The sequence below is a fragment of the Pseudomonas sp. NFACC39-1 genome (assembly GCF_900110355.1).
GTDB lineage: Bacteria > Pseudomonadota > Gammaproteobacteria > Pseudomonadales > Pseudomonadaceae > Aquipseudomonas > Aquipseudomonas tehranensis.
The window spans coordinates 396,868-453,086 of sequence record NZ_FODL01000004.1; the positions used below are offsets into that span (position 1 = coordinate 396,868).

At 60.4% G+C, this 56,219-nt stretch carries 59 protein-coding genes (2 of these 59 only partly in view); 57 read left to right on the plus strand and 2 right to left on the minus strand.

Annotated features, from left to right (window positions below; translation table 11 throughout):
- From pseG to BMY45_RS11430, 45 genes are all read left to right on the plus strand, one after another.
- Window positions 1-624, plus strand: the 3' portion of a protein-coding gene (gene pseG, locus BMY45_RS11210) for a UDP-2,4-diacetamido-2,4,6-trideoxy-beta-L-altropyranose hydrolase (protein WP_092397524.1). It extends 882 nt beyond the left edge of the window; the window shows 624 of its 1,506 coding nt (coding positions 883-1,506); its start codon lies beyond the left edge, outside the window; the stop codon is at window positions 622-624.
- Window positions 617-1,669, plus strand: coding sequence for a pseudaminic acid synthase (gene pseI, locus BMY45_RS11215; RefSeq protein ID WP_092397526.1), 1,053 nt, complete (start codon window positions 617-619; stop codon window positions 1,667-1,669). Before pseG ends, pseI begins: the two co-directional genes overlap by 8 nt.
- Window positions 1,670-1,866: 197 nt before the next feature.
- Window positions 1,867-2,793, plus strand: coding sequence for a ketoacyl-ACP synthase III (locus BMY45_RS11220; protein ID WP_047226235.1), 927 nt, complete (start codon window positions 1,867-1,869; stop codon window positions 2,791-2,793).
- Between the two features lie 85 nt (window positions 2,794-2,878).
- Entirely contained in the window at window positions 2,879-4,171 is a 1,293-nt protein-coding gene (locus BMY45_RS11225) for a motility associated factor glycosyltransferase family protein (protein ID WP_092397528.1), read from the plus strand.
- Entirely contained in the window at window positions 4,168-4,437 is a 270-nt protein-coding gene (locus BMY45_RS11230; protein ID WP_092397530.1) for a hypothetical protein, read from the plus strand. The genes BMY45_RS11225 and BMY45_RS11230 overlap by 4 nt, the downstream gene beginning before the upstream one ends.
- A gap of 253 nt (window positions 4,438-4,690) precedes the next feature.
- Entirely contained in the window at window positions 4,691-5,542 is an 852-nt protein-coding gene (locus tag BMY45_RS11235; protein WP_092397532.1) for a flagellin domain-containing protein, read from the plus strand.
- Window positions 5,543-5,615: 73 nt separating this feature from the next.
- Complete coding sequence (locus BMY45_RS11240) at window positions 5,616-5,981, plus strand: flagellar protein FlaG (protein WP_092397534.1); 366 nt, start codon at window positions 5,616-5,618, stop codon at window positions 5,979-5,981.
- Window positions 5,982-6,063: 82 nt separating this feature from the next.
- Complete coding sequence (fliD, locus tag BMY45_RS11245; RefSeq protein WP_092397536.1) at window positions 6,064-7,500, plus strand: flagellar filament capping protein FliD; 1,437 nt, start codon at window positions 6,064-6,066, stop codon at window positions 7,498-7,500.
- A gap of 133 nt (window positions 7,501-7,633) precedes the next feature.
- On the plus strand, window positions 7,634-8,029 hold the full coding sequence (gene fliS, locus BMY45_RS11250) for a flagellar export chaperone FliS (RefSeq protein WP_092397538.1): 396 nt from the start codon (window positions 7,634-7,636) through the stop codon (window positions 8,027-8,029).
- A gap of 11 nt (window positions 8,030-8,040) precedes the next feature.
- A complete protein-coding gene (locus BMY45_RS11255; protein ID WP_047226242.1) occupies window positions 8,041-8,337 on the plus strand; it encodes a flagellar protein FliT in 297 nt (98 codons plus the stop codon).
- Between the two features lie 169 nt (window positions 8,338-8,506).
- Window positions 8,507-9,982 (plus strand): sigma-54 dependent transcriptional regulator, encoded by a 1,476-nt coding sequence (locus BMY45_RS11260; RefSeq protein WP_092397540.1) that lies wholly within the window; start codon window positions 8,507-8,509, stop codon window positions 9,980-9,982.
- 111 nt (window positions 9,983-10,093) lie between these two features.
- The gene (locus BMY45_RS11265) at window positions 10,094-11,302 is read left to right on the plus strand and encodes a sensor histidine kinase (protein ID WP_092397542.1); all 1,209 of its coding nucleotides are present in this window, start codon (window positions 10,094-10,096) and stop codon (window positions 11,300-11,302) included.
- A gap of 5 nt (window positions 11,303-11,307) precedes the next feature.
- Window positions 11,308-12,696 carry a sigma-54-dependent transcriptional regulator gene (locus tag BMY45_RS11270; RefSeq protein WP_092397544.1) on the plus strand — a complete coding sequence of 463 codons (1,389 nt, stop codon included), beginning with the start codon at window positions 11,308-11,310 and terminating at the stop codon, window positions 12,694-12,696.
- A gap of 226 nt (window positions 12,697-12,922) precedes the next feature.
- Window positions 12,923-13,249, plus strand: coding sequence for a flagellar hook-basal body complex protein FliE (fliE, locus tag BMY45_RS11275; RefSeq protein ID WP_047226246.1), 327 nt, complete (start codon window positions 12,923-12,925; stop codon window positions 13,247-13,249).
- A gap of 15 nt (window positions 13,250-13,264) precedes the next feature.
- On the plus strand, window positions 13,265-15,049 hold the full coding sequence (gene fliF, locus BMY45_RS11280) for a flagellar basal-body MS-ring/collar protein FliF (protein WP_047226247.1): 1,785 nt from the start codon (window positions 13,265-13,267) through the stop codon (window positions 15,047-15,049).
- Window positions 15,042-16,061, plus strand: a complete 1,020-nt coding sequence (gene fliG / locus BMY45_RS11285; RefSeq protein WP_003199086.1) for a flagellar motor switch protein FliG — start codon at window positions 15,042-15,044, stop codon at window positions 16,059-16,061. Before fliF ends, fliG begins: the two co-directional genes overlap by 8 nt.
- A 7-nt stretch (window positions 16,062-16,068) precedes the next feature.
- A complete protein-coding gene (gene fliH / locus BMY45_RS11290; RefSeq protein ID WP_092397546.1) occupies window positions 16,069-16,914 on the plus strand; it encodes a flagellar assembly protein FliH in 846 nt (281 codons plus the stop codon).
- On the plus strand, window positions 16,904-18,262 hold the full coding sequence (gene fliI / locus BMY45_RS11295) for a flagellar protein export ATPase FliI (RefSeq protein WP_047226249.1): 1,359 nt from the start codon (window positions 16,904-16,906) through the stop codon (window positions 18,260-18,262). Before fliH ends, fliI begins: the two co-directional genes overlap by 11 nt.
- Window positions 18,263-18,268: 6 nt before the next feature.
- Window positions 18,269-18,718 (plus strand): flagellar export protein FliJ, encoded by a 450-nt coding sequence (gene fliJ, locus BMY45_RS11300; RefSeq protein WP_047226250.1) that lies wholly within the window; start codon window positions 18,269-18,271, stop codon window positions 18,716-18,718.
- A gap of 102 nt (window positions 18,719-18,820) precedes the next feature.
- On the plus strand, window positions 18,821-19,216 hold the full coding sequence (locus BMY45_RS11305; protein ID WP_256244292.1) for an STAS domain-containing protein: 396 nt from the start codon (window positions 18,821-18,823) through the stop codon (window positions 19,214-19,216).
- A 9-nt stretch (window positions 19,217-19,225) separates the two neighbouring features.
- Window positions 19,226-20,932 (plus strand): ATP-binding SpoIIE family protein phosphatase, encoded by a 1,707-nt coding sequence (locus BMY45_RS11310; RefSeq protein WP_177193339.1) that lies wholly within the window; start codon window positions 19,226-19,228, stop codon window positions 20,930-20,932.
- A gap of 31 nt (window positions 20,933-20,963) precedes the next feature.
- Window positions 20,964-21,308 (plus strand): Hpt domain-containing protein, encoded by a 345-nt coding sequence (locus BMY45_RS11315; protein WP_092397548.1) that lies wholly within the window; start codon window positions 20,964-20,966, stop codon window positions 21,306-21,308.
- An 88-nt stretch (window positions 21,309-21,396) separates the two neighbouring features.
- Window positions 21,397-22,791, plus strand: a complete 1,395-nt coding sequence (locus tag BMY45_RS11320) for a flagellar hook-length control protein FliK (RefSeq protein ID WP_092397551.1) — start codon at window positions 21,397-21,399, stop codon at window positions 22,789-22,791.
- Between the two features lie 232 nt (window positions 22,792-23,023).
- Window positions 23,024-23,527: a flagellar basal body-associated protein FliL gene (fliL, locus tag BMY45_RS11325; protein WP_092397553.1), complete on the plus strand. Its 504-nt coding sequence runs from the start codon at window positions 23,024-23,026 to the stop codon at window positions 23,525-23,527.
- Window positions 23,528-23,536: 9 nt separating this feature from the next.
- A complete protein-coding gene (gene fliM / locus BMY45_RS11330) occupies window positions 23,537-24,505 on the plus strand; it encodes a flagellar motor switch protein FliM (protein ID WP_003184019.1) in 969 nt (322 codons plus the stop codon).
- Between the two features lie 54 nt (window positions 24,506-24,559).
- Entirely contained in the window at window positions 24,560-25,018 is a 459-nt protein-coding gene (fliN, locus tag BMY45_RS11335) for a flagellar motor switch protein FliN (protein ID WP_047226255.1), read from the plus strand.
- Window positions 25,019-25,456, plus strand: coding sequence for a flagellar biosynthetic protein FliO (gene fliO, locus BMY45_RS11340; RefSeq protein ID WP_092397555.1), 438 nt, complete (start codon window positions 25,019-25,021; stop codon window positions 25,454-25,456).
- Window positions 25,456-26,205: a flagellar type III secretion system pore protein FliP gene (gene fliP, locus BMY45_RS11345; RefSeq protein ID WP_047226257.1), complete on the plus strand. Its 750-nt coding sequence runs from the start codon at window positions 25,456-25,458 to the stop codon at window positions 26,203-26,205. The genes fliO and fliP overlap by 1 nt, the downstream gene beginning before the upstream one ends.
- Window positions 26,206-26,229: 24 nt before the next feature.
- Window positions 26,230-26,499, plus strand: a complete 270-nt coding sequence (fliQ, locus tag BMY45_RS11350; RefSeq protein WP_047226258.1) for a flagellar biosynthesis protein FliQ — start codon at window positions 26,230-26,232, stop codon at window positions 26,497-26,499.
- A gap of 4 nt (window positions 26,500-26,503) precedes the next feature.
- The gene (gene fliR / locus BMY45_RS11355; RefSeq protein ID WP_092397557.1) at window positions 26,504-27,286 is read left to right on the plus strand and encodes a flagellar biosynthetic protein FliR; all 783 of its coding nucleotides are present in this window, start codon (window positions 26,504-26,506) and stop codon (window positions 27,284-27,286) included.
- A 3-nt stretch (window positions 27,287-27,289) separates the two neighbouring features.
- Complete coding sequence (gene flhB / locus BMY45_RS11360; RefSeq protein ID WP_092397559.1) at window positions 27,290-28,426, plus strand: flagellar biosynthesis protein FlhB; 1,137 nt, start codon at window positions 27,290-27,292, stop codon at window positions 28,424-28,426.
- Window positions 28,427-28,570: 144 nt separating this feature from the next.
- On the plus strand, window positions 28,571-30,700 hold the full coding sequence (gene flhA / locus BMY45_RS11365) for a flagellar biosynthesis protein FlhA (protein ID WP_092397765.1): 2,130 nt from the start codon (window positions 28,571-28,573) through the stop codon (window positions 30,698-30,700).
- A gap of 11 nt (window positions 30,701-30,711) precedes the next feature.
- On the plus strand, window positions 30,712-32,061 hold the full coding sequence (gene flhF / locus BMY45_RS11370) for a flagellar biosynthesis GTPase FlhF (protein WP_092397561.1): 1,350 nt from the start codon (window positions 30,712-30,714) through the stop codon (window positions 32,059-32,061).
- A gap of 116 nt (window positions 32,062-32,177) precedes the next feature.
- The gene (gene fleN, locus BMY45_RS11375; RefSeq protein ID WP_003184001.1) at window positions 32,178-33,008 is read left to right on the plus strand and encodes a flagellar synthesis regulator FleN; all 831 of its coding nucleotides are present in this window, start codon (window positions 32,178-32,180) and stop codon (window positions 33,006-33,008) included.
- Complete coding sequence (fliA, locus tag BMY45_RS11380; protein ID WP_003184000.1) at window positions 33,005-33,748, plus strand: RNA polymerase sigma factor FliA; 744 nt, start codon at window positions 33,005-33,007, stop codon at window positions 33,746-33,748. Before fleN ends, fliA begins: the two co-directional genes overlap by 4 nt.
- 166 nt (window positions 33,749-33,914) lie before the next feature.
- Window positions 33,915-34,286 (plus strand): chemotaxis response regulator CheY, encoded by a 372-nt coding sequence (locus tag BMY45_RS11385; RefSeq protein WP_003183998.1) that lies wholly within the window; start codon window positions 33,915-33,917, stop codon window positions 34,284-34,286.
- An 18-nt stretch (window positions 34,287-34,304) separates the two neighbouring features.
- Window positions 34,305-35,090, plus strand: coding sequence for a protein phosphatase CheZ (locus BMY45_RS11390; protein WP_092397563.1), 786 nt, complete (start codon window positions 34,305-34,307; stop codon window positions 35,088-35,090).
- A 293-nt stretch (window positions 35,091-35,383) separates the two neighbouring features.
- Window positions 35,384-37,651 carry a chemotaxis protein CheA gene (locus BMY45_RS11395; RefSeq protein WP_092397565.1) on the plus strand — a complete coding sequence of 756 codons (2,268 nt, stop codon included), beginning with the start codon at window positions 35,384-35,386 and terminating at the stop codon, window positions 37,649-37,651.
- Window positions 37,652-37,699: 48 nt separating this feature from the next.
- A complete protein-coding gene (locus BMY45_RS11400) occupies window positions 37,700-38,824 on the plus strand; it encodes a protein-glutamate methylesterase/protein-glutamine glutaminase (protein ID WP_092397567.1) in 1,125 nt (374 codons plus the stop codon).
- Window positions 38,824-39,564, plus strand: a complete 741-nt coding sequence (locus BMY45_RS11405; RefSeq protein WP_018606553.1) for a flagellar motor protein — start codon at window positions 38,824-38,826, stop codon at window positions 39,562-39,564. The genes BMY45_RS11400 and BMY45_RS11405 overlap by 1 nt, the downstream gene beginning before the upstream one ends.
- A gap of 15 nt (window positions 39,565-39,579) precedes the next feature.
- A complete protein-coding gene (gene motD / locus BMY45_RS11410) occupies window positions 39,580-40,464 on the plus strand; it encodes a flagellar motor protein MotD (RefSeq protein WP_047226265.1) in 885 nt (294 codons plus the stop codon).
- A 49-nt stretch (window positions 40,465-40,513) separates the two neighbouring features.
- Window positions 40,514-41,305: a ParA family protein gene (locus BMY45_RS11415; protein ID WP_047226266.1), complete on the plus strand. Its 792-nt coding sequence runs from the start codon at window positions 40,514-40,516 to the stop codon at window positions 41,303-41,305.
- Window positions 41,306-41,401: 96 nt separating this feature from the next.
- On the plus strand, window positions 41,402-42,274 hold the full coding sequence (locus tag BMY45_RS11420; RefSeq protein WP_092397569.1) for a CheW domain-containing protein: 873 nt from the start codon (window positions 41,402-41,404) through the stop codon (window positions 42,272-42,274).
- Window positions 42,275-42,346: 72 nt separating this feature from the next.
- Window positions 42,347-42,832 carry a chemotaxis protein CheW gene (locus BMY45_RS11425; protein WP_024778681.1) on the plus strand — a complete coding sequence of 162 codons (486 nt, stop codon included), beginning with the start codon at window positions 42,347-42,349 and terminating at the stop codon, window positions 42,830-42,832.
- A gap of 1 nt (window position 42,833) precedes the next feature.
- The gene (locus tag BMY45_RS11430; protein WP_047226268.1) at window positions 42,834-43,229 is read left to right on the plus strand and encodes a DUF2802 domain-containing protein; all 396 of its coding nucleotides are present in this window, start codon (window positions 42,834-42,836) and stop codon (window positions 43,227-43,229) included.
- Window positions 43,230-43,397: 168 nt separating this feature from the next.
- On the opposite strand, the gene BMY45_RS11435 is transcribed toward BMY45_RS11430, so the two are convergent.
- Together BMY45_RS11435 and BMY45_RS11440 are read right to left on the minus strand one after the other, a co-directional pair.
- The gene (locus BMY45_RS11435; protein WP_047226269.1) at window positions 43,398-43,727 is read right to left on the minus strand and encodes an EscU/YscU/HrcU family type III secretion system export apparatus switch protein; all 330 of its coding nucleotides are present in this window, start codon (window positions 43,725-43,727) and stop codon (window positions 43,398-43,400) included.
- On the minus strand, window positions 43,724-45,310 hold the full coding sequence (locus BMY45_RS11440) for a flagellar hook-length control protein FliK (protein WP_092397571.1): 1,587 nt from the start codon (window positions 45,308-45,310) through the stop codon (window positions 43,724-43,726). Before BMY45_RS11440 ends, BMY45_RS11435 begins: the two co-directional genes overlap by 4 nt.
- Before the next feature lie 199 nt (window positions 45,311-45,509).
- Here BMY45_RS11440 and ccmA point away from each other — a divergent pair, with 199 nt between their 5' ends.
- From ccmA to BMY45_RS11500, 12 genes are all read left to right on the plus strand, one after another.
- On the plus strand, window positions 45,510-46,145 hold the full coding sequence (gene ccmA / locus BMY45_RS11445) for a cytochrome c biogenesis heme-transporting ATPase CcmA (RefSeq protein ID WP_092397573.1): 636 nt from the start codon (window positions 45,510-45,512) through the stop codon (window positions 46,143-46,145).
- The gene (gene ccmB, locus BMY45_RS11450; protein ID WP_047226272.1) at window positions 46,142-46,810 is read left to right on the plus strand and encodes a heme exporter protein CcmB; all 669 of its coding nucleotides are present in this window, start codon (window positions 46,142-46,144) and stop codon (window positions 46,808-46,810) included. The genes ccmA and ccmB overlap by 4 nt, the downstream gene beginning before the upstream one ends.
- Window positions 46,811-46,904: 94 nt before the next feature.
- A complete protein-coding gene (locus BMY45_RS11455; protein WP_092397575.1) occupies window positions 46,905-47,660 on the plus strand; it encodes a heme ABC transporter permease in 756 nt (251 codons plus the stop codon).
- On the plus strand, window positions 47,657-47,833 hold the full coding sequence (gene ccmD, locus BMY45_RS11460; RefSeq protein ID WP_007939192.1) for a heme exporter protein CcmD: 177 nt from the start codon (window positions 47,657-47,659) through the stop codon (window positions 47,831-47,833). Before BMY45_RS11455 ends, ccmD begins: the two co-directional genes overlap by 4 nt.
- Entirely contained in the window at window positions 47,830-48,285 is a 456-nt protein-coding gene (gene ccmE / locus BMY45_RS11465; protein ID WP_092397577.1) for a cytochrome c maturation protein CcmE, read from the plus strand. The genes ccmD and ccmE overlap by 4 nt, the downstream gene beginning before the upstream one ends.
- A gap of 3 nt (window positions 48,286-48,288) precedes the next feature.
- Window positions 48,289-50,274 carry a heme lyase CcmF/NrfE family subunit gene (locus BMY45_RS11470; RefSeq protein ID WP_092397579.1) on the plus strand — a complete coding sequence of 662 codons (1,986 nt, stop codon included), beginning with the start codon at window positions 48,289-48,291 and terminating at the stop codon, window positions 50,272-50,274.
- Window positions 50,271-50,807: a DsbE family thiol:disulfide interchange protein gene (locus tag BMY45_RS11475; protein ID WP_092397581.1), complete on the plus strand. Its 537-nt coding sequence runs from the start codon at window positions 50,271-50,273 to the stop codon at window positions 50,805-50,807. The genes BMY45_RS11470 and BMY45_RS11475 overlap by 4 nt, the downstream gene beginning before the upstream one ends.
- Window positions 50,804-51,277 (plus strand): cytochrome c-type biogenesis protein, encoded by a 474-nt coding sequence (locus BMY45_RS11480; RefSeq protein ID WP_092397583.1) that lies wholly within the window; start codon window positions 50,804-50,806, stop codon window positions 51,275-51,277. The genes BMY45_RS11475 and BMY45_RS11480 overlap by 4 nt, the downstream gene beginning before the upstream one ends.
- Window positions 51,270-52,472: a c-type cytochrome biogenesis protein CcmI gene (gene ccmI / locus BMY45_RS11485; RefSeq protein WP_092397585.1), complete on the plus strand. Its 1,203-nt coding sequence runs from the start codon at window positions 51,270-51,272 to the stop codon at window positions 52,470-52,472. The genes BMY45_RS11480 and ccmI overlap by 8 nt, the downstream gene beginning before the upstream one ends.
- Window positions 52,473-52,486: 14 nt before the next feature.
- Window positions 52,487-52,894: a hypothetical protein gene (locus BMY45_RS11490; protein ID WP_092397587.1), complete on the plus strand. Its 408-nt coding sequence runs from the start codon at window positions 52,487-52,489 to the stop codon at window positions 52,892-52,894.
- A gap of 245 nt (window positions 52,895-53,139) precedes the next feature.
- Complete coding sequence (speE, locus tag BMY45_RS11495) at window positions 53,140-54,015, plus strand: polyamine aminopropyltransferase (protein WP_092397589.1); 876 nt, start codon at window positions 53,140-53,142, stop codon at window positions 54,013-54,015.
- A 293-nt stretch (window positions 54,016-54,308) separates the two neighbouring features.
- Window positions 54,309-56,219: the 5' portion of an LTA synthase family protein gene (locus tag BMY45_RS11500; RefSeq protein WP_092397591.1), read on the plus strand. The gene runs 183 nt beyond the window's last position; the window shows 1,911 of its 2,094 coding nt (coding positions 1-1,911); it begins with the start codon at window positions 54,309-54,311; its stop codon lies beyond the right edge, outside the window.

Here is a 56,219-nt window from a genome sequence, read left to right on the forward strand (position 1 = left end):
GGCGCACACGTGTATCTCGGCCCTCGGGAAGTGGTCAGCGTCGAGCAGTTGCGCCAGGCCATCGGGTTCGTTGCGGACAATCACGGCATGCGCTGTAGTTTGGCCCAGCGCTCACGGCAATTGGTCGATGGCTTGGGTGCAAAAAGGGTCGCAGCGACGCTGGCCGGTGCCTTGCTCCAGATTCGCCCGGCCACGCAAGCCGACGCCCAGCTGCTTTTTGACGGTCGTAACGCCGAGGCCGTGCGCCGCGTATCGCTGGATACGTCGATCATTGACTGGGACCGCCATTGTCAATGGCTACAAGCAAGCCTGGTCAACGCGCAGCGTCTGTTACTGATCGGTGAAACCACGGACGGGCCCGTGGGCGCCTTACGTTATGACTTGCAAGGCACCGAGGCGCTGGTGTCGATTTATCTGTTCGAAAGTCGCCTGGGGCTTGGTTGGGGCAGGGCGCTGCTGGCCCATGGCGAAGCCTTTGTTACCACCCATTGGCCTCAACTACGAACTCTCACTGCGCAAATATTGCCCGGCAACCCAGCATCCCTGAACCTGTTTCGGCAGGCCGGTTTTATTCAAAGTACCTGCGTGTTCACGCGTGTATTGAAGGATCACCCCCATGAGTAGTTTCAAAATCGGCCACCGCAGCATCGGGGCGCAGGTGCCACCGTTCATCATTGCCGAGATGAGCGGCAACCATAACCAGTCCCTGGAGGTGGCGTTGCAGATCGTCGAGGCCGCCGCCCGAGCCGGTGCCCACGCCTTGAAGCTGCAAACCTACACCGCCGATACCATGACGCTGGATTTGAGCGAAGGTGAGTTCTTCATCAAGGACCCCAACAGCCTGTGGGCCGGGACCTCGCTGTATGACCTGTACAAAAAGGCCCATACACCGTGGGAATGGCATGCGCCGATTTTCGCCCGGGCAAAGGCGCTGGGGATGCTGGCGTTCTCGACGCCGTTTGACGAGACAGCCGTGGATTTCCTCGAGAGTCTGGACGTGCCGGCCTACAAGATCGCCAGTTTCGAAAACACGGATCTGCCGCTGATCCGTCGGGTCGCTGCCACCGGCAAGCCATTGATTATTTCTACCGGTATGGCAAGCATCGCCGAACTCGACGAAACCGTGCGTGCCGCCCGCCAAGCCGGCTGCAAGGATCTAGTGCTGCTTAAATGCACCAGCACCTATCCGGCCACGCCAGCCAACAGCAATGTGCGCACCATCGCTCATTTACGAGAACTGTTCGGCTGTGAGGTGGGCTTATCGGACCATTCCATGGGCGTCGGGGTGTCTGTCGCCGCCGTGGCGTTGGGCGCTACCGTGGTGGAAAAACATTTCACTCTTGACCGCGCCGCCGGCGGAGTGGACGCCAGTTTCTCGCTGGAACCGGCGGAACTCGCGGCGTTGGTGATCGAAACCGAGCGCGCCTGGCAGGCGCTTGGGCAGGTGCACTATGGCGTGACGGAGGCTGAGCGCAAGTCGCTGGTCTATCGCCGGTCGCTGTACGTGACACAAGACATGAACCCTGGTGATGCGTTTACACCGCAGAACCTGCGGGCCATCCGCCCGGGCCTGGGACTGGCTCCCAAGCATGCGGACGCCGTGATGGGCCGGTGCGCTCGCCAGGCGATCGCGCGGGGTACTCCCCTGGCCTGGACACTGGTTGAATAGCTTTATGATCGAGCTTAATCAGTAAAATCGCGTGACCTGTGAGTCATAACGCGCATCTTCACTGTATTGTATTGACCGGGAAGATGGCGCCTGGCCCTTATCAGGCCCAGTGATAGCCCTTTACACTTCCCGTTTGTCGGCGCCCCTCGAATCCTTACGAGCGGTGGTATTGGGCTGTTTTTAATTGGGAAGCCGTAATGATTGGCATAAAAGGCATTGCGAGCTACGTTCCTGTAGCCGGCGTGGACAATTACGCACAAGGTGCGAAGTTCGACAAGGATGAAGAGTTCATCCTGGGTAAGATCGGTTCCGCCTTCTTGCCGCGCAAGGATGACGGGCAGGAAACCTCGGACCTGTGTGTAGAAGCGGCCAATGCGCTGTTTGCCAACAATCCCGGCCTCAAGCGTGAGTCTGTCGATGTACTGATCGTCGTTACCCAGAACGGTGACGAAGAAGGCTTGCCTCACACCGCGGCCATTGTTCAGGACAAGCTCGGTTTGCCGACCACGGTGGCGGCGTTTGATATTTCCCTGGGCTGCTCGGGTTATGTCTATGGCATCTACGCCATAAAGGGGTTCATGGAGGCCGCCGGCCTGAAGAATGGCCTGCTGATAACGGCGGACCCGTATTCGAAGATCGTCGACCCGGAAGATCGCAACACCACGATGTTGTTTGGCGACGCCGCCACCGCTACCTGGATGGGCGAGGATGCACCCTGGCATTTGGGCAAGGCCAAGTTCGGCACCGACGGTTCCGGTGCACCGCACCTGAAGGTCAGCGACGGCGTGTTCTTCATGAACGGTCGCCAAGTGTTCAATTTCGCCTTGATCAAGGTGCCGGCCCATTTGCATGAATTGCTCGCCGATTCCGATCTGCAAGCCAGCGACATTGATGCCTTTTGCATTCACCAGGGCAGCGCAGCGATTGTCGATGCGGTGGCCCGGCGTTTCGAAGGTGAGCCGGAGAAGTTCATCAAGGACATGGTCGAGACCGGGAACACCGTGTCATCGAGCATTCCATTGCTGCTGGAAAAGCACGTGCTCGATTCCGACTGGAAACGCGTGGCGTTAAGTGGTTTTGGCGTGGGCCTGTCCTGGGGCTCGGCGATCATTTATCGTCCTTGAGCCGTTAAAGCCTGAGCACAAAAAATAGCGTCCAAGGTGTAACCTTGAACGCTATTTTTTTTGCCCGATGGAAAAGCGAGACGCCATGAGCGAGTTCTTTGAGCGCAACTTCCAGGTCATCGAGCAGCGCTGGCCGGCTCTGGCTCAGCGGTTGCTGCTGGAGAATACCGATGAGTTGCAGGCCGATCTGGTGGAGGGCCTGGGTTCGACCCTGAGCATCAACGGCATCCAGCTGACCAGCCGGCATGACCGTCTCGCCGAAGCCGAACTGCAAGCCGCCAGTCTGCCGCAGGACGCCAACTCGGTGCATGTCTATGGCACCGGGCTGGGGGATCTGCAAAGCCGGCTGCTGCAGCGGGTAGAGGTCGAGCGCCTGCACGTGCATATCCTCAATGGCTCAGTGTTCGCCCTTGTGTTGCAGTTGCTGGATCAGTCGTCATGGCTTGCTGACACACGGGTCGAAGTGCTTTATGCCGGCGATCTGGCAGAAATCCAGCTACCGTTTTTCGCCCTGCCCGCCGAACTGGTGCTGGCCGATGATTTCAACGCGAAGATTCGCGATCGATTGATCAGCGAAATCCATCTGGCCTTTAATAACCGCGAATTTGACCCCCGGAGCCCGGAGATCATCGAGCGTTTGCAAGCCACCTTCGGTCTCGTACAAAGGGATCATGATGTCGCCGAGCTGTTTGGCACCCTCAATGGACGCGAAGTTTTTGTCATCGCCACCGGGCCGAGTCTCGAGCAACATTTCGAGCGGCTGCGCGTGCTGAATGAGCAAGCCGAGCGGCCGCTATTGATCTGTGTCGATACGGCCTATCGGCCCCTGATCACCCAGGGCATCCGGCCGGATATCGTGGTTAGCATTGATCAACGCATTTCGGCACGCCACCTTCCGCCCGAAGACACAGGCGACATTGCCCTGGTTTACCTGCCCATGGCGGATCCATCGGTGATTGAAGCCTGGCAGGGGCGCCGTTATGCCGGTTATTCCGCCAGCCCTGTCTATCATCAAATGCGCCAACAACTGCCTCGGGGCAAGCTGTACGTAGGTGGCAGCGTGATTCATCCGGCCGTGGACCTGGCCGTCAGGATGGGCGCGGCGCAAGTCACCTTGTTCGGAGCTGACTTCGCTTTTCCCCATGACAAGACCCATGCGGGTTGGGGCGACGGCGACCTGGGGCCACAGTTGGGCGTGGCAAAACACTGGGTTTTGGACGGCCATGGTCAGCGCGTCAAGACTCAGCTCAACTTTCGCAGTTATTTGTGTGAGCTGGAGCGTTTTATCGCTGGGCACCCGCAGGTGCGTTTCTATAACAGCAGCCGGGATGGGGCGATGATCGTGGGGACTGCTTTTCATCCGGAGTTTGTGCGATGAGCGGCCTTGAGGGTGTGATCGAAGACGCGCGCCGGTGTGCCCGGCTGTTTCGTCTTGGCTGCGATGTCGAGGCGGGGCTGGCGATGGTTGCAGTGATCGAGGCCGCGCAGCCTTTTGTCGAGCTTATGCCAGGCGATGTCCAGTCATCCTGGAGCGGCTTGCTCGGCTTGATGTTCCACGATCAGCAGGCTCAGAACTGGCTCTCGCTGGCGGATTATCTTGAGTATGAGCTGGTTGACTTGTTGACCGCTGGTCCGGCGGTTTAAGTCCATTTCTCTCTCAATTGAGGCCGTTGCTTGATGGAAGGACGGCCCTGGCATTTCCCTGACGTCATTTTTTTACCTCCAGGCCCTGCCAAGTCCTTGATTTACGAGGGGTGGCACCCTGATGGCAAATTATTTGAAAAAACCGCTAAAGCAAGTTCCGATTACGACGATAACTATTACGAAGGTTCTCTAGGCCACACCCGGCGGTTGCCAGGGCCGGAAGCCGCAGTACCCAACCAACGAGGAATTCGTCATGGCTTTAACAGTAAACACCAACGTCACATCGTTGAACGTTCAGAAGAACCTGAACCGGGCTTCCGATGCTCTCTCCACTTCGATGACCCGTCTGTCTTCCGGCCTGAAAATCAACAGCGCCAAAGACGACGCCGCCGGCCTGCAGATCTCCACCCGTATGACCTCGCAAATCCGCGGTCAGACTATTGCGATCAAGAACGCCAACGACGGTATCTCCATCGCTCAGACCGCTGAAGGCGCTCTGCAGGAATCCACCAACATTCTGCAGCGTATGCGTGAACTGGCAGTACAGGCACGAAACGACAACAACGGCACTGCTGACCGTGATGCTCTGAACAAAGAATTTGCTCAGATGTCGGACGAACTGACCCGTATCGCCAACTCCACCAACCTCAACGGTAAGAACCTGATCGACGGTTCCGCTGGCACCATGACCTTCCAGGTCGGCTCCAACACCGGTGCTACCAACCAGATCACTCTGACCCTGAGCGACAGCTTCGACGCTGCGACCCTGAGCGTTGACTCTGCTGCCATCGCGATCAGTGCTGCAGATAGTGCTGAGGCTGAAACCAACACTTCCGCTGCAATCGACGCGATCGACGCTGCTCTGGCGACCATCAACGCCAGCCGTGCGGACCTCGGTGCTGCCCAGAACCGTCTGACCAGCACCATCTCCAACCTGCAGAACATCAACGAAAACGCCGCCGCTGCACTGGGTCGCGTACAAGATACCGACTTCGCTGCTGAAACTGCACAGTTGACCAAGCAACAGACTCTGCAACAAGCCTCTACCGCAGTACTGGCTCAGGCCAACCAACTGCCATCCGCTGTACTGAAGCTGCTTCAGTAATAGTCGGATGAGTTTTTAGCGGGGGAGTGCGCTTGCGTGCTCTTCCGCTTTTTCAGTTCATGAGGTGATGGACATGGATATGAGCGTGAAGCTGAACTTGTCTTATCCAGCTGCGAAGCCGGCGACGACAATTGCCGACAAGCCAGTGGAGAAGCCTCGAGCCGATGCTGCCACCGTGGTACCGGTCAAGGATGAACCGAAAGACGCTGTGGCCGAGCAGGAAAAACTGAAGAGGGCGGTTCAGGAAATCGAAACCTTCGTTCAGTCGGTCAAGCGTAACCTGGAGTTCTCAATCGATGAGCCTTCAGGCAAAGTGGTTGTCAAAGTGATTGCCAGTGGCTCCGGTGAAGTGATTCGCCAGATCCCAAATGAAGAAGTGCTTAAACTGGCGAACAGTTTGAATGATGCAAGCAGCCTGTTGTTCAGCGCGCAAGCCTGATAGCTGGCACGAATTTTGTTCTTTTAGTCTTTTGAGCGTTGTAAAGGTCAAAAGGCCGGCGGCACACTGAAGGGAGTCCCACATGGCAAGTCCAATTCTACCTGGCTTGGGTTTAGGCTCTGGCCTTGATACCGGTGCTATCGTCAAGGCATTGGTGGATTCTGACAAAGCAGCCAAGCAAGGTCAGATTGACCGTGCCACCAAGACCAATACGGCCAATATTTCAGGTATCGGCACTCTGAAATCGCTGTTGGCTACCTTCCAGTCCACGCTGAAAAGCCTGGGTAGCACGACCACGCCTCAATTCACAGGGGTTGCCGCTACTTCGGCCAATACAAGTGCCTTGACGGTGACTGCCGGCAACTCGGCGGTGAGCGGCACTTACACGGTAAACGTCACTCAGTTGGCTACCTCGTCGAAAGTTGCGACGGCTGCTTTCGCAGGTGGTGCTTCCAGTGCTGTGGAAACCGGTACGCTGACCATCAGTCAGGGGGGCACGGATTACACCCTTGATATCCCTGCTGATTCGACGCTGCAGTCGGTTCGGGACGCAATCAACAGCAAGTACTCCTCCAGCGGTCTGACCGCCAACATCGTGACCGACAGTTTCGGTTCACGTCTGGTAGTGGGGTCGACGAAGACTGGTGCAGGCAGCGATATCTCTCTTAGCGGTGTTGCCAGCCTTGCGGCTGACGGCTCCGTAGCGATGGCCACCCCCCCAACCGCAACTTCTTCAGGTTCCCTGGGGTTTGCCAAGGACGCCATTTTCAGTGTTGATGGCCTGGCAATGACCAGCCCGACCAACAAGTTGGATAATGTGGTCTCGGGCTTGAGTATGACGTTGCTCGTTGCCAATACCGGTCCAACGACGGTCACTGTCGCCACCAACGCTGATGGCTTGAAAGCTTCAATTCAGAAATTCGTCGATGCTTATAACGCCGTTGCCAGGGCTGTGACATCCCTGACCAAGCCGTCGACGGATGCGGAAGGTAATTCGGTCCCCGCGGCATTGACCGGTGACTCGTTACCACGCTCGCTTTTGGCAGCTATTCGAGCGCCTTTGTCCGAGACTGGTGCTGGTGACAAGCTGACCGTTCTTTCTCAGTTGGGTATCACGACCAACCAAGCGACCGGTGCTCTGGATTTTGACAGCGGGAAATTTACCGCTGCGTTGAATGACAAGCAGTTGGGTGGGGAGGTCCAGACGCTGTTCGCGGGAGAAAATGGTCTGCTTGCACGCATGGATAATGCAATCAAGCCCTATACGGAAGGCAAGACCGGTTCGGGTGGAGCGTCGAATGTCGAAGCTATCCTGACCACTCGCTCAAAGAACCTCGATATCATCAAGACGAAGCTCTTCGAAGACCAGCAAGCCCTTGATCGCCGAATTGAAACCCTCACCGCGGTACTGACCAAAAAGTACAACGACATGGATACCCTGGTCGGCAAGCTGAAAGCCACCGCCAGTAACATCACCTCCATGTTCGAAGCGATGACAGCGCAGCAGAAAAACAGCTGATTTCGCCTGATACAAAAAAGCCCGGCAGCGTTTTGACAGCGCTCCGGGCTTTCGGCTTTTTCGATCTAAAGTTTTTTGACGCGGCGTCGATACGCTGTTTATACGAACCGAAGTTTTTTTGATGAGGTAGAACATGAATCCGATGTTAGCCCTTCGCCAATACCAGAAGATTGGCGCCCAGGCGCAAACCTCCGAAGCAAGTCCCCATCGTCTGGTGCAGATGCTGATGGAGGGCGGGCTGGATCGCATTGCCCAGGCCAAGGGCGCGATGGAGCGCAAGGATATTGCCAACAAAGGCGTACTGATCAGCAAGGCCATCGGCATCATTGGCGGCTTGCGTGAAGGCCTGGACCTGGAAAACCAGGCTGAGTCGGTCGCCGAGCTGGATAGTCTCTATACCTACATGATGAATCGCCTGGCCGAAGCCAATGCCAAGACCGAACCGAAGATCCTTGACGAAGTCGCCGATCTGCTGAGCACGGTCAAGGAAGGTTGGGATGCCATCGCCGCACCGGGTCCGCAATTCTAAGGAGCACGCTCATGAGTCTTGTCCTGCAGCGAATCGAACAAACCCGTGATGCCCTGGTCGGTGCCCTGGCCGAGCGCAACTGGGAGGCAATCGGTCAATTGGACCTGGCTTGCCGTTCCTGCATGGAAGACGTTCTGAGCGAGCCTGAGGTAGACGAGGCGGCGTTGCGGAGCAATCTTGAGGAGTTGCTGGGGGTCTATCGGCAACTGCTGGAGGCGGCCACTGGCGAGCGTCAGGCGATCGTCGACGAGATGTCGCAGATCCATCAAGCGCAGAACGCGGCAAAGGTTTACCATCTGTTCGGTTAACGCTCAGTTAATCTGAACAAAGTGCGCCATAAATTTGACTGTGCACGGATTTTTGACTTAACTAGTGGCTGTTTACAGATTTCAGGCGTCTACAGGCATGACAAGTCTGCAAGCGTCTAGCTTGCCCCCTAATTCCGGGCATTGAGTTGACTAGGGAAGTTGCTATTGCATGTGGCGTGAAACCAAAATTCTCCTGATCGATGACGATAGCGTCCGCCGCCGCGATTTGGCGGTGATCCTAAATTTTCTTGGTGAAGAAAATTTACCCTGCGGAAGCCATGACTGGCAGCAGGCCGTCGGCTCTTTGTCATCCAGTCGTGAAGTCATTTGCGTTCTGATTGGGACCGTAAATGCGCCCGCAACACTTTTGGGCTTGCTAAAGACACTCTCAACCTGGGATGAGTTCCTTCCGGTTTTGTTAATGGGCGAAAATTCTTCCATTGACTTGCCTGAAGACCAGCGTCGTCGGGTACTTTCCACCTTGGAAATGCCACCCAGCTACAGCAAGTTGCTCGATTCGTTGCACCGCGCCCAGGTTTATCGCGAGATGTACGACCAGGCGCGTGAGCGCGGTCGGCATCGCGAACCCAACCTTTTCCGTAGCCTCGTTGGCACCAGTCGGGCGATCCAGCATGTGCGCCAGATGATGCAGCAGGTCGCCGATACCGACGCCAGCGTGTTGATCCTGGGTGAGTCGGGCACCGGCAAGGAAGTGGTTGCGCGTAACCTGCACTACCATTCCAAGCGTCGCGAAGCGCCGTTCGTGCCGGTCAACTGTGGTGCGATCCCGGCCGAGTTGCTCGAGAGCGAACTGTTCGGGCACGAGAAGGGGGCCTTCACTGGCGCCATCACCAGCCGGGCTGGTCGGTTCGAGCTGGCCAACGGCGGCACGCTGTTTCTCGATGAAATCGGTGATATGCCGTTGCCGATGCAGGTCAAGTTGCTGCGAGTCTTGCAGGAGCGCACCTTCGAGCGCGTGGGTAGCAACAAGACCCAGAGCGTCGATGTAAGAATCATCGCCGCGACCCACAAGAATCTCGAGAGCATGATCGAGGTGGGCAGTTTCCGCGAAGACCTCTATTACCGCCTCAATGTTTTCCCGATTGAAATGGCACCGCTGCGTGAGCGGGTCGAAGACATTCCGCTGCTGATGAACGAGCTGATTTCGCGCATGGAGCACGAGAAGCGCGGTTCGATCCGCTTCAACTCGGCGGCAATCATGTCCCTGTGTCGCCACGGTTGGCCGGGTAATGTCCGTGAGCTGGCCAATCTGGTCGAGCGCATGGCGATCATGCATCCCTACGGTGTGATCGGCGTGGTCGAGTTGCCGAAGAAATTCCGTTATGTCGACGATGAAGACGAGCAAATGGTTGATAGCCTGCGCAGCGATCTGGAAGAGCGCGTAGCAATCAACGGCCATACGCCGGACTTCACCGCCAATGCCCTGCTGCCACCAGAAGGCCTTGACCTCAAGGATTATCTGGGAGGCCTGGAACAAGGCCTTATCCAGCAGGCTCTGGACGATGCCAACGGTATCGTGGCCCGCGCCGCCGAACGCCTGCGCATCCGTCGCACCACCCTGGTGGAGAAGATGCGCAAGTACGGCATGAGCCGTCGCGAAGGAGATGAACAGGCGGATGATTGACGCCTGTTTTCCAACCGTCTGATTTTTCAGGCGGTTTTTTTTCGGCACGGGTATTGCTACATCCCTCGCAACGTTCCGTTTAACTGACGGTCAGCCAAGCGAGAGAGCACGATGACCCAAGCCGCCCAGATCTCCCCTGTCCCCGAGCCGGGGATCATGCCGTCCGCCGAACAGGCAAGCCGGGTTGGACTTGAGCAGGCCTATTCGCTGTTCGACCAGATGTCCAGCCGGTTGACCGATTCCTACAGCCTGCTTGAAGCTCGCGTCACTGAGCTCAAGGGTGAGCTGGCAGTGGTCAGTGCCCAGCGCATGCAGGAGCTGGCGGAAAAGGAACGGCTGGCCAATCGGCTGCAAAATCTCCTCGACCTGTTGCCCGGTGGCGTTATCGTCATCGATGCTCATGGGCGCGTGCGCGAAGCCAATCCGGCGGCCTGCGAGCTGCTCGGCCTGCCGTTGGAGGGCGAGTTGTGGCGGCACGTCATCGCCCGCTGCTTCGCCCCGCGTGAAGACGACGGCCATGAAGTGTCGCTCAAGGACGGTCGGCGCCTGTCCATCTCCACTCGTTCACTGGACGCCGAGCCCGGGCAGTTGGTGTTGCTCAATGACCTGACTGAAACCCGTCACCTGCAAGATCAACTGGCCCGCCACGAGCGCCTGTCTTCCCTGGGGCGGATGGTGGCCTCGCTGGCTCATCAGATTCGTACGCCGCTGTCCGCCGCCCTGTTGTACGCCAGTCATCTGACCGAGCAGCAATTGCCCATGGAAACCCAGCAACGCTTCGCCGGGCGCCTGAAAGAGCGGCTGCACGAGCTGGAGCATCAAGTGCGCGACATGCTGGTGTTCGCTCGAGGCGAGTTGCCATTGACCGATCGCGTCACCCCTAAGGCTTTGCTCCAATCCTTGCAGGCCGCCGCATTGACCCACGTGCAGGACCTGCCGATTCGCTGGCAATGCGACAGCCATGCTGGCGAGGTGTTGTGTAACCGCGACACCCTGGTGGGCGCAGTGTTGAACCTGATCGAAAACGCGGTCCAGGCCAGCGGCGGCGATGTTCGGCTCAAGGTGCACTTGTATACGCGGGGCAATACCTTGCGCTTATGCGTCAGTGATAGTGGTAGCGGCATCGAGCCGGCGGTGCTGACGCGTTTGGGCGAGCCCTTTTTTACCACCAAGACTACAGGCACGGGCCTTGGCCTGACCGTGGTCAAGGCTGTGGCGCGTGCCCATCAGGGAGAATTGCAACTGCGCTCGCGTCTGGGGCGTGGCACCTGTGCACTGGTGCTTTTGCCATTGTTTTGCAGTACGCCGGGAGTGGAGTGAGGGGCATGACGATCAAGGTGTTACTGGTTGAGGATGACCGGGCCCTGCGTGAGGCGCTGGCCGATACCCTGGTGCTGGCCGGGCACGATTACACCGCCGTCGGTTCGGCGGAAGATGCTTTGCTGGCTGTGGCTCAAGAGACCTTCGGCCTGGTGGTCAGTGACGTCAACATGCCGGGCATGGATGGCCATCAACTGCTTGGTCTGTTGCGCGCCCGCCAACCTCAATTGCCGGTCCTGCTGATGACTGCCCACGGTGCCGTCGAGCGCGCCGTGGATGCCATGCGCCAAGGAGCTGCGGATTATCTGGTCAAGCCGTTCGAGCCCAAGGCGCTGTTGGACCTGGTGGCCCGTCATGCCTTGGGCAGCCCCGCCGTCGAGGGCGAAGGCCCGATAGCGATCGAGCCGGCCAGCGCGCAGTTGCTGGCGTTGGCCGCGCGGGTGGCGCGCAGTGACTCCACTGTTTTGATTTCCGGCGAGTCCGGCACCGGCAAGGAGGTGCTGGCGCGCTACATTCACCAGCAATCCCGGCGTGCCAGCGAACCGTTCATTGCCATCAACTGTGCGGCGATTCCCGACAATATGCTGGAAGCGACGCTGTTCGGTCACGAGAAGGGCTCGTTTACTGGGGCCATCTCGGCCCAGGCCGGCAAGTTCGAGCAGGCTGACGGTGGCACCATTCTGCTCGATGAAATTTCCGAAATGCCCCTCGGCCTGCAAGCCAAGCTGTTGCGCGTGTTGCAGGAGCGGGAAGTGGAGCGGGTCGGTGCGCGTAAGCCTATCAGCCTGGATATCCGCGTGGTGGCGACCACCAACCGCGACCTGGCCGGCGAAGTGGCGGCGGGGCGTTTTCGTGAAGACCTTTATTACCGTCTGTCCGTATTTCCGCTGGCCTGGCGACCGTTGCGCGAGCGCACCGCCGATATCCTGCCGCTGGCCGAGCGTCTGCTGAGCAAACACGTCAATAAAATGAAGCACGCGGCAGCCCGACTGTCCCCCGAGGCCCAGGCGTTTCTGATTGCCTACCGTTGGCCTGGCAATGTACGGGAGCTGGACAATGCCATTCAGCGGGCATTGATTCTGCAGCAGGGCGGTTTGATCCAACCGGAAGATTTCTGTCTGAGCGGGCCGGTGGCCTGCGCGCCATTGCCGGCAGCGACCGCAGTCCCGGCGTTTGCCCCTCCGGTGGAAGTGGAGGGCGAATCGGCCGGTGCTTTGGGAGACGATCTGCGTCGTCGCGAATTCCAGATGATCATCGACACCCTGCGCGCCGAGCGTGGCCGGCGTAAGGAAGCGGCCGAGCGCTTGGGGATCAGCCCGCGCACCCTGCGCTACAAGCTGGCGCAAATGCGTGACGCGGGGATGGACGTGGAGGCTTATCTCTTCGCCAGTTGAGTGGTATGCACCGAAAATCCATGTGGGAGCGGGCTTGCTCGCGAAAGCGGTGGTTCAGCCAATGCAAATGTGACTGACAGATCGTCTTCGCGAGCAAGCCCGCTCCCACATGAGCTTATGTGAGCATTTGTTTTCTGTCGCCACGGAGCTGGCACCCTTGTTGCTAATACCTGTGTACCCGCTGAGTAAGTGTCAAAAAAATGCGGGCCGCCAGAGAGAGTAGACCATGAGCCAAGGTATTGAATTTAATCGGTTGATGCTGGACATGCGGGCCATGCAAATGGACGCCATGGCACAGCCTAAGTCGGTCGCGGTCCCGGAAGTGGGTGCCAGCAGTTTTTCCGACATGCTCGGTCAAGCCGTCAATAAAGTGAACGATACCCAGCAGGCGTCGAGTCAGTTGGCCAGTGCTTTCGAGATTGGCAAAAGTGGCGTCGACCTGACGGACGTGATGATCTCTTCGCAGAAAGCCAGTGTCTCGTTTCAGGCGTTGACCCAGGTTCGCAATAAGCTGGTTCAAGCCTACCAAGACATCATGCAGATGCCGGTCTAAGGAAATTATTGAGTCATGGCAGAAGCAGTCGCTGATAACGTTCCGGCCAAGGCCACTCCGCCCGACGGCAAACCGCCGCTGTTCGGTCTGTCCTTCCTGGAAAACCTCTCCGAGATGACCATGCTGCGTCAGGTGGGCCTGTTGGTCGGCCTGGCTGCGAGCGTGGCGATCGGGTTTGCCGTGGTGCTGTGGTCCCAGCAGCCGGACTACCGTCCTTTGTACGGCAGTCTGGAGGGCATGGACGCCAAGCAAGTCATGGAGACCCTGGCTGCCGCCGACATTCCTTATACCGTCGAACCCAATTCCGGCGCCTTGCTGGTCAAGGCCGACGACGTGGCGCGCGCGCGCCTCAAACTCGCCGCTGCTGGCGTAACGCCCACCGATGGCAATATCGGTTTCGAGATCCTCGACAAGGACCAGGGCCTGGGTACCAGCCAGTTCATGGAGGCGACCCGTTATCGTCGCGGCCTTGAAGGCGAATTGGCGCGTACCATTGCCAGCCTGAACAACGTCAAGGGTGCCCGTGTGCACCTGGCGATTCCAAAAAGCTCGGTGTTTGTGCGCGATGAGCGCAAGCCAAGCGCCTCGGTACTGGTTGAACTGTATTCCGGTCGCTCTTTGGAGCCCAGCCAGGTCGTGGCCATCGTCAATCTGGTGGCAACCAGTGTTCCCGAGTTGAGCAAGTCCCAGATCACCGTGGTCGACCAGAAGGGCAACCTGTTGTCCGATCAGGCGGAGAACTCTGCTCTGACCATGGCCGGCAAGCAATTCGACTACAGCCGTCGCATGGAAGGCATGCTGACTCAGCGGGTGCACAACATCCTGCAACCGATCCTGGGTAACGACCGCTACAAGGCCGAGGTGTCGGCCGATGTGGATTTCAGCTCCGTCGAATCAACGTCCGAACAGTTCAACCCCGATCAACCGGCGTTGCGCAGCGAACAGTCGGTGAACGAGCAACGCACCGCCAGCAATGGCCCGCAAGGGGTACCTGGTGCGCTTAGCAACCAACCGCCGTCGCCGGCCAGCGCGCCCCAAACCACCGGTGGTGCCACTGCGGCCGCTGGCATGGTGCAACCGGGCCAGCCGCTGATCGACGCCAACGGTCAACAGATCATGGACCCGGCCACCGGTCAGCCCATGCTGGCGCCGTACCCGGCCGACAAGCGCCAACAGTCGACCAAGAACTTCGAGCTCGACCGTTCCATCAGCCACACCAAGCAGCAGCAGGGCCGTTTGAATCGCTTGTCGGTGGCGGTGGTGGTGGACGATCAGGTCAAGATCAACCCGGCCAATGGCGAAACCAGCCGTGCGCCGTGGAGTGCCGACGAGCTGGCACGATTCACTCGTCTGGTGCAGGACGCGGTGGGTTTCGACGCCAGCCGTGGCGACAGCGTGAGCGTGATCAACGTGCCGTTCTCCCAGGAGCGCGGCGAAGAGATCGCCGACATTCCATTTTATTCGCAACCCTGGTTCTGGGATGTGGTCAAGCAAGTATTGGGTGTGCTGTTCATCCTGATCCTGGTGTTCGGCGTGCTGCGTCCGGTGCTCAACAACATCACCGGTGGCGGCAAGAACAAGCAGTTGGCTGGCTTGGGTGATGTAGAGCTGGGAGGCATGGGCGGCCTGGATGGCGAATTGGCCAATGATCGCGTCAGCCTCGGCGGGCCGCAGAGCATTCTGCTGCCAAGCCCGAGCGAAGGCTATGACGCTCAGTTGAACGCTATCAAGAGTCTGGTGGCAGAAGACCCGGGTCGTGTGGCTCAGGTCGTGAAAGAGTGGATTAACGCAGATGAGTGATAATCGAGCCGCTGTTGCCAAATTGTCCCGGGTCGACAAAGCCGCGATTTTGCTGCTGTCCCTGGGATCGACCGACGCCGCCCAGGTGTTGCGTCACATGGGGCCCAAGGAGGTTCAGCGCGTGGGCGTGGCCATGGCGCAGATGGGCAACGTGCACCGTGAGCAGGTCGAGCAGGTGATGAGTGAGTTCGTCGACATCGTCGGCGACCAGACCAGCCTGGGCGTCGGCTCCGACGACTACGTGCGCAAAATGCTCACCCAGGCGCTGGGCGAAGACAAGGCCAATGGCCTGATCGACCGGATTCTGCTGGGTGGAAACACCAGCGGCCTGGACAGCCTCAAATGGATGGAGCCGCGCGCAGTGGCTGACGTGATTCGCTACGAGCACCCGCAGATCCAGGCGATCGTGGTGGCTTACCTCGACCCGGACCAGGCCGGTGAAGTGCTGGGCAACTTCGATCATAAGGTGCGCCTGGACATCATCCTGCGGGTGTCGTCGCTCAATACCGTGCAGCCGGCGGCCCTGAAAGAATTGAACCAGATTCTCGAGAAACAGTTCTCGGGTAACTCCAATGCCTCGCGCACCACCCTGGGTGGCATCAAGCGCGCGGCGGACATCATGAACTTCCTCGACAGTTCGATCGAAGGTCAGTTGATGGACTCGATCCGCGAGTTCGACGAAGACCTGTCCGGTCAGATCGAAGACCTCATGTTCGTCTTCAACAACCTGTCCGATGTCGACGATCGTGGCATTCAGGCGTTGTTGCGCGAAGTGTCCTCCGACGTCCTGGTACTGGCCCTCAAGGGGTCGGACGAAGGCGTCAAGGAAAAGATCTTCAAGAACATGTCCAAACGGGCGGCCGAACTGTTGCGCGACGATCTCGAGGCCAAGGGCCCGGTACGTGTCAGCGACGTGGAAACCGCACAAAAGGAAATCCTCACCATCGCCCGCCGTATGGCCGAAGCCGGAGAGATCGTGCTCGGTGGCAAGGGCGGCGAAGAGATGATTTAAGGTCGTTATGTCTGCCAAGAGTGATGATTCACCCAGCGACCTGATCCGCGCTCGGGATGTCGGTGGTTTTGACGTCTGGTCGCTGCCCAGCTTCGATCCCCACGTCCCCGAGCCCGAGCCTGAGCCCGAGGAAGAACTGCCGGAAATGGAGGAGGTGCCGCTGGAAGAAGTCCAGCCACTGACCCTCGAAGAAGTCGAAAGCATTCGTCAGGAGGCCTACAACGAAGGCTTCGCCATTGGTGAAAAAGAAGGTTTCCATAGCACCACGCTCAAGGTTCGCCAGGAAGCCGACGTAGCGCTGACAGCCAAGCTCCGCGCGCTGGAATCGCTGATGCTCAACCTGTTCGAGCCTATCGCCGAGCAGGACACTCAGATCGAGAAGTCCCTGGTCGGGCTGGTGCAGCACATCACTCGACAAGTGATCCAGCGTGAACTGGCCATTGATTCGAGCCAGATCGAACACGTCATGCGCGAAGCCCTCAAGCTTTTGCCGTTGGGCGTGGGCAATGTGCGGCTGTACATCAATCCTCAGGATTTCGAACTGGTCAAGGCGCTGCGTGAGCGTCATGAAGAAACCTGGCGCATCGTCGAGGACGAAGCCCTACTGCCGGGCGGTTGCCGTGTGGAAACCGAGCACAGCCGCATTGATGCGACCATCGAAACCCGCATCAGCCAGATCATGGCCAAGCTCTTCGACCAGTTGCACGAACAGGCACTGCACCCGGCCGCTGCCGACCTGAGCCTGGAATTGCCAGACGAGCCCCCGGTTGACACCCATATTGATCAAGACGCCGCAGAATCGGATGCTCTTGAACTCACTGCCCCTGAACTGGACGGCCGCGATGCGCCTTGAGCGAACCAGCTTCGGCAAGCGCCTGGGCAGTTACGCCGAGGCTACCGAGCTGGCCGGACAGCCTATCCTGGAAGGGCGCTTGCTGCGCATGGTTGGCCTGACCCTCGAAGCCGAGGGCCTGCGTGCCGCCATGGGCAGTCGCTGCATGGTGATCAACGACGACAGTTATCACCCGGTCCAGGTCGAAGCAGAAGTCATGGGCTTCTCCGGCAGCAAGGTCTTCCTGATGCCGGTGGGCAGCGTAGCCGGCATCGCACCTGGGGCGCGGGTTGTGCCTTTGGCTGACACCGGTCGGCTGCCCATGGGCATGAGCATGCTCGGACGGGTGCTGGACGGCGCCGGGCGTGCCCTGGACGGCAAGGGCGGCATGAAGGCCGAGGATTGGGTGCCGATGGACGGCCCGACGATCAACCCCCTCAAGCGCGACCCCATCAGCGTACCGCTGGACGTGGGCATCCGTTGCATCAACGGTTTGTTGACAGTCGGGCGCGGCCAGCGTCTGGGCCTGTTTGCCGGTACGGGGGTGGGCAAGAGTGTGCTGCTGGGCATGATGACCCGGTTCACCGAGGCGGACATTATCGTGGTCGGGCTGATCGGCGAACGGGGGCGCGAGGTGAAGGAATTCATCGAGCACATCCTCGGCGAAGAGGGCCTTAAACGATCGGTGGTGGTGGCTTCGCCGGCCGATGATGCGCCATTGATGCGTCTGCGGGCTGCCATGTATTGCACGCGGATCGCCGAGTATTTCCGCGACAAGGGCAAGAACGTCCTGTTGCTGATGGACTCGTTGACCCGCTTCGCCCAGGCCCAGCGGGAAATCGCCCTGGCCATCGGCGAGCCGCCGGCCACCAAGGGCTATCCACCCTCGGTATTCGCCAAGTTACCCAAGCTGGTTGAGCGCGCGGGGAATGCGGAGAAGGGCGGCGGTTCGATCACGGCGTTCTATACCGTGCTGTCCGAAGGCGACGACCAGCAAGACCCCATTGCCGACTCGGCCCGTGGCGTGCTCGACGGTCACATCGTGTTGTCCAGGCGTCTGGCCGAAGAGGGGCACTATCCGGCCATCGACATCGAGGCCTCCATCAGCCGGGTCATGCCGTCGGTCATCAGCGCCGAGCACTTGAAGCGTGCGCAACAGTTCAAGCAATACTGGTCACGCTATCAGCAGAGCCGTGACCTGATCAGCGTGGGTGCCTACGTGCCGGGCGGTGATCGTGAGACCGATACCGCCATCAATCTCTATCCGGCAATGGCGGTTTACCTGCGCCAGAGCCTGAACGACAACATCGGCATGGGCGCCAGCGAAGCGCACCTGCAGAGCATCTTCACCCCGGTCGCAGGCGGGTAACCGGCCATGGCCACGAGTCGTGCGGCACGTCTGGCGCCCGTGGTGGAGATGGCGGAAAAGGCCGAAAAAACCGCCGTCCAGCGCCTGGCCTATTTCCAGGGCCAGGTGGCAGTCGCCGAAAGCAAACTGGCGGATCTGGAAAACTTTCGCCTCGAATATCAGGAACAATGGATCGCCCGTGGCAGTCATGGCGTTTCCGGGCAATGGTTGCTGGGCTACCAGGGCTTTCTTGCGCAACTGGGCACCGCCATCGACCAGCAGCGCCAGAGTCTGGTCTGGCACCAGAACAACCTGGAAAAGGCCCGTCAGAGCTGGCAAGAAGCGTTCGCCCGGGTCGAAGGCCTGCGCAAACTCGTACAGCGTTATATCGACGAAGCGCGGCGATTGGAGGACAGACGCGAGCAAAAACTGCTGGATGAGTTGTCCCAGCGTCTGCCGCGTCAGGATCCGTATTGATCATCGGGCCGGGATTTTGCGAGGCAAGTGTTGCAAACCTTGCTCAGACTTCTACCAGGTGCTAAACCTTGTACACGTATGTCCATGACAAGGAAGCCGAACATGTCAGTCGTTACCGAAGTATCCCCCGATGGGCAAAAGCTGACGATCTCGATCAAGGGTCGTTTCGATTTTGGCCGGCATCAAGAGTTTCGCGAGTCTTACGAGCGGCTCAACCAAAAGCCCGAATCCATTGTGGTGGACTTGAAAGAAGCCACCTATCTCGACAGTTCCGCCTTGGGCATGCTCCTGTTGCTGCGCGATCATGCCGGCGGCGAAGATTCGGATATCCGGATCGTGAACAGCAACAGTGACGTCAAGAAAATCCTGGCGATCTCCAACTTCGACAAGCTGTTCGATATCTATCCGAAAGAAGACGCAGGGAAAGACAGCGCGGGAGAAAAAGACAAGCCACAGGCAGGCCATCTCCAGGACAAGCTTCATCCCGGAAAAGCTTGACCTGCAGCCATGTTGTCCGACCTCGAACCGCTGACGGTCCTGATTGCCGAAGACAGTGCCGCTGACCGACTGCTGCTGTCGACTATTGTCCGTCGTCAGGGCCATCACGTGCTCACTGCGGCTGACGGTGCCGAGGCGGTGGATATCTATATTCAGCAGCGTCCGCACCTCGTGCTGATGGATGCGATGATGCCGGTGATGGATGGTTTCGAGGCGGCGCAAAAGATCAAGCAACTGGCCGGGGAGCAGTTGGTTCCGATCATTTTTCTCACCTCGCTGACCGAAAGCGAAGCCTTGGCCCGATGTCTGGAAGCGGGGGGTGACGATTTTCTGGCCAAGCCGTATAACCAGGTCATCCTGGCCGCCAAGATCAAGGCCATGGACCGCTTGCGTCGGTTGCAGGCCACTGTCGTGGAGCAGCGTGACCAGATATCCCGGCACCATGACTACCTGCTCAACGAGCAGCGCGTAGCCAAGGCAGTGTTCGACAAGATCGCCCATTCCGGCTGTCTGAGCGCACCGAACATCCGCTACCTGCAATCCCCCTACGCGCTGTTCAACGGCGATTTGCTGCTGGCCGCATTCAATCCGGCAGGCGACATGCACATCCTGCTGGGGGATTTCACCGGACACGGTTTGCCGGCCGCGGTCGGCGCGATGCCGCTGGCGGAGGTGTTCTACGGCATGACCGCCAAAGGCTATGGCCTGGCGCAGATCCTGCGGGAGATGAATGCCAAGCTCAAGCGCATCCTGCCGGTGGACATGTTCTGTTGCGCGACCCTGTTATGTCTGAGTTTCCAGCGCTGCACGGTGGAAGTCTGGAACGGCGGCATGCCCGATGGTTACCTGCATGACAGCCTCAGCGGCGTGCGCACGCCATTGCCGGCGCGGCACCTGCCGTTGGGCGTGCTCACTCCCCAATTGTTCGATGACCGCACTGAAGTACACCCCATGTCGCTGGGTGACCGGGTATTCCTGCTGTCCGATGGCGTGATCGACACCGCCGACGACAATGAGCAGCTGTTTGGCGTGGAGCGTTTGCAACAGGTTTTTTCGGCCAATCGCGAGCCCGACTGTCTTTTCGAAGACATCCAGCAAGCCTTGCGAGACTTTCGCGGCGAGCCGCGGGATGACTTCAGTATGGTCGAGGTGCGTTTGGTCGCACCGACGCAACTCAACCCGCCGCCGCCGGTCTATTCCGATAGCGGCCAGTCCAGCCCGCTGGACTGGTCGATGAGTTTCGAGTTTCGCGCGCAGACGCTCAGGCGGTTCAACCCGATGCCGTACCTGTTGCAGCTGTTGCTTGAGGTTCACGGGCTCAGGGCTCAGAGTGGCGCCCTTTACAGCGTGCTTTCGGAGCTCTACTCCAATGCGCTGGACCATGGCGTATTGGGGCTCGATTCGAGTATCAAGCGCGACGCGTCGGGTTTCGCCCGTTACTACAGCGAGCGCAACCAGCGCCTGGATGAATTGAACAGCGGTCACGTCCGGATTCATGTGCACGTCACGCCTCACGGTGACGGTGGTCGTCTGGTCATTGAAGTCGAAGACAGTGGCAAGGGCTTCGATGTCGCCCGGGTGTTGGCGCGACCTGCAGACAGCAACCGGTTGTCGGGGCGCGGCGTGAGCCTGGTGCGCCAGTTGAGCCATCAGGCCTGCTGGTCAGACGATGGTCGTAGTGCGCGCGTGGAGTTTTTCTGGGAGGCTCTGGCATAATCGGCGCCATTCTTGATCAGGGAGCGAACAAGTGAGTGAGATTCATCTGGACCGCGACGTACTGAGTACGTTGAAGGAAGTCATGGAGGACGGGTATCTGGAGTTGTTGGATACCTTTCTTAACGATTCCGAAGCACGCCTGCGTGTGCTGCATGAGGCTCGGGACGCGGAAAAGCTCAGTGCCACGGCCCACAGCTTCAAGGGCAGCAGCAGCAACATGGGCGCCATCCGCCTGGCAGAACTGTGCGGCGAACTGGAGCAGCGTGCCAAGCAGCCGTCGTTAGGCGGGATTGAAAAGCTGGTCAGCGAAATCGACAATGAATTCGCCCACGTTCGCAAGCTTTGCAGGGAAGAGCGTGAAGGGTTCCACTGCTGAGATTCGAGCATTGCCAATAGGTTGGCCCGCCCCTTGCATTGTCCTCTCTCGACTGTACCTATGATTCCAGTGCAGCGGAGACCTTTTTATGCCAGTAACGCCCAATACACTGCTTCAGGCCACCGTCCAGGCCAAGCCTCAGGCCGCCGTCAATTCACCGGCAGCGGCCCCTGAGTTCGGGAATAAAGCCTCCAGCTTCGCTCAGGTCTTCGCCCGCCAAGCCCCCGCCAAAGCATCGACGTCGCCTGAACCCTCGGTTAAACAGGTGCGCGACGATGTTTCTGATAACACCGTCAAAAAAGACGACGGCAACGAAGCGTCTGCCGCTCCCGAGCCGACGGTTGCCGATAGCGGCCAATCCTTGCCTGCCGACAAAGCGTCAGCGGCCGAGGACAAGGACAAGGACAAGGACAAGGACAAGGTGGCCAGTGATGACGGCGCCGACACGACTGAAACCCCAGCGGCGCAAGTTGCTTCTGGCGATCCGGCAGTGGATCCCGCGTTGCTGCCGGATATGGCCGCACCGGTCGTCGCAACCGAGGCAACCTCTGCGCCCGTGGTGACCACGCCGACACCTCAAGTCGCCGCCGCGATAGCGCCGGCGGTTGCTCCATTGGTTACCACGGCCCAGGCTTCGGTGGCGGTCGATTCTGAATTCGACCCGGCGGCCGATCCGCTCGATGCATTGCCTGCCTTGCGTCTGGCGATGGAGCAGGGCGGCCATGTTTCCGCTGCCAGTCAGGCCCCGTCCAAGACACCTGCGCCGGCATCACTCGACGGTGAGTCGACATCTGCTCAAACCTTTGCCGCCGGCATGGCAAGCATGCTCACCGTGCAGGCTGACCAGAACAGTACCGGCCCCGGCAGCCAGGGTGGTGAAAAGGCATTTAGCGGCTTGCTCAATGAGGGCCTCAAGGATCTGACCGCTGCTTCCAGCGATACTCGCGTAGATGACTTCGCCAACCGTCTGGCGGCGCTGACCCAGGCCGCCACACCAAAAACCGCCAATGCGATACCGGTCAACCAGCCTATCGCGATGAATCAGAGCGGCTGGACTGAAGAGGTGGTCAACCGGGTGATGTACCTGTCGAGCGTCAACCTCAAGGCGGCCGATATCCAATTGCAGCCGGCCGAACTCGGTCGCCTGGATATCCGCGTGAACATGGTTCCGGATCAGCAGACCCAAGTGACGTTCATGAGCGCTCATTCCGGCGTTCGCGAAGCTCTCGAAGGCCAGATGCATCGCCTGCGCGACAGTTTTGCCCAGCAGGGCATGGGCCAGGTCGACGTCAGCGTGTCCGACCAGTCCCGTGGCTCCCAGGGGCAGGATCAGCAAGCGCAGCAACAGGCTCAGGCTGGGCGCACAACATCGTCCGGCGGGCGGGTGGATTCGGTAGAGGAAGACCTGCCAGCCAGCATTGCTGAAGTAGCAGCCACTGCCACCAGCGTGATCGGCACCAGCGCGGTCGATTTCTACGCCTGACCCCAAGATGCCCCCCCTGTGGGAGCGAGCCTGCTCGCGATAGCGGTGGATCAGTACCAAATGGGTGACTGACACTCCGCTATCGCGAGCAGGCTCGCTCCCACATTGGTTTTGTGGCGTTCTGAAGATTGCATCCCAATCGTGATCCTTGTGCCCCGACACTTCTGGCATAACACTTGCTCCTGCCTTGCCGTGCAACAGTGAAAACCCCGATTAGTGACGGATTATTGGCATGGCGAAGAGCGAAGCAGCAGCTGTAAAGGACCCGGCAACCAAGGGCAAAATCAAGCTGATCATCTTGATCGTGGTGGGCTTGCTCCTGGCCATGGGGATTTCCGTGGGGGCGACCTGGTATTTCATGCACAACGCTCAAAGCAAGCCGGCCGTGGCGGTCGAAGCCGCGCCGGTGGGCAAGCAGCCGGCGATTTTCGAGCCGATGGCGCCCGCTTTCGTGGCCAACTACACCCAGAACGGTCGCCAACGCTACATGCAGGTCAGTATCACCCTGTTGGGTCGCAACCAGGCTGACCTGGAAGCGCTGCGGGTGCACATGCCCCTGATCCGCAATAATCTGGTGATGCTCTTTTCCGGACAGAATTTCGACACCCTGGCCACGCCCGTGGGCCAGGAAATGCTGCGTCAGAAAGCCACGGCCAGCGTGCAGGAAGTGGCTCAGAAAGAGCTCGGCAAAGTGGTGATCGAACAGTTGCTCTTCACTAACTTCGTATTGCAGTAGGAACCCGACATGGCCGTGCAGGACCTGTTGTCCCAGGATGAAATCGACGCGCTGTTGCATGGTGTCGACGATGGCCTGGTGCAGACCGAAAACGCTGCTGAGCCGGGCAGCGTCAAAAGCTACGACCTGACCAGCCAGGATCGCATCGTTCGCGGACGGATGCCGACCCTGGAAATGATCAACGAGCGTTTCGCCCGATACACCCGCATCAGCATGTTCAACATGCTGCGCCGTTCGGCCGATGTGGCCGTCGGTGGCGTGCAGGTGATGAAGTTCGGTGAATACGTGCACTCGCTGTATGTACCCACCAGCCTCAACCTGGTGAAGATCAAACCGTTGCGTGGCACTGCGCTGTTCATCCTTGACGCCAAACTGGTGTTCAAGCTGGTGGACAACTTCTTCGGCGGTGACGGTCGTCACGCCAAGATCGAAGGGCGTGAATTCACCCCGACCGAGCTGCGGGTCGTGCGCATGGTGCTGGAGCAAGCCTTCGTCGATCTGAAGGAGGCCTGGCAGGCGATCATGGAAGTGAACTTCGAGTACATTAACTCGGAAGTGAACCCGGCCATGGCCAACATCGTCGGCCCGAGCGAAGCCATTGTGGTGTCGACCTTCCACATCGAGCTCGATGGCGGTGGTGGCGATCTGCACGTGACCATGCCGTACTCGATGATCGAGCCGGTACGGGAAATGCTCGACGCCGGCTTCCAGTCGGATCTCGACGATCAGGACGAGCGCTGGATCAATGCTTTGCGCCAGGATGTGCTGGATGTCGACGTGCCGATCGGCGCGACGGTTGCCCGGCGTCAGCTACGCCTGCGGGACATCCTGCACATGCAGCCGGGGGACATTATTCCTGTCGAGATGCCTGAAGACATGATCATGCGTGCCAACGGTGTGCCGGCCTTCAAGGTCAAGATGGGCTCTCACAAAGGCAACCTGGCGTTGCAGGTGATCGAGCCGATCGAACGCCGCTGAGCGGTGTCGAACCCTTACGTTTTTAACTGAATTTTTGCCCGCCGAGGACAAATGATGGCTGACGATATGAACACCCAGGATGACCAGGCGCTGGCCGACGAGTGGGCTGCAGCCCTGGAAGAAACCGGCGACGCCGGGCAGGCCGACATTGACGCTTTGCTGGCGGCCGACACTGGCGCTCACGCCTCCAACCGCCTGCCGATGGAAGAGTTTGGCAGCGTGCCTAGAAGCAACGAACAGGTGACGCTGGACGGGCCGAACCTGGACGTGATTCTCGACATCCCAGTGTCGATTTCCATGGAAGTGGGCAGCACCGACATCAACATCCGCAACCTGCTGCAGCTTAACCAGGGCTCGGTGATCGAGCTCGATCGCCTGGCTGGCGAGCCGCTGGATGTGCTGGTCAACGGCACGTTGATCGCCCATGGCGAAGTGGTGGTGGTCAACGAGAAGTTCGGCATTCGCCTGACGGACGTGATCAGTCCGAGCGAACGCATCAAGAAGCTGCGCTGAGTGAAAGGTTTTTTCGCCGCAGCCTTGATGCTGCCATTCAGCGTGCTGGCAGCCGAGCCGGTAGCCACCGTAGCTGCGGCACCGGCGGCGAGTAGCGGGATCGCTGGGCAACTGGCGCAATTGGTGCTCGGTCTGCTGTTGGTGCTGGGGTTGATCTTTTTCCTGGCCTGGTTGCTGCGGCGCGTGCAGCAGGCGGGGCCAGCCGGCAAGGGGCAGGTCATCGACATCGTCGGTTCCCGGGCGCTTGGCCCGCGGGATCGGCTGGTGCTGGTTCAGGTTGGCAACGAGCAGATTCTGCTGGGGCTTAGCCCAGGCACTATCACTGCATTGCATGTTCTCAAGGAGCCGGTGCAGGTGCCTGCCACCGACCAGGCCACCCCCGAGTTTGCCCAGCGTCTCATGGAACTGTTGGGTAAAGATCAGAAGGATAAAAAGTAATGCCGTTGCGCATTCTGTTGGCGGTGGTCCTGATGCTGGCCGCGCCGTTGGTGCTTGCCGCCGATCCGCTGTCGATCCCGGCAATTACCTTGGGCACTAACGCCGAAGGGGCTCAGGAGTATTCGGTCAGCCTGCAGATCCTGCTGATCATGACCGCGCTGAGTTTCATCCCGGCGTTTGTCATGCTGATGACCAGTTTCACCCGGATCATTATCGTCTTTTCGATCCTGCGCCAGGCCCTGGGCTTGCAGCAGACGCCGTCGAATCAGATTCTGACCGGCATGGCGCTGTTCTTGACGATGTTCATCATGGCACCGGTCTTCGACCGGGTGAACCAGGATGCGCTGCAACCCTATCTGGCGGAAACCATCACCGCCCAAGACGCGGTGGCCAAGGCTGAAGTGCCGATCAAGGATTTCATGCTGGCCCAGACCCGCACCAGCGACCTGGAACTGTTCATGCGCTTGTCCAAGCGCACTGACATTGCCAGCCCGGATCAAGCGCCGCTGACCATCCTGGTGCCGGCGTTCGTGACGTCCGAGCTCAAGACCGCGTTCCAGATTGGTTTCATGATTTTCATCCCGTTCCTGATCATCGACTTGGTGGTCGCCAGTGTGCTCATGGCCATGGGTATGATGATGTTGTCGCCATTGATCATTTCCCTGCCGTTCAAGATCATGCTGTTCGTGCTCGTGGACGGCTGGGCCCTGATCATCGGCACCCTGGCGGGCAGTTTCGGCGGTGTTTAGGCCATTTGTGCGGGTAGCAAGAATATGACGCCTGAAGTAGCGGTAGACCTGTTCCGCGAAGCGCTCTGGCTGACGACCATGATGGTCGCCGTGCTGGTGATACCCAGCCTGCTGGTGGGCTTGCTGGTGGCGATGTTCCAAGCCGCGACCCAGATCAACGAACAGACCCTCAGCTTCCTGCCGCGTCTGCTGGTGATGTTGGTGACGTTGATCGTCGCCGGTCCCTGGCTGGTGCAAACCTTCATGGAATACATCCTGCAGCTTTACGGCAGTATTCCGCAGTTGATCGGTTGACCTGATGTCGATGCTCGAACTGACGGATACCCAGATCAGTACCTGGGTGGCGTCATTTATCCTGCCGCTGTTTCGCGTTACCGCGCTGCTGATGAGCATGCCGGTCTTTGGCACGACGCTTGTGCCGACCCGTATACGGCTGTATTTCGCTCTGGCGATCACGGTGGTCATTGCGCCAGGGCTTCCGTCCATGCCGCCGGTCAATGCCCTGGATCTCACTGCGCTGATGCTGGTGGCTGAGCAGATCCTCGTCGGCGCCCTGATGGGCTTCTCGTTGCAACTGTTTTTCCAGGCGTTCGTGGTGGCCGGACAAATTATTTCGATTCAGATGGGTATGGCCTTTGCTTCCATGGTCGACCCCACCAATGGTGTGAACACCGCGGTGATCGGACAGTTTCTGACGATGCTGGTAACGCTGCTGTTTCTCTCCATGAACGGTCATTTGGTGGTGTTTGAGGTGTTGACCGAGAGCTTCACCACGTTGCCGGTGGGCAGTGTGTTGCTGGTCAATCACTTCTGGGAGATCGCCGGCAGGCTCGGTTGGGTCCTGGGAGCCGCGATGCTGTTGGTATTGCCGGCGATCACCGCGTTGTTGGTGGTCAACATCGCGTTTGGCGTGATGACCCGGGCGGCACCGCAGCTCAACATCTTCTCCATTGGGTTTCCGTTGACCCTGGTGCTTGGCATGGTGATTTTCTGGATTACCCTGGGGGATATTCTCAATCAGTACCAGCCGTTGGCGACCCAAGCCCTGCAGCTGTTACGCGACATGGCACAGGCGCGCTGAACCATGGCCGAAAGCGAGAGTGGTCAGGACAAGACAGAAGACCCCACGGAGAAGCGCAAGAAAGAATCCCGGGACAAAGGTGAGATTGCGCGCTCCAAGGAGCTCAACACTCTGGCGGTGACGATGGCCGGGGCCGGTGGCTTATTGATTTATGGCGGCGGGCTGGCCCTGGATCTGCTGGAAATCATGCGCCTGAATTTTTCCCTGCCCCGCGAGGTACTGCTCAGTCCCGGTGCCATGGGGCAATACCTGCTGCACTCCGGCAAGATCGCGATCCTGGCCGTGCAACCGGTTCTGATCTTTCTCCTGCTGGCGGCCATTATTGGTCCGATCTCCCTCGGAGGTTGGCTGTTTGCCGGCAAGAGCCTGGCCCCCAAGTTCAGTCGGATGAACCCGGCTAACGGCCTCAAGCGAATGTTTTCCAGCACGGCGCTGATTGAACTGCTCAAGGCGCTCGGCAAGTTCCTCCTGATCCTGTTCGTAGCGCTGACGGTACTGCAGGCTGATATCGACGACTTGCTGCGCATCGCCCATGAACCCTTGGAGCAGGCGATCATCCACAGCGTGCAGTTGGTGGGCTGGAGTACATTGTGGATGGCTTGCGGCTTGATTCTGATTGCTGCCATCGACGTGCCGATCCAGCTGTATCAGAGCAAGCAGAAGTTGCTGATGACCAAGCAGGAGATCCGCGACGAGCACAAGGACCAGGAGGGCAAACCGGAGGTCAAGCAACGGATTCGCCAGTTGCAGCGTGAAGTGTCCCAGCGCCGGATGATGGCGGCGATCCCGGACGCCGACGTGGTCATCACCAACCCGACCCACTATGCCGTGGCGCTCAAGTATGACCCCGATAAAGGCAATGCCCCGGTGTTGCTGGCCAAGGGCAGTGATTTCCTGGCGCTGAAAATTCGTGAGATCGCCGTAGCCAACGAAGTGATGCTGCTTGAATCCCCGGCTTTGGCGCGGTCGATTTACTACTCCACTGAACTCGACCAGGAAATTCCTGGCGGCCTGTACCTGGCCGTGGCCCAGGTGCTGGCTTACGTCTATCAGATCCGTCAACACCGCGCCGGCAAGGGCAAGCGCCCCGAGCCGCTCAAGGATTTGCCGATTCCACCGGATTTGCGCCGCGACTCCTGACTCGGGCTCCCACTCGATGGCATTCAGCGCCTTGGCTAGCGCCTCTATTTCAGCCTCCGACGAAAGTTGGAAGGCTTCTTGCAATACCCCGTCTGCGCCCGTTTCGGGCGTCAAAAGTTTGCTTCACAGGCACGGGGATTATTGGTGGATCGCTCTCAGTTATTCAGCACCGCACGCAGCAACGTAGCCGACCTCAGCCGGGGTAATCTGGGCGTGCCGTTGTTGCTGCTGGTCATGCTCGCCATGATGATGCTGCCGGTGCCACCGTTTCTGCTGGACGTGTTCTTCACGTTCAACATCGCTTTGTCCATCGTTGTACTGCTGGTGTGTGTGTACGCATTGCGGCCACTGGATTTTGCAGTGTTCCCGACCATTCTGCTGGTGGCGACGCTGATGCGTCTGGCCCTTAACGTGGCGTCCACCCGGGTGGTGATGATCCACGGTCATGACGGTCATGATGCCGCTGGCAAGGTGATCCAGGCCTTTGGTGAGGTGGTGATTGGCGGCAACTACGTGGTGGGTATCGTCGTCTTTGCCATTTTGATGATCATCAACTTCGTGGTGGTAACCAAGGGTGCCGGGCGGATTTCCGAGGTGAGCGCGCGTTTCACCCTCGATGCAATGCCCGGCAAGCAAATGGCAATCGACGCTGATCTCAACGCCGGCCTGATCGACCAGGGCCAGGCCAAGGCCCGTCGCCTGGAAGTGGCTCAGGAAGCCGAGTTCTACGGCTCCATGGACGGTGCCAGCAAATTCGTGCGCGGTGACGCCATCGCCGGTCTGCTGATCCTCTTTATCAACCTGATCGGTGGCATGGCTGTCGGTATTTTCCAGCACAGCATGACTTTCGGCGAGGCCGGCAAGGTTTACGCCCTGTTAACCATTGGTGACGGTTTGGTGGCGCAATTGCCATCACTGTTGTTATCCACAGCCGCCGCGATCATGGTGACCCGTGCGTCCGGCTCCGAAGACATGGGCAAGCAGATCGGCCGGCAGATGTTTGCGTCGCCCAAAGCATTGGCCGTTGCAGCCGGGCTGATGGCCGTGATGGGCCTGGTCCCCGGGATGCCGCATTTCTCCTTTCTGAGCATGGCCGCCCTGGCGGCGGGGGCTGCCTACCTGTTCTGGAAGAAGCAGAACGTGCAAAAGGTCCAGGCCCTGCAAGAGGTCAAGCGTCAGCAGGAACTGCTGCCATCGCCGGCTCGCGCCATGGAAACCAAGGAGCTGGGCTGGGACGACGTGACGCCAATCGACATGATCGGCCTGGAAGTCGGTTACCGTCTGATCCCCTTGGTGGACCGCAATCAGGGTGGTCAATTGCTCGCGCGGATCAAGGGCGTGCGCAAGAAGCTGTCCCAGGACCTAGGGTTTCTGATGCCCACCGTCCATATTCGCGACAACCTCGATCTGGCGCCCAGTGCCTATCGCTTGACGCTGATGGGCGTGATTCTGGCCGAAGCCGAGATCTACCCGGACCGTGAACTGGCGATCAACCCAGGGCAGGTCTACGGTTCGCTCAACGGCATTACCGCCAAGGATCCGGCTTTTGGCCTGGAAGCGGTGTGGATCGAAATCAGCCAGCGGGCCCAGGCCCAGTCCCTTGGCTATACCGTGGTGGACGCCAGTACCGTGGTTGCGACCCACTTGAACCAGATTCTGTACAAGCACTCCAGTGAGCTGATCGGCCACGAAGAAGTCCAGCAATTGCTGCAAGTGCTGGCCAAAGGCTCGCCAAAGCTGGCCGAAGAGCTGGTGCCCGGTGTGGTTTCGTTGTCGCAATTGCTCAAGGTGTTGCAGGCGCTGTTGGCCGAGCAGGTGCCCGTGCGCGACATTCGCAGCATTGCCGAGGCGATCGCCAACAACGCTTCCAAGAGTCAAGATACCGCCGCTCTGGTGGCTGCGGTGCGGGTTGGCGTATCCCGCGCAATCGTCCAAAGCATTGTAGGCACTGAGTCGGAGCTGCCTGTGATCACGTTGGAGCCAAGGTTGGAACAGATATTGCTCAATAGTCTGCAGAAGGCAGGACAAGGCTCGGAAGAGGGCGTTCTGCTGGAGCCAAGCATGGCCGAGAAGCTGCAGCGTTCGCTGATCGATGCAGCCCAGCGGCAGGAGATGCAAGGCCAACCGGTGATCCTGCTGGTGGCCGGTCCGATTCGCGCGATGCTCTCGCGGTTCGGGCGCCTCGCGGTTCCGGGGCTGCATGTGCTGGCGTACCAGGAAATACCGGACAACAAGCAAGTGACCATCGTTGCGACAGTAGGGCCCAACGGCTGAGGTAGTGGTTTATGCAAGTGAAGCGTTTTTTCGCCGCCGATATGCGTCAGGCCATGAAGCTGGTTCGTGACGAGCTGGGCGCTGAAGCCGCCATCATCGGCAACCGTCGGATCGCCGGCGGTGTCGAGCTGACGGCGGCTCTGGATTACAAATTGTCGGCGCTGGCCCCGCGGGTTCCCAACATGGAACTCGAGGATGAGCTGCGCAAGACCCAGTCGCGCATCGCCAGTGCTCAGGCCGAATTGAGCTTGCGCAGCACCGACGGCGAAGCCAGCGCGGGCACTAATCGTCAATTGTTCGCCGGCCAGCCACTGACCGCCGGACTGCCGTTGACCGCCGCCGAGCCGCTGGTCGAGCAGGCCAAGGCCGAGCCGCGTCGTCCGGCACCGGTTCAGGCCGCGTCAGGCGGTGGCGTCGACCCGCGCGCCCTGGACTCGATGCGCTTCGAACTCAACAGCCTGCGTGAACTGATGGAAGTTCAGCTCGGCTCCCTGGCCTGGAACCAGTTGCAAGGCAACCGTCCGGCCCAGGCTAATCTGTGGCGTCGCCTGCAACGCATCGGCTTGTCCGGCCCGTTGTCCCGCGACCTGCTGGCGCTGATCAACGATATCGAAGAACCCCGTCAGGCCTGGCGCATGTTGCTGGCGCACCTGGCGCGGATGATCGCCACCCCGGAAGTCGAGCCGCTGGAAGAGGGCGGAGTCATTGCCATGGTCGGCCCGGCCGGCATGGGCAAGACCACCACCCTGGCCAAGCTCGCGGCGCGTTATGTACTCAAGTACGGCGCCCAGAGCATCGCCCTGGTGAGCATGGACAGTTTCCGTATCGGTGCCCAGGAACAACTCAAGACCTTGGGTCGGATCCTCAATGTGTCGGTGACCCATGTGGATCCGGGCCAGTCCCTGGCCCAGGCGCTGGAGCCGCTGCTGCGCAAGCGGGTCGTGCTGATTGATACCGCCGGCCTGCAAGCCAGCGATCCGGCCCTGCGCATGCAGCTTGAAAGCCTGGCCGGGCGTGGTATCCGGTCAAAAAATTATCTCGTGTTGGCAACCACCAGCCAGAAACAGGTTCTAACCGCCGCATACCACAGCTACAAACGCTGCGGACTGGCCGGTTGCATCCTGACTAAGCTGGACGAAACGGCAAGCCTGGGCGAGGTGTTGAGCCTGGCGATCGGTCATGATTTACCGGTGGCCTACCTGACCGACGGGCCGCGGATCCCGGATGATTTACATCTGCCGCGCCGTCATCAACTGGTCAGTCGTGCCGTGAGTGTGCAAATGCAGGAAGAACCCAGCGAAGAAGCCATGGCTGATATGTTCGCTGACATCTACCACAGCCCGACCAAGCAGGTCGGCTGAGGTAATCATGAATATTTTTTGTACCTACATCGATGGTCTGCCATGCATTGTTCCGAATGTGAACGCGCAGCCAGTAATGTGGCCTCCGTCTAAGTAAGACAAGGTAAAGAACGAACATGGGCAGCATGCATCCCGTACAGGTGATCGCGGTGACCGGCGGCAAAGGTGGCGTCGGCAAGACTAACGTGTCAGTGAACTTGTCCCTGGCTCTGGCAGAGCTTGGCCGACGGGTCATGCTGCTGGACGCCGACCTGGGCCTGGCGAACGTCGATGTGCTGTTGGGGCTCACTCCCAAGCGCACGCTGGCGGACGTGATAGAGGGGCGCTGCGAACTGCGTGACGTGCTGCTGCAGGGGCCCGGCGGGATTCGCATCGTGCCGGCTGCCTCGGGCACCCAGAGCATGGTTCATCTGACTCCGGCTCAACACGCGGGTCTGATCCAGGCTTTCAGCGACATCGGTGACAACCTCGATGTGCTGGTGATCGACACGGCTGCCGGTATCGGTGATTCGGTCGTCAGTTTCGTACGCGCTGCCCAGGAAGTGTTGCTGGTGGTCTGCGATGAACCGACGTCCATCACCGACGCCTATGCCCTGATCAAATTACTGAACCGTGACTACGGCATGAACCGCTTCCGCGTCCTGGCCAACATGGCCCAGAGCCCGCAGGAAGGACGCAACCTGTTCGCCAAGTTGACAAAGGTCACGGATCGCTTCCTGGACGTCGCCCTACAATACGTCGGCGCAGTGCCCTACGACGAAAGCGTACGTAAAGCCGTCCAGAAGCAACGTGCGGTTTATGAAGCTTTCCCCCGTTCCAAATGCGCACTGGCGTTCAAGGCTATTGCCCAGAAGGTTGATACCTGGCCATTGCCGGCCAACCCTCGCGGGCATCTGGAGTTTTTCGTCGAGCGTCTCGTGCAACAAACAGCAGGGCCCGTGCTATGACAGCCAGCGGTTACAACCATCTCTACAAAAAATCGGCACGGGACGCCCAGTACGAATTGATTGAGCGTTATGCGCCTCTGGTCAAGCGTATCGCCTATCACTTGCTGGCGCGGTTGCCGGCCAGTGTCCAGGTCGAGGACTTGATCCAGGCGGGCATGATCGGCCTGCTCGAAGTCTCGAACAAATACGACGCGAGCAAGGGCGCCAGCTTTGAGACCTATGCCGGTATTCGCATCCGCGGAGCGATGCTCGACGAAGTCCGCAAGGGCGACTGGGCACCGCGTTCGGTGCACCGCAATACCCGCATGGTCAGTGACGCCATTCGCGCCATTGAAGCTAAAACCGGGCGTGACGCTAAAGATCATGAGGTTGCGGCCGAACTCCAATTGAGTCTCGACGATTATTACGGGATTTTGAACGATACCTTGGGCAGTCGCCTGTTCAGTTTCGACGACCTGTTGCAGGACGGCGAACACGAAGGGCTGCACGAGGACGGCGCGAGTGCTCACATGGAGCCATCGCGTGACCTGGAAGATGAACGTTTCCAGAGCGCGCTGGCGGATGCGATTGCCAATTTGCCGGAGCGTGAGCGACTGGTCTTGGCGCTGTACTACGACGAAGAGCTGAACCTCAAGGAAATCGGTGAGGTCCTGGGGGTCAGCGAATCGCGGGTCAGCCAGTTACACAGCCAGTGCGCGGCCCGTTTGCGGGGGCGTTTGGGGGAGTGGCGAGCGCGCTGACAGCAGTGTGGGGACACTGCGAACGAGTCTGGCCTGGTATGCGCTGAGCCAGTCTTTCTCCGTTGTCCTCCAGACCGTTGTCGAGTGTTGTGCCGGAATGATTGAAATGGCGCGTTCAGGTGCTGGGCGCGTTTAAGACTGCTTGGAGGTCGAATTGGACAAGAACATGAAAATCCTCATCGTTGATGACTTCTCAACGATGCGGCGGATCATAAAAAACCTGTTGCGTGACCTTGGGTTCACCAACACGGTCGAGGCCGACGATGGCACCACTGCCATTCCGGTTCTCAACAGCGGAAGCATCGACTTTCTGGTGACTGACTGGAACATGCCTGGCATGACCGGTATCGACTTGCTGCGCCATGTGCGCGCCGACGAAAAACTCAAGCACCTTCCGGTGCTGATGGTCACTGCCGAAGCCAAGCGCGAGCAGATCATCGAAGCGGCCCAGGCCGGTGTGAACGGCTACGTGGTCAAACCCTTCACGGCCCAGGCGTTGAAAGAGAAGATCGAAAAAATCTTCGAACGCATCGGTTAACGGCGCCACGGGGGAGCTATGGATAACGAATCTTCAATGGGTGATTTCGAATCGACCCTGAAAAAACATGCCCGCGAACTGGTCGACAGCCTTGAAAAAGGCCGCTTTGGCGATGCGGTTCAAATGATCCATGAGCTCAACCAGACCCGTGACCGCGGTCTGTATCAGGAAGTGGGCAAGCTCACGCGTGAACTGCACAGCGCGATTGTCAATTTTCAGATCGATCCGAACATGCCGCAGGCCGAGGAGGTCTCGCAGATCACTGATGCGACCGAGCGTCTGGGTTATGTGGTCAAGCTGACCGAGGCCGCGGCCAACCGCACCATGGACCTGGTGGAGAGCGCAACGCCGCTGGTCAATGGCCTGAGCGATGAAGCCCAGGCCTTGAGCACCGACTGGGGCCGTTTCATGCGGCGTGAAGTCGGCGCTGAGGAGTTTCGGGACCTGGCCCGTCGGGTTGACGGTTTCCTGACGCGCAGCAGCACCGAGAACCGTGCCGTGGCGAGCAACCTCAACGACATTCTGCTGGCTCAGGACTATCAAGACCTGACCGGCCAGGTGATCAAACGGGTAACCCAACTGGTCACCGAAGTGGAAAGCAACCTGCTCAAACTGGTGTTGATGGCCAGCCAGGTCGACCGCTTTGCAGGCATCGAACACGACCGTGAAGCGATACTTGCTGAAAAAGATCCACAAAAACATCTCTCTCAGGGTGAAGGTCCGCAGATTCATGCCGATAAAAGAGAAGACGTTATGTCCGGTCAGGACGATGTGGACGATTTGCTGTCCAGCCTTGGATTCTGAGTTGGTAGGTCGTGATGACGGTTAATGCCGGTCGCGCCGCGCCCCACAAGACGCAAGACTAGGCACGAGGAGTGTGGTTTGGTCTTTCCAAATGAACGACGAGTAACGACGGATTGCGCCTTGTGGGGCGCGGCCCGAAGGGTTGGAGCTGTGAGCGCGCCATGCCGCGTTGCGAGACTTGGTAAGGAAACAACCCTTACCGGCGTCTCGCGCCTTGCCTGGCACGCTCACAGCTCCAACGCGATCCGGCATTAACCGTCATCACGACCTACCTGTTTTAGGAGCAGCCATTAATGAGCTTCGGCGCCGATGAAGAGATCCTTCAGGATTTCCTGGTTGAGGCCGGCGAGATTCTAGAGCAACTTTCCGAACAACTGGTCGAGCTGGAAAGCCGACCGGATGATGCGGATCTGCTCAATGCAATTTTTCGCGGTTTCCACACTGTAAAAGGAGGCGCCGGCTTCCTCCAGCTCAATGAGCTGGTGGAGTGCTGTCACATTGCCGAGAACGTGTTCGACATCCTGCGCAAGGGTGAGCGTCGCGTTGACTCGGAATTGATGGACGTGGTGCTCGAAGCGCTGGATGCGGTCAACAGCATGTTCAGTGAAGTGCGCGAGCGCTCACCGATCACCGCTGCTACGCCTGAGTTGCTCGCCGCGCTGTCGCGCCTGGCCGAGCCGCAGTCGGCTGACGAGGCTGCACCGGTAGCCGCGCCAGTGGTTGAGGAACCGGTCGCCGAGGAATCAGGCGACATCACCGATAACGAATTCGAACAACTGCTGGACTCGCTGAACGCCGTCAAGGCCCAAGCCCAGGCTCCGGCGGCGCCTGCTGCCCCGGCTGCGCCGGCCGCCGATGCCGCCACCAGCGATGAAATCACCGACGCCGAGTTCGAGTCGCTGCTCGATCAGCTTCACGGCAAGGGCCAGTTCGCCGTGGATGCAGTCGTCCCCCCGAGTGCCCCGGCCGCCCCGAAAGCAGCGGGCGACAACTCCGATATTACCGACGATGAGTTCGAGGCTTTGCTCGATCAGTTGCACGGCAAGGGCAACTTTGCCGTGGACGCACTGGATTCGGCCATCGCTTCGGCGCCGACCCCAGCCAAGCCTGCCGCCGCCGCAGCGGGCAGCGACCTGATCAGCGATCACGAGTTCGAATCACTGCTCGACGAACTGCACGGCAAGGGCAAGTTCAGCGAAGTCGGCACCGCCTCAGCAGCCACTGCGCCTGCCGCCACCACCACAGCGGCTGCGCCAGCGGAGAAGGCCGCGGCCAAACCCGCCGCCAAGGCACCGGAACCGAAGGCTGAGACGCCCAAGCCTGCCGCTGCGGCCGCCCCGGCGCCAGCCCGTGCACCGGCGGCCGCGCCGGCGGATAAGCCAGCCAGCGAAGCCGAGACGACTGTACGGGTCGACACCGCTCGCCTGGACGAGATCATGAACATGGTCGGCGAACTGGTGCTGGTGCGTAACCGCCTGGTGCGTCTGGGCCTCAACAGCCAGGACGAAGCCATGGCCAAGGCCGTGTCGAACCTGGACGTGGTCACGGCTGACTTGCAGACGGCGGTCATGAAGACCCGGATGCAGCCGATCAAGAAAGTCTTCGGGCGCTTCCCGCGCCTGGTTCGCGACCTGGCACGCCAGCTCAAGAAAGAAATCAACCTGGAACTGGTGGGCGAAGAGACCGACCTGGACAAGAACCTGGTCGAGGCGCTGGCCGACCCGCTGGTCCACTTGGTGCGCAACGCGGTCGACCACGGTATCGAGTCGCCGCAAGAGCGCGAAGAGTCAGGCAAGCCCCGCAGCGGCAAGGTGGTGTTGGCCGCCGAGCAGGAAGGCGACCACATCCTGCTGTCGATCTCCGACGACGGCAAAGGCATGGACCCGAACGTGCTGCGCTCCATCGCGGTGAAGCGCGGTGTGATGGACAAGGACGCCGCCGACCGCCTGAGCGACACCGAGTGCTACAACCTGATCTTCGCCCCGGGGTTCTCGACCAAGACCGAGATTTCCGACGTGTCGGGCCGTGGCGTGGGCATGGACGTGGTGAAAACCAAGATTTCCCAGCTCAACGGTTCGATCAACATCTACTCGACCAAGGGCCAGGGCTCGAAAATCGTCATCAAGGTCCCGCTGACCCTGGCGATCATGCCGACCCTGATGGTGATGCTGGGCAACCAGGCATTCGCCTTCCCGCTGGTCAATGTCAACGAGATCTTCCACCTCGACCTGTCGCGCACCAACGTGGTGGACGGCCAGGAAGTGGTGATCGTGCGGGACAAGGCACTGCCGCTGTTCTACCTCAAGCGCTGGCTGGTCAGCTCCGCCGCTCATGTCGAGCAGGGCGAGGGCCATGTGGTGATCCTTTCGGTGGGCACCCAGCGGATTGGCTTCGTCGTCGATCAGTTGGTGGGTCAGGAAGAAGTGGTCATCAAGCCGCTAGGCAAGATGCTCCAGGGCACCCCGGGCATGTCCGGCGCCACCATCACCGGCGACGGCCGCATCGCGTTGATTCTCGATGTGCCAAGCATGCTCAAGCGTTACGCCGCACGGCGTATTTGATTCTGGAGGGGCGCGGCCTGCAGCCGCGTCTTGTCTAACGGAGTGTTTATGGTAGTTAAAGTCCTGGTGGTGGACGATTCGGGTTTTTTCCGCCGCCGCGTCTCGGAAATTCTCTCGGCGGACCCGAGTATTCAGGTCGTCGGTACGGCGACCAACGGCAAAGAGGCAATCGATCAGGCGCTGGCGCTCAAGCCGGACGTGATCACCATGGACTACGAGATGCCGATGATGGATGGCATCACGGCGGTGCGGCATATCATGCAGCGCTGCCCGACCCCCGTATTGATGTTCTCCTCCCTGACCCATGAAGGCGCGCGGGTGACCCTCGATGCGCTGGACGCCGGGGCAGTGGATTTCCTGCCGAAAAATTTCGAAGACATTTCGCGCAACCCTGACAAGGTTCGGCAGTTGCTCTGCGAGAAGGTCCACAGTATTTCCCGCAGCAACCGGCGTGTTGGAGCCTATAGCACACCTGCGCCAACGCCTGCACCGGCGCCAGCCCCAGCTTCGTCGGGCAGCTTCAACCCGGCCCCTGCGCGCAGTGCCCCGGCCCCAGTGCCAACTCGTTCCGCGCCAGCCAGTACGTCATCGTCGCCGGCCCCCAAGCGCAAAGCCTACAAACTGGTCGCTATTGGTACGTCCACCGGCGGCCCGGTGGCGTTGCAGCGGGTTCTGACCCAGTTGCCGGCCAACTTTCCGGCGCCGATCGTGCTGATCCAGCATATGCCCGCAGCCTTTACCAAGGCGTTCGCCGAGCGCCTCGACAAGCTGTGTCGTATCAGCGTCAAGGAGGCCGAGGATGGCGACATCCTGCGTCCGGGCCTGGCGCTGCTGGCGCCGGGCGGCAAACAGATGATGATCGATGGTCGCGGCGCGGTGAAAATCCTGCCCGGCGATGAGCGCCTCAATTACAAACCGTGCGTGGACATCACTTTCGGCTCCGCAGCTAAATCCTACGGCGACAAAGTTCTGGCGGTGGTGCTCACCGGCATGGGCGCCGACGGTCGCGAAGGCGCACGCCTGCTCAAGCAGGGCGGCAGCGCCATTTGGGCCCAGGATGAAGCCAGTTGCGTGATCTATGGCATGCCGATGGCGATTGTCAAAGCGGATCTGGCCGACGCGGTGTACGGGCTGGACGACATTGGTAGACACTTGGTCGAGGCGTGCCTGTAATGGATGTGCTCAGCCTGATCGGCATCATCATGGCGTTCGTCGCCATTATCGGTGGCAATTACCTGGAAGGCGGTCACCTGGGGGCCTTGGCCAACGGCCCGGCGGCGTTGATCGTGATCGGCGGCACCGTGGGCGCGGCGCTGTTGCAGTCCCCCATGAGCGCCTTCAAGCGCGCCATGCAGGTGCTCATCTGGATTCTGTTCCCGCCGCGAGTCGACCTCGCCGGTGGCATCGACCGCGTGGTGAACTGGAGCCTGACCGCCCGCAAGGAAGGCTTGCTGGGCCTGGAAGGGGTGGCCGATGCCGAACCCGACAACTACTCCCGCAAAGGCCTGCAACTGCTGGTGGACGGCGCTGAGCCGGAAGCCATCCGCAGCATCCTGGAAGTGGATTTCTACACGCAGGAAAGCCGTGACATCGAAGCGGCCAAAGTCTTTGAAAGCATGGGTGGCTATGCACCGACCATCGGCATCATCGGTGCGGTAATGGGCCTGATCCACGTGATGGGCAACCTGGCCGATCCGTCGCAACTGGGCAGCGGCATCGCTGTGGCCTTCGTCGCGACCATTTATGGTGTGGCCAGTGCCAACCTGGTGCTGCTGCCGATCGCCGCCAAGCTCAAGTCCATCGCGTTGCGCCAGTCGCGTTATCGCGAAATGTTGCTGGAAGGGATCCTGTCGATCGCCGAAGGTGAAAACCCTCGTTCCATTGAGTTAAAGCTTCAGGGCTTTATGGACTGATGGGAGACATGGAAAATGGCACGTCGCAGGCATCGTGAAGAACACGTCAACCATGAACGCTGGCTCGTTTCCTATGCCGACTTCATCACACTGTTGTTCGCCTTCTTCGTGGTCATGTATTCGATCTCGTCGGTCAACGAGGGCAAGTACAAGGTGATTTCCGAGGCGCTGATCGGCGTGTTTACCGACTCCGACCGCGCCCTCAAGCCCATCCCCATTGGTGATGAGCGGCCCAAGACCACCACGCCGGCCAAACCGCTGGTCAGGGACTCCGAGCAGGTCGATGCCGGTATCGCTGGCGGCAGCGATCCGTTGAAAAGCATTGCCGATGACATCAGCGCGGCGTTTGGCGATCTGATCAGTTCCAATCAGATGACCGTGCGCGGCAACGAGTTGTGGGTTGAGATCGAACTCAATTCCAGCCTGTTGTTTGGCAGCGGCGACGCCATGCCCAGTGATATGGCGTTCAACATCATCGACAAAGTGGCCGCTATCCTCAGGCCTTTCGACAACCCGATCCACGTAGAAGGCTTCACCGACGATCAGCCGATTCGCACTGCGCAGTACCCGACCAACTGGGAACTGTCATCGGCGCGTTCGGCGAGCATCGTGCGCATGCTCGCCATGCAGGGCGTAAACCCCGGCCGGCTGGCGTCGGTGGGCTATGGTGAATTCCAGCCGGTGGCCAACAATGCCACCGCCGAGGGGCGTGCGCGCAACCGGAGAGTGGTGCTGGTGGTGTCGCGCAACCTTGAGGTGCGCCGTAGCCTGACCGGGACCGGCACGGCCCATGCAACACCGGATGCGGCATTGAAGCGTGCTGGCACACAAACTGCACCGACCCAGCCCAAGTCGCCGGGAAGACAGAGCGCCGTCAATTCTCCGTCACCCGCTTTATAACCGAGCTATTTCTCGGTCGAGCCTGTATCGGCCGGGAGGAACAATCCGAATGAGAGTCTGGGCAGTCGCCAATCAAAAAGGTGGTGTGGGTAAAACCACATCTTCCATCGCTTTAGCCGGATTGCTGGCCGAGGCGGGCAAGCGCGTGGTCATGGTCGATCTGGACCCCCACGGCTCGATGACCAGCTACTTTGGTTACGATCCCGACAGTCTGGAGCACAGCAACTACGACCTGTTCCTGCACAAGGGCGGGGTGCCCGAAGGCTTGCCGGGGCAGTTGCTGCTGTCCACCAGCGATGAGCGTATTTCCCTGTTGCCATCCAGCACCGCCCTGGCGACCCTGGAACGGCAGTCGCCGGGACAAAGCGGTCTGGGCCTGGTGATCGCCAAGAGTCTGGCGCAACTGTGGCAGGATTTCGATTACGCGATCATCGACAGCCCGCCGCTGCTTGGCGTGCTGATGGTCAACGCCCTGGCGGCCAGCCAGCAACTGGTTATCCCGGTGCAGACCGAGCACCTGGCCGTCAAGGGCCTGGAGCGCATGGTCAATACCCTGGCGATGATCAATCGCTCGCGCAAGCAATCGTTGGCCTTCAACATCGTACCGACCCTGTTTGATCGTCGCACCCAGGCGTCCCTGGGCACCCTGCGCGTGCTGCGGGACATGTACCCGGATGACATCTGGCAAGGCTACATTCCGGTCGACACGCGTTTGCGTGACGCCAGCCGTGCCGGTGTGACCCCTTCGCAATTCGATGGCAAGAGCCGCGGCGTGCTGGCCTACCGGGCGCTGCTCAAGCACCTGCTGGCCCAGCAGCTCGTTTCGCAGCAGGTGGCTTAAGGTGAAGAGGCTTACCAAAGGCATTGCACTCGATTGTGAGCGCTCAAGTCCTGGCGCATACATGCCGATAACCTTTTCAAGTGGCGCACTGTTCCCATGAGCCGCCCGATAAAGACAACCTCGCGTCCGCAATTGGCCCTGCAGTCTTATCTGGATGGGCTGTTGCAGGAAGCAACCGAAGAACTGCCACCGCAGCCGAGCATGATCGAGGCGTTGCCCGAGACCGTCGAAGCCGAAGGTGGACTGGATGAATTTCAGGCGGCCGTGCTCGAAGAGCAGGCCCGTGATGCACACAAAACAGTGATTGCCGCGGCAGTCGAGGCTCCGTTCATCAAGCCTCAGGTGGCAGTGATGGAAGCGCCTGCGCCGATCCTGGCGCCGGTCTCGACCGTTGCACCGTTGCTGCAGGGCCTGGTGACGCCGGTGGTGGAAGTCCATCTGCCACCGAGCAGCCCACCGCCGCCGGTGCCGACCGACGACCGTCCGGCCTGGGCCGCCGAGCCGTTCGAGTGTTTGTTGTTCGATGTGGCCGGGTTGACCCTGGCGGTGCCGCTGGTATGCCTGGGATCGATATATTCCCTGGCCGGGCAGGAATTGACGCCGTTGTTCGGTCAGCCGGAATGGTTCCTCGGGATCCTGCCGAGCCAGGCCGGCAACCTGAAGGTGCTGGATACCGCGCGCTGGGTGATGCCGGACCGTTATCGCGATGATTTTCGCCAGGGCCTGCAATACGTGATTTCGGTGCAAGGGTATGAATGGGGTTTGGCGGTGCATCAGGTCAGTCGCTCGCTGCGCCTGGACCCGAACGAGATCAAGTGGCGCAGCCATCGAGGGCAACGGCCATGGCTGGCCGGTACAGTGATCGAGCATATGTGCGCCTTGCTGGACGTATCCGAGCTGGCTGAGCTGATTGCCAGCGGCGGGGCAAAACACCTGGGCGGCACCAAGCCGGTCCAGAAACCGAAATAAGACAACCGGTGACGCACAGCGTCACGGGGCAGAACACACACCGCCACAGGCGGTTTTTCGAGGGGTCAGGGTATGAATGATAAGGCGTCGTCTCTCAAGGGTTCCGAAGATCCGATTTTGCAATGGGTAACCTTCAAACTCGATAACGAAACCTACGGCATCAACGTGATGCGCGTTCAGGAAGTGCTGCGCTATACCGAGATCGCCCCGGTACCCGGTGCGCCAAGCTACGTGCTGGGCATCATCAACCTGCGCGGTAACGTGGTCACGGTGATCGACACTCGCCAGCGGTTTGGCCTGAACTCCACCGAGGTCAACGACAACACCCGTATCGTGATCATCGAGGCCGACAAGCAAGTGGTCGGCATCCTCGTCGACAGCGTCGCTGAAGTGGTTTACTTGCGTCAGTCGGAGATCGAAACCGCACCTAACGTCGGTAACGAAGAGTCGGCCAAGTTCATCCAGGGCGTGTGCAACAAGAACAACGAGTTGCTGATCCTGGTCGAGCTGGAGAAGATGATGAGCGAAGAGGAATGGTCGGAACTGGAGAGTATCTGATTTGATTCTTGAGGTAGCAGTCATTGTCCTGTTCCTGTTCTGGGCAGGCACGCTGGCGATGTTTGTCGCGTACATACGCGGTCAGCGGCAGATCGCCGCTCAGCAGGCCCAGGGCGATGCGTTGCGTGATCAACGCATCCGGGACCTGGCCAAACGCGTCGACGATTACCAGAACGGCACCGTGCGCATGGGCGAAGCCTTGCATGAGCTACGTGCCGTGGTCGCACCGTTGCCGGACAAACTGGCCCAACTGGAGCAGCGCGACCCCTCCAGCCTGTCCTTCGCCCAGGCCGCCCGCCTGGTGGGCATGGGCGCCAGCGTCGACGAACTGACCCAGGCCTGCGGTTTGACCCAGGCCGAGGCGGAGTTGATGAGCAAGTTGCATAAGGGCGGCTAAGCGCTCCCAAAGGTTTTCTGGCGTTAACCAGCCCACACACACAACCTCTGTGGCGAGGGAGCTTGCTCCCGCTGGGCTGCGTAGCGGCCCCATCTTTTTGCGGTTGCTGCGCAACCGAGCGGGAGCAAGCTCCCTCGCCACAAGAGCGGCCCTTTGCTGGATTTGAGATCAGTAATCGTCGCCGCGATCGGTCACATCCTTCTCGACACTTGGCGCGTTCGGGTCATAGCCCTGGGGGAATTTGCCTTTCAAATTCCAGGCAAACGCGATGATCTCGGCAATCGTGCGATACAACTCTTCCGGAATGCTGTCGCCCAATTCCATTCGGGCCAATAGCTTCACCAACTCAGCATTTTCATAAATCGGCACTTCGCTTTCCCGGGCGATCCGCAGGATTTCCTCGGCCAGGGCTTCGTCGCCCTTGGCGGTGAGGGTCGGTGCGTGGAGGCCGTCGTATTTGAGGGCGATGGCCTGGCGTGGTGCGGTGTCGGTTGTCATGCGGTTTCGTCCACCCAGCGTTGTTCCAGTCGAGTCTTGGGGCCTTGGGGCGGGGTGCCGAGGTGGCAATCCAGGTCGGCCACATTCAGGCCACAGGTCACCAGGCGTTCACGCAGCGCGGTCAGATTGCTTTCGATCAGGCTGGCGGTGTATGGCCGCTCAGCCCATAGCTGGCTCGACAGGCTGCCGCTGAGCAACTGGGCCTGAATCTGCAGCGGCCCCAATGGCTCCATGTCGAACGCCAGCTCGACCCGCCAGAGCTGCTGTTTCGGTTCGCGTTCTTCACGGCGTTCCTGTGGCTGCTCCCGGGGCGGGGTTTCCTCGCGCTGGAACTTGACCTGCAGCGGCACGATGTCCTGCAGGTTGCGCATGGGGATTTCCAGCTGCCAAGTGCTCATCAGCCGACCATCGTCGGTCAGGCCCGTCTGTTCCAGGCTCGACAACTGATGGGTTTGCAGGCGCGACACGGCGGCGGCGGCCAGGCGCAGCAGCTGCTCCAGGTCGCCTTCATCGTCCTGGCCTTTCAACAGGCGTGAGGGCAGGGGGAAACTGGTGGGTTGCGGCTTGACGCTGACCTGGCCGAGGGTTCCCAGGGCGTTACGCACGAAGCTGGGGAGCGCCTGGGCCAACGTGTTGGCGGCAATGATGGCAGCGAGGTTGGTGGAGGCGGGCAGGGCCGGGGTCAGTTGGGCGATCAGTTTCAGCAGATCGCCCTTCATGTCTGGCGCCAGGCTCGGTACTTGCCCGGCCAGCAGTTTGCTTTCCAGGAACGCGCCGCTGGCGGCCATGGCCTGGGCCAGACCCTTGGGTGTACTCAGTTGCTGGATGTCCGGCAGGCCCGCCAACAGCCGTGTCACCGCGGCGCGCAGCTCGGTGCCGGTGTCGTCGCTGGCCGGAAGCTTTTGCAGCGCGGTGTTCTGCAGCGCGGTGACCAAGTTGTCCAGCGAGCCCTGGCGGCTCATCTGCGTGACCAGTTGCTGGCTGACCGCCAGTTGTTCCTGGCGGTTGCTCAAGGGGACAAATTTCAAGGTCTGGGCATCTTGTACCTGAGCACTCAACAGCGTGCCGATGCGCAGCGGTCGCGGGCTGTCGATGTCCAGGGTTCTGCCAGCCTGGGCCGTGTTGAGCAGGCTCACCAGCGACCGGTAAACCGCCGGTTGTCCCGGCAACTGCGGCAACGCCTGGCTGGTGAGCACCTTGCCTTGCAGTAGAGTGCCGACCGGCATCTGTGCCGTGTCGATACGGGTCAGGGTGGCGACGCTGGAGGCGATGGCCTGCTGCACGGTAATCGCCAGGTTGCTGGCGGATGGCTGCGTCACCGCCAGGCTGGTGCCTTGGGGCAATGGCTGGGTGCTGGTGGCTTGCACGGTGGTTTGGCGACCGCTTTCCAGGGTGACCTTGAGCAACAGCTGGAAGGTCTGCTCCGCCTGCTTGAGCGACAACACCTCGGCCTTGGCGGTCTGGCCCGCACCGATCAGGCCTTCGACCGGCGTCAGCAATTTGAGCAGCTCGCCCGTGACCGCCGGCATACGGGTGGTTGCCGAGGCCTGAGGCAGCGGCGGTATGTTCATGTCGCCTGTCATCTGCGGTCTTACCTTGGGAAGCTAATTGAGCACGCCCCCTGGGGCATGACATGTATAATGCCGCCGGTCTTTCAGGGAGTGGCGAAAACCTTGCAATTGTTTGACGCAGCTCTGTGGAACCGGCCACCAAAGCATCTATGCTGCACCTCTTTAACGGCCGCTGCATGGCCGACTTGAACCGTATAAGGCCCGCTATCCCTTGACCAGTCCTCTCCTGCAAACCGTCGGCCTCGCCTGTGAGCGAGATTTGCGGCTGCTTTTCGAGAATCTCGAATTGAGACTCTCGCATGGCGATATGGTGCAGATCAGCGGCCCTAACGGCAGTGGCAAGACCAGCCTGTTGCGCCTGTTGGCCGGGTTGATGCAGCCCACCGCCGGCCAGGTGCTGCTCAATGGCCAGCCGTTGCACAGCCAGCGCAGCGAACTGGCCCGCAACCTGCTCTGGATCGGCCATGCCGCCGGCATCAAGGATTTGCTGACGCCTGAAGAAAACCTCAGTTGGCTCTGCGCGCTGCATCGACCGGCCGGGCGCGAGGCGATCTGGCAGGCGCTGGCGACGGTGGGCCTGCGCGGCTTCGAAGACGTGCCGTGCCACACCCTGTCCGCCGGCCAGCAGCGCCGCGTGGCCCTGGCCCGGTTATATCTCGACAGCCCGCCGCTATGGATTCTCGACGAGCCGTTCACCGCTCTGGACAAGCAGGGCGTGGCGCAGCTCGAGGAGCACCTGGCCGGGCACTGCGAGAGGGGGGGCATGGTGCTGTTGACCACCCACCACACATTGGCGCGGATGCCATCCGGTTATCGCAACATCGATCTTGGGAACTGGGCTGTATGAGTGTGTTTGGCCTGCTGCTTGCCCGCGAGGCGCGCCTGTTGTTCCGCCGTCCGGCCGAACTGGCCAATCCGCTGGTGTTCTTCGCGATAGTCATCGCACTGTTCCCGCTGGCGGTCGGTCCCGGGACTCAATTGTTGCAAACCTTGTCGCCGGGGCTGGTCTGGGTGGCGGCCCTTTTATCGGTCCTGCTCTCGCTGGACGGGCTTTTCCGCAGTGATTTCGAGGACGGATCCCTGGAGCAGTGGGTCCTTTCGTCGCACCCCCTGGCCCTTCTGGTTTTGGCCAAGGTACTGGCACACTGGGTTTTTTCCGGCCTGGCGCTGGTCCTGCTCTCGCCGTTGCTGGCAATGATGCTGGGCTTGCCCGCTGCCTGCATGCCGGTATTGTTGGTGTCGCTGTTGCTGGGCACGCCGGTGTTGAGCCTGCTCGGCGCAGTCGGCGCGGCATTGACGGTGGGGTTGAAGCGCGGTGGCCTGTTGCTGGCGCTGCTGATCCTGCCGCTGTATATCCCGGTGTTGATCCTCGGTAGTGGGGCCTTGCAAGCCGCGCTGCAAGGCATGCCGGCAACCGGTTATCTGCTGTGGCTTGGGAGCCTGACCGCCCTGGCGATAACCCTGACACCCTTTGCAATAGCCGCTGGCCTGAAAATCAGCGTCGGCGAATAATAATGACGCCTGGTCGAAAACTGACCACTTCTTCTGAAGTAAAGGCAGACTGGCGGCCCGTGATAGCGTGCCGCAACCGTGATGGAAAACAGCAATGAACTGGACCTGGTTTCATAAGCTCGGCTCACCCAAGTGGTTCTACGGCATCAGCGGCAAACTGTTGCCCTGGTTGAGCCTCCTGGCAGTGCTGCTGATGGGCATTGGCGGAGTCTGGGGCCTGGCCTTCGCCCCGCCGGACTACCAGCAGGGCAACAGCTTTCGCATCATCTACATTCACGTGCCCACGGCGCTGTTGGCCCAGTCCATCTACGTGATGCTGGCGGTGTGCGGTGTGGTCGGGCTGGTGTGGAAAATGAAACTGGCGGACGTGGCCCTGCAATGCGCCGCCCCCATCGGTGCCTGGATGACCGCCGTAGCGCTGGTCACCGGCGCGATCTGGGGCAAACCGACCTGGGGCTCATGGTGGGTCTGGGATGCCCGACTGACGTCGATGCTGATCCTGCTGTTTCTGTACTTCGGTCTTATTGCGCTGGGCAACGCCATCAGCAATCGTGACAGCGCCGCCAAGGCTTGTGCGGTGCTGGCGATTGTCGGCGTGATCAACATCCCGATCATCAAGTACTCGGTGGAGTGGTGGAACACCTTGCACCAGGGCGCGACCTTCACCCTCACCGAAAAACCGGCGATGCCGGTGGAGATGTGGCTGCCGCTGTTGCTCACAGCGCTGGGTTTCTACTGTTTCTTCGGCGCTGTGCTGTTAATGCGCATGCGCCTGGAAGTGCTCAAGCGCGAGTCCCGGGCCAGTTGGGTGAAGGCCGAAGTACAGAACAGCCTGGAGGCCGCTCGATGAGTTTTGCGTCATTCGGCGATTTTCTCGCCATGGGCCATCACGGCCTGTATGTCTGGTCAGCCTATGGCATCTGCCTGGCGGTGCTGGCCCTCAACGTGGCGGCGCCGATCCTGGCCCGCAAGCGGTATCTGCAACAAGAGGCGCGTCGTCTGCGCCGGGAGAACGGTCAGTGAATCCGCTGCGCAAAAAACGTCTTGTCATCATTCTTGCCCTCCTGGTGGGTGTCGGCGCTGCGGTCGGCCTGGCCCTGAGCGCCTTGCAACAGAACATCAACCTGTTTTACACCCCGACCCAGATTGCCAACGGCGAAGCGCCCCAAGACACGCGCATCCGTGCCGGCGGCATGGTGGAGGAGGGGTCCCTGGTGCGTACCGGGGACTCGCTGGACGTGAAATTCAACGTCACCGATTTCAACAAGACCGTGACCATCACCTATCGTGGCATCCTGCCCGACCTGTTTCGCGAAGGGCAGGGCATCGTCGCCCTGGGCAAGCTCAATGCCGAAGGCGTGGTGGTGGCCGATGAAGTCCTGGCCAAGCACGACGAAAAATACATGCCGCCGGAAGTGACCAAGGCTTTGAAAGACAGCGGCCAGTCGGCGCCCGCTCCCGTGAAGGAGGGTTGATCGATGACCGGTCTGTTTATTCCCGAGCTGGGTCACCTGGCGATGATCCTGGCTTTGTGTTTCTCCATCGTTCAGGCGGTGGTGCCTTTACTCGGTGCCTGGCGTGGCGATCGTTTGTGGATGAGCCTGGCCCAGCCGGCGGCTTGGGGGCAGTTCGCCTTCATGTTGTTCGCCTTCGGTTGCCTGACCTACGCCTTCATGGTTGACGATTTTTCCGTGGCGTACGTTGCCGGCAACTCCAACAGCGCCTTGCCTTGGTACTACAAGTTCAGCGCAGTGTGGGGCGCCCATGAGGGGTCTCTGCTGCTCTGGGCGTTGATCCTCGCCGGCTGGACCTTCGCGGTCTCGGTGTTCTCCCGGCAGTTACCGCAAGTGATGCTCGCCCGTGTGCTGGCGGTGATGGGCATGATCAGCATCGGTTTTCTGCTGTTCCTGATCCTCACGTCCAACCCCTTCGAGCGCATCTTGCCGCAGGTGCCGTTGGATGGCCGCGACCTCAACCCGTTGCTGCAGGACATCGGCCTGATCGTTCACCCGCCGATGCTCTACATGGGGTACGTTGGATTCTCAGTGGCCTTCGCCTTCGCCATCGCCGCGCTGCTGGGCGGTCGTCTGGATGCCGCATGGGCGCGCTGGTCGCGTCCTTGGACCATCGTCGCCTGGGCTTTCCTGGGCATTGGCATCACCCTGGGTTCGTGGTGGGCTTATTACGAACTCGGCTGGGGAGGCTGGTGGTTCTGGGACCCGGTGGAAAATGCCTCGTTCATGCCCTGGCTGGTGGGCACCGCGCTGATTCACTCGCTGGCCGTCACGGAAAAACGTGGGGTGTTCAAGAGCTGGACCGTGCTGCTGGCCATCGCGGCATTCTCCCTCAGCCTGCTGGGAACCTTCCTGGTGCGTTCCGGCGTACTGACTTCGGTGCATGCCTTTGCCTCCGACCCTGAGCGTGGTGTGTTCATCCTGATGTTCCTGCTGTTCGTGGTTGGCGGCTCGCTGACGCTGTTCGCTTTGCGGGCGCCGGTGGTGAAAAGCCAGGTCGGCTTCAACCTCTGGTCCCGGGAAACCCTGTTGCTGGGCAACAACCTGGTGCTGGTGGTCGCCGCGTCGATGATCCTGCTGGGTACGCTGTACCCGCTGGTGCTCGACGCGCTGACCGGCGCCAAGCTGTCGGTCGGCCCGCCGTACTTCAATGCATTGTTCATTCCGCTGATGGCGATCCTGATGGTGGTGATGGCTGTCGGCATGCTGGTGCGCTGGAAAGACACGCCGGTCAAATGGCTGATGGGCATGCTGACGCCCGTGCTGCTGGGCACTGCTGCCCTGGCCGTCATTGCCGCGATTGCATATGGCGATTTCAACTGGGCGGTACTGGCGACTTTCGTGCTGGCGGCCTGGGTGTTGCTGGCTGGCGTGCGGGATATCTTCGACAAGACCCGCCACAAAGGCCTGATCAAGGGCCTGCCCACCCTGACTCGCAGTTATTGGGGCATGCAGATCGCCCACCTGGGCATCGCCGTCTGCGCCCTGGGTGTGGTGCTGTCCAGCCAGAACAGCGCCGAGCGCGACCTGCGTCTGGCACCCGGAGAGTCCATGGACCTGGGGGGCTATCAGTTCGTATTCGAGGGGGCCAAACATTACGAAGGCCCGAACTTCACCTCCGACAAAGGCACTGTGCGGGTCATTCGCAACGGTCAAGAAATCACCGTGCTGCATCCGGAAAAACGCCTCTACACCGTGCAGAATTCGGTGATGACCGAAGCCGGGATCGATGCCGGTTTCACCCGCGACCTCTACGTAGCGCTGGGCGAGTCCCTGGGTGATGGGGCATGGGCGGTGCGGGTCCACGTCAAGCCGTTCGTGCGCTGGATCTGGTTCGGTGGCCTGCTGACGGGCCTGGGCGGAATACTGGCGGCGCTGGATCGTCGTTATCGGGTCAAGGTAAAAACCCGGGTGCGTGAAACCCTGGGCATGACGGGAGCCCCTGCATGAAGCGTTGGTTGATGGTGTTGCCGCTGGCTCTGTTCCTATTGATGGCGGTGTTTTTGTACCGAGGGCTCTACCTGAACCCGGCCGAATTGCCGTCGGCGATGATCGGCAAGCCGTTCCCGGAGTTCTCCCTGCCGTCGGTGCAGGGCGACAAGACCCTGACGCGGGCGGACCTGCTGGGCAAACCGGCGCTGGTCAATGTCTGGGGCACCTGGTGCATTTCCTGCCGGGTTGAACATCCGGTATTGAACAAACTGGCCCAGAACGGCGTGGTGATCTACGGCGTCAATTACAAGGACGTCAACGCCGATGCCTTGAAGTGGCTGGCCGAGTTCCACAACCCGTATCAACTGGATATTCGTGATGAAGAAGGCTCTCTGGGCCTGAACCTGGGCGTTTACGGGGCGCCGGAAACCTTCTTCATCGACGCCAAGGGCGTCATCCGCGACAAGTTCGTCGGCGTGATCGACGAACAGGTCTGGCGCGAAAAACTGGCCGCCAAGTATCAGGCGCTGGTCGATGAGGCCAAGCCATGAAGCGCTGGTTAGCAGCCGTTATCCTCGGCGTGAGCCTGGCCGGCGTGGCCCACGCCGCCATCGACACCTACGAATTCGCCAACGAGGGCGAGCGCGAGCGGTTCCGTGAACTGACCAAGGAACTGCGCTGCCCCAAGTGTCAGAACCAGGATATCGCCGATTCCAACGCACCGATTGCCGCCGATCTGCGCAAGGAAATCTTCCGCATGCTCGGCGAGGGCAAGGACAACCAGCAGATCATCGATTTCATGGTGGACCGCTATGGGGAGTTCGTGCGCTACAACCCGGCCTTGACCTCCAAGACCGCACTGCTCTGGTTTGGCCCCGCCGGGCTGTTGCTCGGTGGTTTCGTGGTCATCGCGGTGATTGTGCGTCGCCGCCGGGTCCAGCGCACGGCTGCCCCGGACACGCTTTCTGTCGAAGAGCGCCAGCGCCTCGACCAACTGTTGGATAAAACCAAGCATGATTGATTTTTGGCTCGCCGCAGGTCTGCTTCTCCTGGTTGCCCTGAGTTTTCTGTTGATCCCCGTATTGCGTGTTCGCCGCGCCCAGCGCGAAGAGGACCGTACCGCGCTCAACGTGGCGCTGTATCAGGAGCGCGTCGCCGAGTTGCAGGCCGAGCAGGAAGAGGGCGTGCTGAATACCGCGCAGCTGGACACCGGCCGCGCCGAAGCCGCGCGAGAACTGCTCGCCGACACCGAAGGCGCTGATGCGCCGCGCGAGTCTCGCTTGGGTAAACCGTTGCCGTTACTCGCCGCCGTGCTGGTGCCGGTGCTGGGCCTGGGGCTGTATCTGCATTTCGGCGCCAGCGACAAGGTCGAGCTGACCCGCGAATTCGCCCAGGCGCCGCAGTCGATGGAAGAAATGACCCTGCGCCTGGAGCGCGCGGTGGCGGCGCAACCGGATAACGCCGAGGGCTTGTATTTCCTCGGTCGCACCTACATGGCCCAGGACCGGCCGGCGGATGCCGCGAAGATCTTCGAGCGGACCGTGGCGGTGGCCGGTCGCCAACCCGAGTTGTTGGGCCAGTGGGCTCAGGCGCAGTATTTCGCCGATGGCAAGAAATGGTCGGACAAGGTCCAGGCCCTGACCGACGAAGCGCTCAAGCTCGATCCCAAGGAGGTCACCAGCCTGGGCCTGCTGGGAATCGCCGCGTTCGAAGGCGAGCGCTATCAGGAGGCCATTGATTACTGGGGCCGTCTGCTCGCGCAACTGCCGGAAGGCGACAAGTCCCGTGATGCGCTACAAGGCGGTATCAACCGCGCCACCGAGAAGCTTGAGGCCAGCGGCGGCAAGGTTGCCCAGGCGCCAGTGAGCAAGGCTGCGGCATTGCTCAAGGTGCGCGTCGAGCTGGCGCCGGAGCTCAAGGCCAAGGTGCAGCCGGGCGACAGCGTGTTCATCTTTGCCCGCGCCGCTTCCGGCCCGCCGGCGCCGCTGGCGGCCAAGCGCCTGACCGTCGCTGACCTGCCTGTTACCGTGGAACTGGGCGATGCGGACGCCATGATGCCGCAACTGAAACTGTCGAACTTCCCTGAAGTCCAACTGGTGGCGCGCATTTCCCGGGCCGGTCAACCGACCGCCGGTGAATGGATCGGCCGCAGCAAGCCTCTGGCGAGCAGCACCACGGCGCAGCAACAACTGACTATCGACAGCCCGGATAAATAACAGGAATTCGCACCATGACCGCCATCGCTCGTATCACCCTGCTCACGCTCGTCCTGGGCCTGAGTGCTTGTGCGGTCCAGCGTCCGCCGCAGCCGTCGGCGCCGCTGCCTCCCATCCCGTCTTCAGGCCCGGCCACCAAGCCGGGGCCGTCGACCGCCCCAAGCAAGCCCGTCACGCCGAACACACCGGCCAAGCCGTTGCCCCGTACTTCCGCCAGCTTCGCCCCACCACCCGGCGGCAATAGCCACTGGGACGCCAAACTTGGGGTCTATGTGCTGGACAACCACACCAACACCTTCTATCGCCAGCGCACCTATTACCGCTGGAGCAACGGCTGGAGCCGCTCCATCAGCCCCAACGGGCCGTGGGAAGAGACCACCATCGAAGGTGTTCCGGCGGGGTTGGGGCGTCAGTTCCGCTAAAAGAAACCACCCCGTGGCGAGCCGGGCTCTGTAGGAGCTGTCGAGCGAAGCGAGGCTGCGATTTTTATCTTTCACTCAAGATCCAAGCGTTTGTGGAAAGATCGCAGCCTCGCTTCACTCGACAGCTCCTACGCAGTTCGGCAGGTGATGGTTTTCAAGGTTCGACCTGTCATGCCCGGCGTCGTAGAATGCGCGCCTTTGCGAGCCTTCATCGGCCAACCGCGTATTTATCGGAGCACCTGACCATGACGACTACCCCGACCGGCGACTATCTGGAAACCCTCTACGAAGGCTACGGCCAGCGTTTTCGGATGGACAAGCTGCTGCACGAAGTGCGCACCGAGCACCAGCACCTGGTGATTTTCGAGAACCCGCGCATGGGCCGGGTGATGGCGCTCGATGGGGTGATCCAGACCACCGAAGCCGACGAATTCATCTACCACGAAATGCTGACCCACGTACCGATTCTCGCCCACGGCGCGGCCAAGCGCGTGTTGATCATCGGCGGTGGCGACGGCGGCATGTTGCGCGAGGTGACCAAGCACCTGGGCGTTGAGCACATCACCATGGTGGAAATCGACGGCACCGTGGTGGACATGTGCAAGGAGTTCCTGCCCAACCACTCCAAAGGCGCCTACGACGACCCGCGGCTGAACCTGGTGATCGACGACGGCATGCATTTTGTCGCGACCACTCAGGAGAAATTCGACGTCATCATTTCCGACTCCACCGACCCGATCGGTCCGGGTGAAGTGTTGTTTTCGGAAAACTTCTACCAGGCCTGTCACCGCTGCCTGAACGAAGGCGGCATTCTGGTGACCCAGAACGGCACGCCGTTCATGCAACTGGGCGAGGTACAAACCACCGCCGGACGTCTGCGTGGCCTGTTTGCCGACTGGCATTTCTATCAGGCCGCCGTGCCGACCTACATTGGCGGCGCGATGACTTTCGCCTGGGGCTCGACGGATACCGCCTATCGCAAGCTGTCTCGCGAGACCCTGCGCGAGCGTTTCATTGGCAGCGGTATCATCACCCGCTACTACAACCCCGAAGTTCACCTCGGCGCGTTCGCCATGCCGCAGTACGTTCTGCAGGCAATCAACAAACCAAGTAACGACTGATCGGGAACAACGCTGACCTGTGGTCAGGGATCTATCCCCTGACCACAGTGCGGTTCGGCACACAATTCATCGGGCAATCCGCGGTTTTGTGTTTGCGAATAGTCATTGAACAAAATTTTCACAGCCCCTCGCGGACAATCCCGGCGCTTGTTGCGGTCGGTGAGTCAAATGGCGATGCCCCGCCATTCATTCAACGCTTGCGCACCCGCGCAGACCCAGGGACCCGGGTGATGGTCGGCATAGGACGCGCCGTTGTTCTATTCGCCCCCAACCCCTTTAGGTCCTTACACGACATGGCAATCCCGGACGCCCTGAGTCAGCACCGCACCACGCATCGCCTGCTGCAACCGACCGTCAAATCACACCTGGTCTACACCTTGCTCTGTGCCCTGGTCATGATGATCATGTTCAGCCTGTTGCGCGTGGCGCTGCTGGTCTACAACCGCGAAATGATCCTCGACTCCCCGGCCTCTACCTTCGTTGAGGCATTCGTCAACGGACTGCGTTTTGACCTGCGTCTGGTGGTCTATCTGTGTATTCCGCTGCTGCTGGCCTTGTTCAGCGCGCGGGCCATGGCGGCACGTGGTTTTTTTCGTTTCTGGCTGACCGTCACCGCCAGCATCGGGCTGTTCCTCGGTCTGATGGAGATGGACTTCTACCGCGAGTTTCACCAGCGTCTCAACGGCCTGGTCTTCCAGTATGTGCAGGAAGACCCGAAAACCGTGATGAGCATGCTCTGGTACGGTTTCCCGGTGGTGCGCTACCTGTTGGCGTGGGCCGTGGGCACGCTGATCCTCGCGATGGCGTTCAAGGGCGCCGACCGCGCGACCCGACCGCGCGGGCCGTTCAGTGGCGGCACGATCGGCACACGCCAGGTTGCTCCGTGGTACGGGCGTGTCGCGGTGTTCCTGGTCTGCTTGGTCGTGGCCGTGGGAGCCGCCCGGGGCACACTGCGCCAGGGGCCGCCCATGCGCTGGGGTGACGTCTACACCACCGATTCGAACTTTGCCAATCAGTTGGGCCTCAATGGCACGTTGTCACTGGTGGCTGCGGCCAAGAGCCGGATGTCCGAACACCGTGACAATATCTGGAAAGCCACCCTCGAGCAGCCGCTGGCCCAGCAGACCGTGCGGGACATGCTGGTGATGCCCGACGACAAACTGGTCGATGCAGACACCGCTGCCGTACGTCGCGACTACACGCCACCCGCCGACAAGACTTTGCCGATCAAGAACGTGGTGGTGATCCTCATGGAAAGCATGGCGGGTCACTCGGTGGGCGCCCTGGGCGCGCCGGGCAATATCACGCCTTATCTGGACAAACTGTCCAAGGAAGGTCTGCTGTTTGACCGCTTCTTCTCCAATGGCACCCACACCCATCAGGGCATGTTTGCCACCATGGCGTGTTTCCCGAACCTGCCGGGTTTCGAGTACCTGATGCAGACACCTGAAGGCAGCCACAAGTTTTCCGGGCTGCCGCAACTGCTCAGTGCCCGCGACTACGACGACGTGTATGTCTACAACGGTGATTTCGCCTGGGACAACCAGTCGGGCTTCTTCAGCGGCCAGGGTATGACCACATTCATCGGGCGCAATGATTATGTGAACCCGGTGTTCTCCGATCCGACCTGGGGCGTGTCCGATCAGGATATGTTCGACCGTTCCCTGATCGAGCTCAAGGCACGGGAAAACGGCAAGCCGTTCTATGCGCTGCTGCAAACCCTCTCCAACCACACGCCGTATGCGTTGCCGACACCGTTGCCGGTGGAGCCGGTCACGGACCGTGGCAGCCTGAATACGCACCTGACCGCCATGCGTTATTCCGATTGGGCGCTGGGGCAGTTCTTCGAAAAGGCTCGTAAGGAGCCTTATTTCAAGGAAACACTGTTTGTCATCGTCGGTGACCACGGTTTTGGTAACGAGCGCCAGCTTACCGAAATGGACTTGGGTCGTTTCAACGTGCCCATGCTGTTGATCGGCCCGGGTATCCAGGAAAAGTTCGGCCAGCGCAACCACACCGTGGGCACCCAGGTCGATATCGTCCCGACCATCATGGGCCGGATCGGCGGGCAAGTGCGTAACCAGTGCTGGGGCCGCGATTTGTTGAACCTGCCGCCAGGCGACAGCGGATTTGGCGTGATCAAACCGTCGGGCAGTGACCAGACCACGGCGATCATCCGCGACGACAAAATCCTGGTGTTGCCG

Coding starts and splice junctions, on each gene's coding strand:
- fliP (WP_047226257.1), top strand. CDS start 25,456: ATGCCGTTGCGCATTCTGTTGGCGGTGGTCCTGATGCTGGCCGCGCCG.
- fliR (WP_092397557.1), top strand. CDS start 26,504: ATGTCGATGCTCGAACTGACGGATACCCAGATCAGTACCTGGGTGGCG.
- BMY45_RS11240 (WP_092397534.1), top strand. CDS start 5,616: ATGGATATGAGCGTGAAGCTGAACTTGTCTTATCCAGCTGCGAAGCCG.
- BMY45_RS11385 (WP_003183998.1), top strand. CDS start 33,915: ATGAAAATCCTCATCGTTGATGACTTCTCAACGATGCGGCGGATCATA.
- BMY45_RS11390 (WP_092397563.1), top strand. CDS start 34,305: ATGGATAACGAATCTTCAATGGGTGATTTCGAATCGACCCTGAAAAAA.
- BMY45_RS11470 (WP_092397579.1), top strand. CDS start 48,289: ATGACCGGTCTGTTTATTCCCGAGCTGGGTCACCTGGCGATGATCCTG.
- BMY45_RS11405 (WP_018606553.1), top strand. CDS start 38,824: ATGGATGTGCTCAGCCTGATCGGCATCATCATGGCGTTCGTCGCCATT.
- BMY45_RS11305 (WP_256244292.1), top strand. CDS start 18,821: ATGTCAGTCGTTACCGAAGTATCCCCCGATGGGCAAAAGCTGACGATC.
- BMY45_RS11455 (WP_092397575.1), top strand. CDS start 46,905: ATGAACTGGACCTGGTTTCATAAGCTCGGCTCACCCAAGTGGTTCTAC.
- flhB (WP_092397559.1), top strand. CDS start 27,290: ATGGCCGAAAGCGAGAGTGGTCAGGACAAGACAGAAGACCCCACGGAG.
- ccmD (WP_007939192.1), top strand. CDS start 47,657: ATGAGTTTTGCGTCATTCGGCGATTTTCTCGCCATGGGCCATCACGGC.
- fliN (WP_047226255.1), top strand. CDS start 24,560: ATGGCTGACGATATGAACACCCAGGATGACCAGGCGCTGGCCGACGAG.
- BMY45_RS11260 (WP_092397540.1), top strand. CDS start 8,507: ATGTGGCGTGAAACCAAAATTCTCCTGATCGATGACGATAGCGTCCGC.
- fliS (WP_092397538.1), top strand. CDS start 7,634: ATGAATCCGATGTTAGCCCTTCGCCAATACCAGAAGATTGGCGCCCAG.
- BMY45_RS11425 (WP_024778681.1), top strand. CDS start 42,347: ATGAATGATAAGGCGTCGTCTCTCAAGGGTTCCGAAGATCCGATTTTG.
- BMY45_RS11415 (WP_047226266.1), top strand. CDS start 40,514: ATGAGAGTCTGGGCAGTCGCCAATCAAAAAGGTGGTGTGGGTAAAACC.
- fliG (WP_003199086.1), top strand. CDS start 15,042: ATGAGTGATAATCGAGCCGCTGTTGCCAAATTGTCCCGGGTCGACAAA.
- fliL (WP_092397553.1), top strand. CDS start 23,024: ATGGCGAAGAGCGAAGCAGCAGCTGTAAAGGACCCGGCAACCAAGGGC.
- flhF (WP_092397561.1), top strand. CDS start 30,712: ATGCAAGTGAAGCGTTTTTTCGCCGCCGATATGCGTCAGGCCATGAAG.
- BMY45_RS11475 (WP_092397581.1), top strand. CDS start 50,271: ATGAAGCGTTGGTTGATGGTGTTGCCGCTGGCTCTGTTCCTATTGATG.
- ccmI (WP_092397585.1), top strand. CDS start 51,270: ATGATTGATTTTTGGCTCGCCGCAGGTCTGCTTCTCCTGGTTGCCCTG.
- fliI (WP_047226249.1), top strand. CDS start 16,904: ATGCGCCTTGAGCGAACCAGCTTCGGCAAGCGCCTGGGCAGTTACGCC.
- ccmB (WP_047226272.1), top strand. CDS start 46,142: ATGAGTGTGTTTGGCCTGCTGCTTGCCCGCGAGGCGCGCCTGTTGTTC.
- BMY45_RS11490 (WP_092397587.1), top strand. CDS start 52,487: ATGACCGCCATCGCTCGTATCACCCTGCTCACGCTCGTCCTGGGCCTG.
- BMY45_RS11235 (WP_092397532.1), top strand. CDS start 4,691: ATGGCTTTAACAGTAAACACCAACGTCACATCGTTGAACGTTCAGAAG.
- fliM (WP_003184019.1), top strand. CDS start 23,537: ATGGCCGTGCAGGACCTGTTGTCCCAGGATGAAATCGACGCGCTGTTG.
- fliA (WP_003184000.1), top strand. CDS start 33,005: ATGACAGCCAGCGGTTACAACCATCTCTACAAAAAATCGGCACGGGAC.
- fliF (WP_047226247.1), top strand. CDS start 13,265: ATGGCAGAAGCAGTCGCTGATAACGTTCCGGCCAAGGCCACTCCGCCC.
- fliQ (WP_047226258.1), top strand. CDS start 26,230: ATGACGCCTGAAGTAGCGGTAGACCTGTTCCGCGAAGCGCTCTGGCTG.
- BMY45_RS11255 (WP_047226242.1), top strand. CDS start 8,041: ATGAGTCTTGTCCTGCAGCGAATCGAACAAACCCGTGATGCCCTGGTC.
- BMY45_RS11310 (WP_177193339.1), top strand. CDS start 19,226: ATGTTGTCCGACCTCGAACCGCTGACGGTCCTGATTGCCGAAGACAGT.
- motD (WP_047226265.1), top strand. CDS start 39,580: ATGGCACGTCGCAGGCATCGTGAAGAACACGTCAACCATGAACGCTGG.
- pseI (WP_092397526.1), top strand. CDS start 617: ATGAGTAGTTTCAAAATCGGCCACCGCAGCATCGGGGCGCAGGTGCCA.
- fliE (WP_047226246.1), top strand. CDS start 12,923: ATGAGCCAAGGTATTGAATTTAATCGGTTGATGCTGGACATGCGGGCC.
- BMY45_RS11435 (WP_047226269.1), bottom strand. CDS start 43,727: ATGACAACCGACACCGCACCACGCCAGGCCATCGCCCTCAAATACGAC.
- fliD (WP_092397536.1), top strand. CDS start 6,064: ATGGCAAGTCCAATTCTACCTGGCTTGGGTTTAGGCTCTGGCCTTGAT.
- fliH (WP_092397546.1), top strand. CDS start 16,069: ATGTCTGCCAAGAGTGATGATTCACCCAGCGACCTGATCCGCGCTCGG.
- BMY45_RS11320 (WP_092397551.1), top strand. CDS start 21,397: ATGCCAGTAACGCCCAATACACTGCTTCAGGCCACCGTCCAGGCCAAG.
- BMY45_RS11225 (WP_092397528.1), top strand. CDS start 2,879: ATGAGCGAGTTCTTTGAGCGCAACTTCCAGGTCATCGAGCAGCGCTGG.
- BMY45_RS11220 (WP_047226235.1), top strand. CDS start 1,867: ATGATTGGCATAAAAGGCATTGCGAGCTACGTTCCTGTAGCCGGCGTG.
- BMY45_RS11480 (WP_092397583.1), top strand. CDS start 50,804: ATGAAGCGCTGGTTAGCAGCCGTTATCCTCGGCGTGAGCCTGGCCGGC.
- BMY45_RS11270 (WP_092397544.1), top strand. CDS start 11,308: ATGACGATCAAGGTGTTACTGGTTGAGGATGACCGGGCCCTGCGTGAG.
- BMY45_RS11400 (WP_092397567.1), top strand. CDS start 37,700: ATGGTAGTTAAAGTCCTGGTGGTGGACGATTCGGGTTTTTTCCGCCGC.
- fliJ (WP_047226250.1), top strand. CDS start 18,269: ATGGCCACGAGTCGTGCGGCACGTCTGGCGCCCGTGGTGGAGATGGCG.
- speE (WP_092397589.1), top strand. CDS start 53,140: ATGACGACTACCCCGACCGGCGACTATCTGGAAACCCTCTACGAAGGC.
- BMY45_RS11440 (WP_092397571.1), bottom strand. CDS start 45,310: ATGACAGGCGACATGAACATACCGCCGCTGCCTCAGGCCTCGGCAACC.
- BMY45_RS11230 (WP_092397530.1), top strand. CDS start 4,168: ATGAGCGGCCTTGAGGGTGTGATCGAAGACGCGCGCCGGTGTGCCCGG.
- BMY45_RS11420 (WP_092397569.1), top strand. CDS start 41,402: ATGAGCCGCCCGATAAAGACAACCTCGCGTCCGCAATTGGCCCTGCAG.
- BMY45_RS11395 (WP_092397565.1), top strand. CDS start 35,384: ATGAGCTTCGGCGCCGATGAAGAGATCCTTCAGGATTTCCTGGTTGAG.
- BMY45_RS11265 (WP_092397542.1), top strand. CDS start 10,094: ATGACCCAAGCCGCCCAGATCTCCCCTGTCCCCGAGCCGGGGATCATG.
- fleN (WP_003184001.1), top strand. CDS start 32,178: ATGGGCAGCATGCATCCCGTACAGGTGATCGCGGTGACCGGCGGCAAA.